Origin of the sequence: Marinilactibacillus sp. GCM10026970, assembly GCF_042660675.1 — a bacterium.
Lineage (GTDB): Bacteria > Bacillota > Bacilli > Lactobacillales > Carnobacteriaceae_A > Marinilactibacillus.
This window is the reverse complement of record NZ_JBHSUL010000035.1, coordinates 57672-111810: the sequence shown is the minus strand read 5'-3', so window position 1 is coordinate 111810 and position 54139 is coordinate 57672. Positions and strand designations below refer to the sequence as shown.

The following is a 54139-nucleotide window of genomic DNA, read 5'->3' as shown; positions in this document are numbered from 1 at the left end:
AGATTTGGTGTGGTAACTTTAGTCTATCAGAGAATCTCGCTTGTTTCATTTTACATAAAAATAGTGCTGGCGAATTCTCACCAACACTAGATATTATAGAACCTTACTTATCCTGATATACTGCGGAAGTATAAGCATAACCAGTATCAAATTTAACCTCATCAAGATTTAAAAAGTTTTTTAGATTCAACACGGTAGCTCCGTAGAGACTAGCTTGACTCCCTAATTTTGATTTAGACAGTTGAATGTTCCTATAAATAGATTTATCTAGATGTTTTTTTATGACGGAAAGGATGTTTGGTAACTTATCAAATATCTCAGAATTCACATAAATAACTTCTGGATCATATGTCCCCATGATATTCATTAAACCAATAGATAAATCTTTAGCGAAATGATCAATAAGAACGTTGGTTTCAACATCTTTCTGCTCAACAGCTTTTATTAGATCATCAAAAGTACATTGATCGTCTTTTTTTAAAATTTGGAACCTTCGAATCAAGGCTGTGAAAGAACCGTACTGTTCAAAGCACCCCTTATTACCACAAGCACACTGAATACCGTCTGGATACAAAATCGTATGACCGATTTCGCCACTACGTCCTTTAAATCCTCGAAACAATTGTCGATCCAAGATAATACCAGCACCAATACCTGTATGAACACTGAATGAAATTAAATGAGTATGTTCGTAGTCATATGCAGCTTCCGCTAAAGCAGAAAGATTGGCTTCATTTTCAATATAAACTGGAATATTTAACCGATCTTCGAGTTCCTTCACTAGATCAATCTCATCAATATCAAAATAAGGGGTGTAACTGATTTGGTTTTCATCTACAACTCCATGAATGGCAATCGCTATCCCAACAATTCCAAAAGGTATAGCATTATGCTTAGTGTTAAATTCTTGAACATGATGAACCAGCCGTTCAATCACATTTACTTTACTAATTTTGCAATGCTCAGTATATTTTTCGATGACTTCACCATTAAGGTAGGTGGCTAATGAACTAAATTGATCAGAACGTAGGTCAATACTAAAAGAAATTCCTGCCTTTTTATTGATTTCCAGATAAATTGGCTTTCTACCACCAGCAGATGAGCTTTCTCCAGCTCCTATTTCAATGACATATTGGGCTTCAATTAAATTTCTGACGATTTCTGAAACGGTGGCTTTATTCAAACCCGTAAGTTCTGATATTTTTGCTCGAGACACTTGATAGCCATTCATAACAGTTGACATGACAAGAATCGTGTTACTATTTCTTGTAAAAGATTTTTTAAGTTCCATAGAGTTCTCCTATTTAAATAGTTGATTTAATTTAAAAATGAAAGCGGTTGACTTTTTGACGCTTTTAAATTATAGTTTGTTTATTATATAAACTAACTAGTTATACTGTACCATATTCCCATCCTTATTTGAATGAAATTTGTTCTTTATTTGAAACGAAAAGTTAAAAGGAGCGTGAAAAATGAGTTACGTATTAGGAATGGATTTAGGAACGAGCGGATTAAAAGGGATACTAGTTGATCGAACAGGTCGAATCGTAGCTTCAGCAGAGAGTGATTATCCACTATTCACTCCACAAAGAGGCCATAGTGAGCAGGATCCTGAAGAATGGTATGTGGCAGCGTTAAAAGTACTCCAAAGTATTAGAGAATCTGTACCGGATATGAGTCAGAAAATAGAAGGTATTAGTTTTTCTGGACAGATGCACACATTGGTCTTACTTGATCAAGCAGATAAGGTCTTAAGGAATGCAATCTTATGGAACGATGTTAGGACAACAGAACAATGTGAGCTGATCACTGAAACATTAAAAGGAAGTTTGCTTGAGATTACTAAAAATAAAGCGCTTGAAGGGTTTACGCTTCCCAAACTACTTTGGGTCAAAGAACACGAACCAGAGATTTATGATAAAATCAGCACATTTTTGTTACCAAAAGATTATCTTGGATTTCGTTTAACTGGTCAAAAACAAATGGAGTTCTCAGACGCAGCTGGGACTCTACTGTTGGATATTGAAAATAGAAGTTGGAGTGAAACCATTCTAAATACCTTTTCAATTGATCCAGATATTTGTCCAAAACTTGTCCGTTCAGATGCGTGTATTGGTTTTTTAGATCCAGATATTTCCAAAGCATTAGGTATTGAAAAAGCAGTAAAAGTCTTTTCAGGTGGAGCAGATAATGCCTGTGCTGCACTTGGTGCAGGTATTGTTGAACCAGACCAGGCTATGGCTAGTATTGGAACTTCAGGTGTATTTCTCTCCAATGAAAAACGAGGAGATAAATCATTTAATGGAGAATTACATTATTTTAATCATGTTATTGCCGATCAATTTTATACGATGGGCGTTACATTAGCAGCAGGAAGTAGTCTGAGTTGGTTCAAAAAAACATTTGCTGAGCACGAAACTTTTGAAACCCTACTGGAGTCTATTGATGCAATTGAACCAGGATCAGAAGGGTTGTTATTTACACCTTATATATCAGGAGAACGCACGCCGTACACAGATAGTACGATTCGTGGATCCTTCATCGGAATGGATATTGGACATAATAAGAACCATTTCACGAGAGCAGTGCTAGAAGGAATAACATTCTCATTAAAGGATTCGTATGAAATTATGCGCACACACGCGGCCTATCCATTCAAGACAATTGTATCAGTGGGAGGGGGGGCAAAAAATAAAGTTTGGCTACAAATGCAAGCTGATATTTTTGATACACCAATTCGGACGCTTGAGACCGAGCAAGGGCCTGCAATGGGTAGTGCAATGATTGCAGCAGTTGGCATAGGTTGGTTTGCTGACTTCAAAACTTGTGCTGACACCTTTGTTCACTACAAAGATATCTATCATCCAATAGAAGAAAACGTTCAAAAGTACGAAAATCTTTACAAGGTCTATGGACAAATTTACGAAGCTACTGCAGCTTTAAACAGTCAACTATCTAAATATAATAAATAGTTGACACCGCATACATTTTTGGATATAGTTTGTTTGTATAATAAACTAACTAACCTACTTAGGAGTGATTATGAATGGCATATTTTGACAATATCAATAAAATTCAATACGAAGGTGCTACTTCAAAGGATCCGTTAGCTTTTAAATTCTATAACCCTACTGAAAAAGTAGGAGACAAAACTATGGAAGAAATTTTAAGGTTTGGTGTTGCTTACTGGCATACATTTACAGAAGATTTATCAGATCCTTTTGGTGCCGGAACAGCACTCAGACCTTGGGATAAATACTCAGATCCAATGGATAAAGCGAAAGCCAGAGTAGAGGCTGCTTTTGAGTTATTTGAAAAGTTAGGCGTGCCTTACTTCTGCTTTCATGATTTCGATATTGCTCCCGAAGGAAGTTCCTTAAAAGAAACCCTTGAGAATCAGGATATTATCGTTGATATGTTTGAAGACTATATGAAAGATAGCAAAGTTAAGCTTCTATGGAACACAGTGAATAACTTTTCACATCCGAGATTTGTTCATGGAGCAGCGACGTCAAATAATGCAGACGTTTTTGCTTACGCAGCTGCGAAAGTGAAAAAAGGGCTTGAGGTTGGTAAGCGACTAGGAGCCGAAAACTACGTATTTTGGGGTGGTCGAGAAGGATATGAAAGTCTTTTAAATACCAATATGGGGCTTGAATTAGATAATTTAGCAAAATTCTTCCATATGGCTGTAGATTATTCAAAAGAAATTGGATTTGATGCTCAATTCTTGATTGAACCAAAACCAATGGAACCGACTTCTCACCAATATGATTATGACGTAGCGCACGGATATGCCTTTTTACAAAAATATGATCTTGCAGACAAATTTAAATTCAATATTGAAGCTAACCACGCAACCTTGGCAGGACATAGTTTCGACCACGAACTTAGATACGCAAGAATTAATGGCATGTTAGGATCTGTCGATGCTAATCAAGGTCATCCTCATCTTGGATGGGATACGGATGAATTTCCAACGGATCTAAATGCTACGACATTAGCCATGTATGAAATTCTTAAAAACGGCGGACTGGGTTCTGGAGGTCTGAACTTTGATGCGAAAGTCAGAAGAACTTCATTCCATGCAGATGATTTGTTCAAAGCGCACGTTGTGGGGATGGATAGCTTTGCACTTGGTTTAAAGGTAGCCCATAAATTAATCGAAGATAGAGCTCTTGAGTCAATCGTCGATAACCGTTACCGTTCATTCAACCAAGGGATCGGTAAAGAAATCAGAGAAGGAAAAACAGATTTTAAAAAACTTCAAGATTACGCTTTAAGACTAGATGATATCCAGAATGAATCAGGACAATTAGAAGAAATTAAAGCTATATTAAACCAGTATTTAGTAACTACACTCGCTAAGTAAATCGTACTGAAAAGAACCAAGTGAAAAAGCTTGGTTCTTTTTGTCGATTCATTTTTAAGTCTACTATAAAAGGCTTTCCAAATTTCTTTATTTTCTATATGATTTAAGATGTAAAGAGTCTAATATGAACCAGATGAATTTTAATGTCCAACTAATAGGGGAGACACTATGAAGATATCGAAACATTGGAAAGTCCTAGCATGTGTAAGTGGTTTGGCTGCAAGTTCGATTGGTATTAATTTAAATACTATTGGCGTTTTCTATACACCTGTATCAGAAAGTCTTGGATTTCTTAGGGGAAGTTTTGCTTTGCACACAACTATTATGTCTCTAGTAATGTCTTTTATGGCCTTGACCATACCTAAGTTGTTGACCAAAATCGATATTAAAAAAGGTATTCAAATTGGAGTTGGACTATCGGTCATTACAACATTACTTATGACAGTGACTGAGGCCTTATGGCTTTTTTATCTATTAGCAGCAATTAGAGGCATTGGAGCTTCTTTTTACTCACCAGTCCCGCTTACCATACTTGTGAATAACTGGTTTGAAAAGAAAAACGGACTAGCAATGAGTTTGGGGTTTGGTTCAAGTGGTGTAGCTGGTGCTTTATTATCACCAGTGTTTAGTTTAGTGATTCATAATTATTCCTGGCAGATTGGCTTTTTAGTGATGGGGCTCGCTTCTTTACTGCTATGTTTACCAGCCCTGTTTTACCGCTTTGCTCTACATCCAAATGATGAAAATCTTCAACCATATGGAAAAGATCAAAAAGATGAAATCAAAATTACAGATATTCATCAAAAAATAGAAAAACCAAAAGTCAATGACATGAGATTCATTATTTTAGCTAGCATTGGATTGCTATTATCGCTGATAACGGGACTTCCACATCACTTACCTGGATATGCAGAAACTTTTGGTTTCAGTGCCACAATTGGTGCTTGGATGCTATCAGCATCTATGTTTGGTAATATTGGTTTCAAATTACTAGCAGGGACACTTGGAGATAGAATTGGTTCAATTAGAACAGCTTTTATGGTTATTGGATTAAACTTTATTTCTCTTTTGGTATTATTTAAAATTCACGTTCCAGGAATCATGATTTTTTCTTCCTTTTTCTTTGGTGCAATCATGTGTTTTCCAATCGTCATTTTACCTATGTTAACCATACATTTTTATGGAAGAACGCATTATATGAAAGTTTATCCGTTCTTTTCATTGATGACTGGGATTGGTGGAGCTTCTGGAGTAACATTAATTGGATATGCCTATGATTTCACAAAAAGTTATACCCCTGTATTTATGTCAGCGTTTCTATTGATTTTTCTGTCACTTAGTATGATTTTGACGTTAATACTAAGAAGCCAATCAAAATTTTCCTTACAAAAAGAGTAAATTAAGTTTATTAAGAGAACGCTTGCATCCTAGATCGAGTGATGGTATATTGTCTTCAAAGGTACGTACAAATTATTAGGAGGAATTGTATGAAGGCAACAGCTAAACTCAGTAAAGATACAGTTTTAGCAGATATCGATGCTAGAATTTATGGATCATTTGTAGAACATCTCGGAAGAGCGGTATATGATGGGATTTATGAACCAAATCATCCATCCGCTAATGAACTAGGATTCAGAGAAGATGTTATTGAAGTTATTAACGAATTAAATGTTCCTTTAGTTCGTTACCCCGGTGGTAATTTTGTATCCGGATACAATTGGGAAGATGGTGTGGGTCCTGTTGAAGACAGACCTAAGCGACTAGAATTAGCTTGGAGATCTGTGGAAACAAATGAAGTCGGGTTACACGAATTCATGAAATGGGCAGAACTAGCAAAAACTGAAGTCAACATGGCCGTCAACCTCGGAACAAGAGGTATTGATGCAGCGAGAAATTTACTAGAGTATTGTAATCATCCAGAAGGTACGTACTATAGTGATCTGCGCAAACAAAATGGCGCAGAAGAACCATTTAATATCAAAACGTGGTGTTTAGGAAATGAAATGGATGGACCGTGGCAAATTGGTCATAAAACAGCTGATGAATACGGTCGATTAGCAGAAGAAACGGCAAAGGCTATGAAATTGGTTGATGATACAATTGAATTAGTGCTTTGTGGTAGTTCATCAAGTAAAATGCCAACCTTTGGTGAGTGGGAGTATACTGTTTTAGAACATGCTTATGAATATGTAGACTTTTTATCTCTACATTTATATTGGGAAAATTTTGAAAATGATACAGCGAACTATTTAGCTAAATCCGTCGAAATGGACAAATTTATCAAGGGTGTTGTAGCCATTTGTGATGCAGTTAAAGCTAAAAAAGGTTCAGATAAACAAATAAATCTATCATTTGATGAATGGAATGTCTGGTATCATTCAAAAGATGCGGACTCTAAACGTGAACCATGGGATATTGCGCCTCCATTATTAGAAGATATCTACAATTTTGAGGATGCGTTGCTTGTAGGGTGTGGTTTAATTACATTATTAAATAACGCTGATCGAGTTAAAATTGCTTGTCTTGCGCAACTTGTTAATGTTATTGCACCCGTCATGACGATCAAAGACGGAGAAGTCTGGAAACAACCAATATTCTATCCATTCATGCAGGCATCAAACTATGGCCGTGGTAAAGTATTGAGATTAGATGTGAAGAGTGATACGTATGATTCGATCGAATATAAAAATGTTCCATTTATTGAAACGACTGCCATTTTAAATGAAGAAAACAATGAAGTAGTGATTTTTGCAGTCAACCGTTCACAAGATCAGGAAATGAATTTTGAAACTATTCTGGATGGTTTTGATAAATTGGAAGTTGTAGAAGCTACTGAGCTAGCAGATTATGATATCAAGAAAACAACTGAAAACGATCATGATGGTATGAACATCAAACCGAATGATTCCTTTAGTGTGAATAATGCTAAAGTCACAGGAACATTCAAACCACTATCTTGGAATATGATACGACTAGCGTATTAGTTTAAAAAAGATCTCCCTTTTATTTAGGGAGATCTTTTTTTGTAGAAAAACAGGACGATATAAACATAATTGTTGAAATAAACGTATAAATGTTTGCTTATTTTAAATACAATTGTTATAGTGAAAACAAGTGGTACGTACTAATTGCTTTAATGATACTTATGCGAATCGTATGAGTAAATATTAAGTATCTAATCTGCTTATTATTGATAGCGGTATCATTATTTTTTTGGAGTTGTATTTTAATTTTATAGGAGGTTAAGAAATGAATCGAAAACGATTACTGATGTTAGCTTCATCGGCGTGTATAATTAGCGCCTGCCAAACTGAAGGAGAAACAGGGACTTCAACAGATGAGGTTGAGACCATTGGCTCTAATAGAGAAAATGCGGAAGATATATCGCTGTGGACTTTTACGCCACAACATATCGAATTATATGGTGAGGCTGCAGAAAGATGGAATGAGGAGTTCCCGGAAAGACCCGTCAATCTAATAGCTGAAACATATCCATTTGAACAAATGCACAATAATTTACTACTCGCAGTTCAATCTGGCACAGGATTACCAGATATAGTGGATATTGAATTAGGACAGTATCCAAATTTCATGGAAGGTGTTATTCAGTTTGAACCAATGAATGAGTATGTTGAACCAATTCTGGATAGTGTAGTTGAATCTAGATATGAATTGTACGCTAGAGATGGAAACTATTATGGTATTCCGACACATGTTGGAGCAACGGTTATGTATTACAACACTGAAATCATGCATGAGGCTGGTGTTGATATTGACGAAATCGTAACTTGGGATGATTTTGTGGAAGCAGGAAAGCAAGTTGTTGATAATACGGATTCTAAAATGTGGAATGTTGGTACAGAAGATTGGCTGATGGATATGTGGCCAATGATTTCCCAAAGAGGATCGGACGCATTAGATGAGGATGGAGAAGTCACTTTTAACAACGAGGAAAATGTAGAAACATTACAATTTCTACATGATGCACTATACGTAGATGAAATTGCCGATTTAACTCCAGGAGGTATGAACCAATCAGAAGAATTTTATGGGTATTTTTTGGACGGTGGCTCAGCTGCTATCCTAGCTCCATTATGGTATATGGGGAGATTTGTTGACAACATGCCGGATCTTGAAGGGAAAATTGCTATTAGACCTATGCCGGCTTGGGAAGAAGGCGGCAACCGGTCTGCCGGTATGGGTGGAACAGGAACAGTTGTTACTCAAGCTGCAGAGAACGTAGAGTTATCTAAAGAATTTTTAGCTTATGCCAAGATGTCTGAGCAGGGAAACATTAATCTATGGACAATTCTTGGATTCGATCCTCCGAGATTTGATACTTGGGAGAGTGATGAAGTGAGAGACACAGATAATGTTTATTATGAATATTTTGGAGATAACATATTTGATGTTCTACTCGATATCAGAGACGAAATCAATACTCTAAACGTTACCGCAGATACTCCAAATGTCATTAACGAATACCATACACACGTTACGTTCAATGTATTGAGAAATAGAACTCAGACACCAAAAGAGGCATTAGACAGATCAGCAAATGTTGTCAGAAGCCTTCAGAGAGACTAAATCATTAACCTAAAAGAAAGGATGAAAAACAAATGGCTGAAAATACGCAAACAGCTCCAAAAGTAAGAAAAAGTAATAAACTCGGTAAATTTCTAAGCTCAAAAAAGGTTGTTCCTTACATTTTTGTTCTTCCATTTTTTCTATCATTTAGTATTTTAACGCTTTATCCAGCGATTAATGGTATTATCATGAGTTTCAGACAAATTCTTCCTGGAATAGTTGAAAATGTTGGTTTTGATAACTATTCTAGAGTTTTTAACCTCAACTTTTATGATGCTCTTTGGAACACAGTGATATATGTGTTTTGGACAACCGTACTTTTAACAATTATACCAATGCTTTTAGCGATTTTTCTAAATTCTAAAACGATTAAATTGAAGACGGTTTTTAGAGCTTCGTTGTTCGTTCCCGCGCTAACATCTACAATTGTGGGAGGGATGATTTTCAGACTGATGTTCAGTGAATCTAGTTCCGCTATCGGAAATCAATTGCTCTCTTTAGTTGGATTAGGACCATTAGAGTGGAGATATTCAGCTATAACGGCTATGTTCCTTATGGTGATTTTAGCGTTCTGGAGATGGACAGGCGTCAATTTACTTTATTATCTTGCAGCGCTTCAGAATATATCTGAGTCACTATATGAGCAAGCCGACATCGACGGTGCATCTGCTTGGGATAAGTTAAGGTTAATCACTGTTCCTCACTTAAAACCAATTACAGTATTCGTCAGTACGATCACAATCATTAATGGATTTAGGATGTTTGAAGAAAGTTTCGTTTACTGGGAGGCGACTTCGCCAGGGAATATTGGATTAACTATTGTAGGATATATCTATCAGCAGGGTGTAGGACAAAATGATCTTGGATTTGGAGCAGCAATTGGCGTCGTTCTGATGATTATTATCTTTATTATAAGCTCAATTTATTTAACTCTGACAGGAACTTTTGGAAAGGGGGAAGGAAAATGAGTAAAAAGAAAGCACTTATGATATTAGCCAATGTAGCATTCGGAATCATTGCTTTGATTGCATTATTTCCGATTATTGCTTTATTGATTTCTTCATTTCAACCATCTTCAGTATTAATGAGACAAGGGCTTAGCTTTTCAATTGATTTTAGTGAGTTGAGTTTTGATAATTATCGATTTATTTTCACAGAAGCAGATAATTACTGGACTTGGTACTCCAATAGTTTAATCATATCTATTATAACGATTGTAACTTCTGTTTTCTTTTCTGCGATGGTGGGTTATGCGTTAGCCGTATACGAGTTCAAAGGGAAAAATCTGTTTTTTGTCTGCGTTTTATTAATTATGATGATTCCATTTGAAATTCTAATGTTACCATTATATGAGTTGATGGCAACATTAAGATTGACCGATACTTATATTGCCGTAGTGCTTCCACTTGTCGTCGCTCCTGTAGCTGTATTTTTCTTTAGACAGTATGCGCAGGGATTACCACTTGAACTAATGGATGCTGCAAGAATAGATGGTAGCAATGAATATGGGATTTTCTTCAAAATCATGTTTCCGCTCATGGGTCCTTCGCTAGCGGCAATGGCTATATTACAAGGATTAGCAGCTTGGAATAACTTCCTATGGCCGTTACTAGTATTAAGATCAAACGATATGTTTACTTTGCCAATCGGACTCGCTACTTTACTAACGCCTTACGGTAACAACTATGATGTACTCATAGCGGGCTCAGTTCTGACCATTATACCGATTGTGATTCTTTTTATTTTTTTCCAAAAATACTTTGTAGCAGGACTGACTTCAGGAGGAGTGAAAGGATAATTGAAAGTAAATCAATATACAAAGAAAACACGGCTAGATATTACACTAACTTTGATTGTGAATCTGTGCAAACTGAATTTGCTGTGGATCACTTTTACATTACTAGGTGCCATTATAGCAGGAATTTATCCTGCTACTACGGCTGCTCTAATGGTTTCCAGGAAATGGCTATTAACTAAAGATTATACAGTTTCAGTAAAAGAATACTTTAGTCTTTTCAAAGAAGAATTTGTCTCAGCTAATAAGTCTGGCATTTTATTTACGATAGCTGGGTTAATCTTATTTCTGAATTATAATTTGTTAGCCAGTTCAACTCTAATATTGCCTATCATTGTTCCAATCGCTTTTTATATACTCTTATTTTCATTCATTACAACTTTGATTTGGTTTTTTCCACTTTACGTTCACAGAGAAAATAGTTTATTAAAACAAGTTCGAAATGCATTTATAATAGGTGTTTTAAAAATACCCATTACAATTATTCAGATGTTATCTCTATTCATGCTCCTATATATATCATTGGCACTACCGACTATGTTCCTATTCTTTACTTTCTCTATCGTTGTTGTTTTTTGGATGAAATGGGGATTAAAAGGAATATTATCTACAAAGTTCAAGTCTTTTGAAAATAAATAAACATTTTATTATGATTAATTTTAAATTTTTAAAATAACTATTGCACGTACGTATTGAACATGGTATATTATTTCCAAGCGATACGTACGTACTACTTTTAAATTAAAATTAAGAAAATCTATTTTGTTTTAAATGAATTTTTTTTAAACTATAATGTAAGCGAAATCATTTAACTTAATTAAGAAATTTTTTATTTAAGCAACTTATTAGTACGTATGATTGCCTGACACGAAAGTATGACCAAATAAAAAACAAAATTATTTTAGGAGGATTAAGATGAAACTAAATAAGAAAATGTTGTTAGGAACAGCTTCTTTATCTCTTGGACTGTTAGCTGGTTGTGGTAACGAAAACGAAATCGTGTTGTGGACACCTTTAACAGGTGAAGATGGACAGGTAATGGATGAGATGATTCAAGAGTATAATGACACTGATCCTGAATTCCCAGTTTCTCAAGTTATTACACCTGATCTTTATACTCAAATTTACACAGTAATGAATACAGGAGAAGGAACACCTGATTTATCAATTATTCACGCAGATAGAGTTCAAGGGTTTGTTGAACTAGATATGTTGGAACCTTTTGACGAATTAATGGAAACGCAAACTTTACTTAGTTCAGACAATTACATTGATCAAGCGTGGGACGCTGGTACTGTTGGAGATTCACAATATACAATTCCACTAGATATTCATTCAAACGTACTTTATTATAATGAAGATTTGCTGGATCAATATGGCGCTACAGGTTTTCTAGATGATGATGTATTAACATTTGATGAAATTATGTCTTTAGAAGGACAATTAGATGAAGGCGTTTACGCGATCAACAATGCTTTAATTTCTTGGGTACTTTTAGCAGAAACGGTAAACTTAGGCGGTGACATCAGTGATGCTGATGGAAATCCAACAATCGATACACCTGAAATGCGCGAAGCAATGGAAGCGCTTGTTCAAGTAGAACAGGCGGGTCTAATGACTCCAAACGGTGAAGATGGATTTGCGATGTTCCAAGGTCAATCAGTACTTTTCTCATCTGATGGAACTTGGTCTTCGCTAGCACATGATATGGTAGAAGACTTGAACTATGGCATCACCAATATTTACGCATTCGATAATGAAACTTTCCATAATCGTGGATCTGCTCACTTATTTTCAATGTTGACAAGCGAAAGTCGTTCTGATGAAAAAGAAGAAGGTATTGCAGAATTTCTTGCATGGGTAAACCAAAATTCAATCACTTGGGCTGATGCAGGTCAAATCGTTGCAAGTAGGGATGTTTACGAATCAGAAGAATTCCAAAGCTATCCTCAATCATTCTTTACAAAATCAGAAAAACAATTAGATTCATTATTGATTTTTGATTATGAATACTACGGATATGTTGAAGCAGCTATCAATACTGTCATTAACGATATGCTTTACGGTGGGATTACAATCGAAGATGGTCTAGCATCTGCGCAAAGTCAAGTTGAAGATTTAGTAGCTCAAGGACACGGAGCTGATATTTCGATTGAAGAAGATGTAGAATAACTTGATTAGAGAATAGCTTGATCAATTGAGACTGAAGCGAGAATCTAGTAGTAATATAGAACTCGCTTTTTCTTTTTTGAAGTTGAAAGGAGCATAAAGATGGAAAAAGCATTATCCAATGACAACGTTAAAACAACTAAAGGAAAAGGCGTTAATTTAAAACAGTGGCTCTTTATTGGCCCCCATTTCATTTTCTTTTTAATGTTTATTCTATTCCCGATGATTTACGGACTGTACGCCTCTTTTACAAGATGGAATTTAATCGGTTCACCGAGATGGGTTGGACTTGAGAACTATGAAGCAATTTTAATGAATCCAGATTCATCGTTCTACAGTCAGTTTAGAAATGGTCTAGTGAATACATTGATTTTCGTGGCAGGAACTGTTCCACTTCAAGTGATTATTCCTTTAGTTTTAGCTGTAATGCTTCAACATAAGGGCGTAAAAGGAAAAGGACTTTTCCAGGCAATCTTCTATATTCCAGGTCTGATTTCAGTTACCGCAGCAGCATTAGTGTGGTTATTGATATTCAATCCTCGTTTAGGACCGGTAAACAACTTATTAGGTTCAAATGTTACTTGGGCAGTTAATCAACCTTATGCCTGGATCATTATATTCATGATGAGTCTCTGGGGCGCAATTGGAGGAAACATGGTTATTTACAGGTCTGCGATGAGTGGGATATCCAATGACTTGTATGAAGCAGCAGAGATCGATGGTGCTACAAGCTTTGTGAAATTCTTTAAAATCACTTTACCTACAATTAAATTTCCTTTGCTATATACAATAGTCATGTCAACAGCTGGAGCTTTCAACGTATATGCACAACCTTTAATGGTAACAAGTGGAGGACCAGATCAGTCTACCTTTGTATTAATGATGTATATTCGTAATCTTGCTTTTGGTCAAGGTCAGTCTGTAGCGGGTATGGCGGCAGCAATGTCTATACTATTAGGCCTAGTTATTGTCGTTATCGCAGCGTTCCAATTTAGAATTATGTATCGTAGCTCAAAATAGAAAGGAGCAAACCAAAATGGCACAATCAAAATCATTTCAAATTACTAAATGGATTTGTTATGTTCTATTAACTATCGCAGCAACTATCTGGTTATTGCCTGCCATCTATGCATTGACAACTTCATTCAAATCTCAGTCAGATGTTATGCAAACTGGATTTAGATTATTACCAGCTTCATGGATTATGGACAACTATGTCCGTGTTTTGTCTAATACATCTAGTGCTCCAATTGTAAGATGGTTTTTTAACTCTTTATTTATTTCAACAACCCATACCTTACTCATGATGGTATTTGTATCCTTAGCTTCTTTTGGATATGCCCGTATGGATTTCAAATATAGAGATGCACTATTCTTCACTATACTAGCAATATCAATGTTCCCAGCAGTCGTGAACATCATTCCAAACTATATGATTGTTCATAAATTAGGGTGGGTTAATACACCGTTAGCAGTCATCATGCCTGGTCTTGGTGGAGTTGGTAATGTATTCTTGGTTCGTCAATTTATGCAAGGCTTACCTAAGTCTTATGATGAATCTGCTCGAATGGATGGCGCAAATGACTTTACCATCTACTTTAAGATTATATTGCCACTTATTAAACCGGTACTCATTGTAACATCCATCTTCTCGTTCACTGGATCATGGAACGATTTCCTGTGGCCAACGATTGTACTGAATAATGTTAATCAGCTTACGATAACAGCAGGTCTGCAGTTGTTACAGGATATTTACGGTAACTACATGGTAATTGGTCAATTAATGGCATCCGCTTTTCTAGCGATGATTCCGACTTCATTACTATTTATTTTCGCTCAGAAATACTTCATTGAATCTCTTAACTTAAACACTGGTATCAAAGGATAACTTTTAGGGAGGCGTTCTGTTATGGATAGAAAAGCAGAAAGAAAATTAATCATTGCAGCATCGGTATGGCATTTTATCAACGCGATTTTAACTATTTTTGTATTCGGGTTGTGGTTCAAGAACAGTGGGGATCTATCCATAACGGAAATCTATCCTGAAATGGCAGGAGGCAGTGGGAGTTTTGTGGATATACTTTACACTGTCATGACGAGTTATGGATTGATTATTGTGTTAGTAGGTATAGTGAATATTTATTGTCTGAAATTCATGAAAGACAATCAAATTAATAAAAAGTGGCAAGCATGGATGATGGTCATGTGTCTGGCTTCATTTATGACGATTGATGTGATCAGTTCATTACTTTATATGATTGTTTTAGTAACGTACAGTTCAAAAAATAAAGCCATTCGATTAAAACAAGGGACACAAAAATCTAATCACAGCGTAAATCAGGAGGCGATTATATGAAAAACGAAACACCTTATAATAATCCTATCGTATTGGAAAGAGCAGATCCTTGGGTTTATAAACATACAGATGGATACTATTATTTCACAGGATCCGTCCCAGGTTATCAGGAAATAGAAGTTAGAAGAGCGAAAACGCTGAACGAACTAGAAACTGGTGAAAAAGCCAGCGTCTGGCATGCTCATGAAGAAGGCGAAATGAGTAGCTTGATCTGGGCTCCTGAAATTCACTTTATTGATGGTGCATGGTATATCTATTTTGCTGCTTCAAGTTCGAGTGAACCTAAAAATAATATTCACCAGCACCGTATGTATGTAATTGAATGTAAAGATGATAATCCACTAACTGGAAACTGGGAAGAAAAAGGACAAGTTAAAACACATATAAACAGTTTCTGTCTGGATGCAACGACTTTTACACATAATAATGAACTCTATTATGTCTGGGCACAAAAAGATCCTGCTATTCCAGGGAACTCAAATTTATACTTATCTAAGATGGAAAACCCGTGGACTTTGAAAGGCCATACGACTTTATTGACGATTCCAGAGTACGACTGGGAAAAAGTTGGATTTTTGGTAAATGAGGGACCAGCTGTTATAAAACGTAACGGAAAAATTTATATTACGTATTCTGCCAGTGCTACGGATGAAAACTACGTAATGGGCTTACTTTCTGCAAACGTAGATAGTGATTTACTAGATGGATATTCTTGGAAAAAATCTGAGAAACCTGTTTTCGTATCTTCAGAAGAAAATAGTCTTTATGGACCGGGACATAATTCATTTACTAAATCGGAAGATGATCAAGAGGATATTTTAATTTATCACGCTAGACCTGAAAAGAACAAAGAAGGTGATCCTTTAGATAATCCAAATCGTCATGCTAATGCTCAAAAGTTTGATTGGGATGAATCGGGATTTCCTGATTTTGGTGTTCCGGGAGGTAACTAATTTAAAATCAATCACTAATTAAGAAAGGAATCATAAATGTCTAAAAAGAAAAAGATAGCAATCGGAATTTTTTTCGCAGTGATTTTATTAATTGGAGTGAGTGGATTTATGGTTTATTCAAACGGTATCAAAAGACCTTCAACAAATGAGTGGACGACTCAGACAAGAAACACTGTCTCTATACATGATCCAGCTGTTCGTTCAGTCATAAATGAAGATGGCGAAGAAATGTTTTACTTATTCGGGACGCATGTAGCACAAGCTAAAACAAAAAACTTTTCAACTTGGGAAGTTCCGCATATGACTGAATACGAGAATATGGAAGATAATATTATCTTTGGCAATACAAACGAAAATCTTCAAGAAACTTTTGAGTGGGCTGGTCATGATGATGCCGATTCCAAAGGTGGTTATAATTTATGGGCACCAGATGTTATCTGGAATGATCAGTTTGAATGGTCTACAGGAGCAAAAGGTGCATACTTGATGTATTATTCTGCTAGTTCAACGTGGAGAAGATCAGCCATTGTATTAATGGCTTCACCAAGTATCGAAGGTCCATACACTTATGTTGATACAATCATTTATTCAGGATTTACTTCTGAAGATGCTACTGATGGAAGTGATCGTAATATTAATTATGAAGGAACACACTTACCTGAACTGATCAGTGAAGGAAAGGTATCCGAATTTAATGAGAAGTGGGTAAGACTTGGAGGCAGAGAGTACAATACAGATTATGCACCAAATGCACTCGATCCAGCTCCATTTTACGATGAAAACGGAAAATTTTGGCTTGTTTATGGTTCTTGGTCAGGTGGTATTCATTTACTTGAACTAGAAGATGCGACTGGAAAACCGATCTATCCAGGTGTAGATGGAATAACGGAAGACGGTCGAACAATCGATCGATACTTTGGGACGAAACTTTTCGGTGGTTACCATCAATCTGGTGAAGGTCCTTATATCGTTTACGATGAAGATACAGGTTATTACAACTTATGGCTGACATATGGTGGTTTAGTTGCTAATGGTGGCTACAACATGCGCGTATTCAGATCTGAAACAGTTGACGGCCCTTATGTAGATGCTAAAGGACAAACGGCTATCTTTGAATCTGGAAGTTTAAATTCTGATTATGGAATCAAACTGCTTGGAAATTATGATTTCACAGGTTTAGAACAAGGATATCGTGCTCCTGGACATAATTCAGCAGTCAAAACACAGAATGGAGAATGGTTACTCGTATTCCATTCTAGATTCAATCAAGGTACAGAAGCTCACGAAGTTAGAGCACATCATATGATTCATAATGAAGATAACTGGCTAGTTCCGATGCCTTATGCTTTTAAAGGTGAGTATGCCGATACTGCGCCATTAACTTTAGAAGAATTTAGCGGTAATTTTGAATTTATCAATCATGGGACAGAAAATTCTTCGGAAATGATTGAAACGCTTATGATTGATCTTACTGAAGAAAGTGAAATAGCAGGAGATCTTCAAGGTTCTTGGACTTTATCTGATCAAAATCTTTTAACGATTACGACTAATGAGGCTATTTATAAAGGCGTTGCTGCTAAGCAACAAGATGAATTTGGAGAAGAAAGAATTGTCTTTTCAGCTTTTGGTGACAACAATGAAATGATCTGGGGTATTAGACCTTAATTCAAATTGAAGGAGTAAACATTATGACAGTTGAAGTATTAACAAGCAAAAAAGGACCTACAATCAGCAAGTATATCTATGGACAATTTGCAGAGCACTTGGGAAGATGTATCTATGAAGGCGTTTGGGTAGGGAAAGATTCAGATATTCCTAATAATGAAGGTATACGTTTAGATGTGGTAGAAGCACTTAAAGCAATCAAGGTACCCGTCGTAAGATGGCCAGGGGGCTGTTTCGCTGATGAATACCACTGGAAAGATGGTATCGGAACTCCAGCAGAACGTAAGACAATTGTCAATACACACTGGGGTGGAGTGGTAGAAAATAACCATTTCGGTACACATGAATTCTTCCATCTATTAGACCTGTTAGGTGCAGAAGCATACGTGAACGGTAACGTAGGAAGTGGAACGGTTCAAGAGATGCAAGAGTGGGTAGAGTATATCACTTTTGAAGGTGAATCACCAATGTCGAACTTGCGTAAAGAGAATGGTAGTGATTCTGCTTGGGAGATGAAATTCTTCGGAGTAGGGAATGAAAGCTGGGGATGCGGTGGGAATATGCGACCAGAGTACTACGCAGATCTTTACCGTCGCTATCAGACTTATGTTAGAAATTATACAGACAAACCTATTTATAAAATAGCGTGTGGTCCAAACATTGATGATTACAATTGGATGGAACAAGTGATGAAAATTGCTGCACCATTTATGGATGGGATTAGCTTGCATCACTATGCATTAACAGGAGAATGGGAAGACAAAGGAACAGCAACTAATTTCCCAGAGTCTCAGTGGCATTCTTTGATTGATAGTGCTAAAAAAATGGATGAGTTGATCACGAAACACTCTACTATTATGGATAAATATGATCCAGAAAAAAGAGTAGGCTTAATTGTTGATGAATGGGGCTCATGGTTATCTGTAGAAAACGGAACAAATCCAGGCTTTTTATACCAACAAAATACAATACGTGATGCAATGGTTGCCAGCCTTACTTTAAATATTTTCCATAAACACGCTGACCGTGTTCAAATGGCAAATATTGCTCAAATGGTTAATGTTCTTCAAGCAATGCTATTGACTGAAGGCGATAAAATGATTAAAACACCAACGTATCATGTATTTGATCTTTATACGCATCATCAAGATGCTGAATTGGTTGACGCTTATGGCGAAAGCCAAGATTCTATTGATTATACGATTTCTAAAAAGGATGGAAAAGTTGCTATTTCTGTTTGTAATTATGGGTTAAAAGGTGAAGAAACCATTTCATTTAACTTAGCAGATTACGCTTTTGATTCAGCTGAAGCTTGGATTGTAACGGCTGATGAAATGGATGCTCACAATACATTTGAAGATCCAGAAGTTGTTTCTAAGAAAACATTTGAAGATTTCAAAATTGATGGTAGCAAAGTGTCCTTAACGCTTCCAGCCATGAGTGTTACAACTTTATTGATTAAAGAGAAATAATATGTCTTGCAAAACATGTGAACGCCTTGAAGCGTTAGCTGGGCAAGATGTAGTCACTTCGATAGAAGAACAACTCAGTCTGGAAATTGATCTAGCTTCGGAAGAATTAAAAGAAAAGAGGCTATCCGTTTGTGAAACGTGCCCATTCTTTCAAAATCAAACTTGTACAAAATGTGGATGCTATGCTATGTTCAGAGCAAGTTTGAACTATAAAAGCTGTCCAGTTAATAAATGGTAGTACAAGAGAATGACTGATGAGAAAAGGATGCAGATAGCATCCTTTTTCTTGTCATATCTACTGAATTATAATTGATAGGTTCAAATAAATATTTGTGTTTACAAATAACGATATTTCTTTAATGTTAGCTATCTTTTGTAGTACAATTTACGTACGGACAAATTGCAAGGAGTGAGGTCAATGTTAAGTGAGCCAAAATATATAACGATAAAAAAAGAATTGCAACAAAAAATTAGAAATAATAGTTATTTACTTGGAAGTAAAATTCCTTCAGAAGCAGAATTGAGAAAGCAGTTTGATGTTAGTAGACATACGATCAGACAGGCTGTATCAGAGCTTGTAAATGAAGGATTTCTTGTAAAACAACAAGGATCAGGAACGTTTGTCAGTGATTTATACAAGCAAGAAGTGACAGTGTCTAGCAAACGAACAATTGGAGTCATCACTACTTATTTATCTGATTATATATTTCCTTCGATTATTAGAGGTATCGAAGAAGAATTATCCAAACATGATTACTCACTCATGCTTTCAAGTACACGTAATAACGTAGATAATGAAAGGTCGTCTCTTGAGAGTATGATTGATCAGAATGTTGATGGATTAATTGTTGAACCAACTAAAAGTAATCTAATGAATCCTAATCTAAACTACTATCTAAACTTATCCGAAAGGCCCATTCCGATGGTTATGTTAAATGCTTCTTATGAGGAATTAGACTTTCCGGTAGTAGCGTTAGACGATGTAAAAGCTGGCCGAATCGCTACGGAACATTTAATTGAATTGAACCATACCAATATCGGAATTATCACAAAGGCAGATGATTTACAAGGTAAAAATAGACTCAAAGGGTATATCAGAGCTCTTTATGATGCAAAACTGTCCTTTGAAAATAATTATATCGTCAGATATGATACTGAAACAAAAGCAGACTTACCGCAAATGATTCGAAACTTACTTTCATCTGAAAATGTACCGACTAGTTTTGTCTGCTACAACGATGAAGTAGCTGTAATGCTTATAAAAGAAATTGATGCAATTGGTAAAAACTGTCCTGAAGATTTTTCCGTTGTCAGTCATGACAATAGTTTTTATAGTACGACACTCCCTTCGGTTAAATTAACATCCGTAGAGCATCCTAAAGAAAATCTAGGAAAAACAGCTGCTATGATGCTTGTGAAATCGATTGAAGAGCAAACAAAACTAGAATCCCATATATTTGATCCCAAATTAATTGTAAGGACGTCTACCAAACGTTTAAAAGAAAAAACACCAGTTGAAACGATTGAATCTTAACGATTACAGGGTACGTTCGTGTGTAATTAAAATAATAGAGAAAATTCTATTATTTAGTTGACACGTACGTACCTTTAATTTACAATAAGAATGTAAGCGTTATACAAATAAATTCATCTTCTATATAAATTGAATCCAGGGAGTGACTATCATCCACTGGTAATCTTGAAAGGGTTGATAAAGCGTGCTTGAAGAATTAAGAAATCAAGTATATAAAGCAAACATGGCATTACCAGAATATAAATTGATTACGTTTACATGGGGGAACGTTAGTGGTATTGATCGCTCGACTAACTATGTTGTGATCAAGCCAAGTGGGGTAGCTTACGAAGACTTATCTCCAGATAATATGGTTATTGTTGATCTTGAAGGAAACTTGATCGAAGGGGAGTTGAATCCATCAAGTGATACCGCTACTCATTTAGAACTTTATAAACAGTTCAAAAACATTGGTGGAATTGTACACACACATTCACCATGGGCAGTTAGTTATGCACAAGCCGGAATGGCCATACCGGCTGCTGGAACCACGCAAGCCGATTATTTTTATGGCCCGATTCCTGTAACTAGACAGATGACAAAAGAAGAAATTCAAGTGGATTATGAATTGAAAACAGGCTCAGTCATTATAGAAACATTTGAAGAGAATCAAATAGATCCAGACAAAATGCCAGGTGTGCTTGTTAATGATCATGGACCCTTTACTTGGGGGAAAAATCCAGTAGAAGCCGTCCATAATTCTGTGGTTTTAGAGCAAGTAGCAGAAATGACATACCATAGCCTGCAACTCAATCCCGAACGTATTGAAATGAGTCAAGATTTATTGGATAAACATTACTTAAGAAAACACGGCGAGAATGCTTATTATGGTCAGAAATAAAACACAAATTAAAACGAGGATGTGCAAAAAATGTTAAAAACAGAAGAAAAAGTATTTTGGTTTGTAGTAGGAAGTCAGCATTTATATGGTCCTGAAACATTGGAACAAGTTGCAGATCATGCAAAAGAAATGGTCGATACCTTAAATAGTGAAGGTTCTTTTCCTTATCCTTTAGAATATAAAGCGTTGGTTACAACTGCAGATGAGATCAAGGACGTTATGAAAGAAGTCAATTATCAGGATAAAGTCGCAGGTGTAGTGACGTGGATGCACACATTCTCTCCTGCAAAACTATGGATTCCTGGAACAAAACTATTACAAAAACCTCTTTTACATCTTGCTACACAGTACCATAAAGAAATTCCATGGGATTCCATTGATATGGACTTTATGAATTTGAATCAAAGTGCTCACGGAGATAGAGAATATGGTTTCTTAAATGCAAGACTAAGACTCAACAATAAAATTGTAGTGGGACATTATCAGGATTCAGAAGTGCACACTGAAATTTCTGACTGGATGCTTTCAGCAATCGGTTATATTGAATCTCAAAACATCAAAGTAGCTCGTTTTGGTGATAATATGCGTAATGTAGGGGTTACTGAAGGAGATAAAGTAGAAGCGGCTATTCAGTTTGGTTGGACTGTTGATTACTACGGTATTGGTGATTTAGTAGAAGAAATAAATAAAGTAACAGACAAAGACATTCAAGAAACCTTTGATGACTGTTCTGAACTTTACGATATGGAATATCGAGATAATGATCAAGACTTTTTTGAAGAGCAAGTGAAAGAACAAATTAGAATCGAAATTGGTTTAAGAAGATTCCTTGAACGAGGTGGTTATACGGCGTTCACAACGAACTTCGAAGACCTTCACGGTATGAAACAACTGCCAGGCATGGCTGTACAAAGATTAAATGCTGAAGGTTACGGTTTCGCTGGAGAAGGCGACTGGAAAACAGCTGCACTTGACCGTTTGATGAAAGTGATGGCAAACAATGTTTCAACAGGATTTATGGAAGATTATACGTACAATATGACCAAAGGGAATGAATACATTGTGCAATCCCACATGCTAGAAGTAGATCCTACTTTTGCTGAAACGAAACCTCGTGTTGTCGTTAATCCGTTAGGTATCGGTGATAAAGAAGATCCAGCACGCCTAGTTTTTGATGGTAAAGCTGGAGAAGGACTCACTGTATCTATGCTTGATATGGGATCGCATTACCGTTTGATGGTCAACACATTTACAGCTGAAACGCCTACAGAGGAAGCGCCTAAATTACCAGTAGCTCGTGTCATTTGGAAACCAAATCCTGATTTCAAAACAGGTGTTAAAAAATGGATTCAAGCAGGTGGTGGACATCATACAGTGGCTACTCTAAGTTTAAGTTTAGATGTTATTCTTGATTGGGCAAAATTGGTAGACATTGAAACAGTCGTTATAGACTAATACTTTTGAGGGAGCTAATGAACGTTACTGTTTATTAGCTCTTCGTTTTAAAATATAAATAGTTAATGAAAAGAGGAAAATTTATGGGATCAGTAAATGAATTAAAGCAACTTGATCAAAAAAACTTATCACTTGGTATAGAGTTTGGATCAACTAGAGTAAAAGCTGTATTAATAGATGAGACGTTCTCTCCCATTGCGAGTGGAGCATATGACTGGGAAAACAAATTAGTTGATGGCTACTGGACATATAGTATAGATGAAGTCTGGTCTGGCTTACAACACGCTTATAGTGCTTTATCTGCGCAAGTTAGTCAAAAGTATAATGTGACCTTGACAACGATTGGATCAATCGGATTTTCCGGTATGATGCACGGATACTTAGCTTTTGACGACAAAGGTTCACTTCTAACGCCTTTTAGAACATGGAGAAATACGACTACCGAAGCAGCATCTAAAAAGTTGTCTGAACTTTTTCAATTTAATATTCCGCATAGATGGAGTATTGCTCATCTCTATCAAGCAATCTTAAATGAGGAAGCGCATGTTAAAGACATTGATTTTATGACAACACTAGCTGGATATGTTCACTGGAAATTAACAGATAAAAAAGTGATCGGTGTGGGTGAGGCCGCAGGTATGTTTCCAATCGATAGTACAATCGTAGATTATGACAAAAATCGAATGAGTCAATTTGATGAATTAGCTACAAAGCATCAATTTAACCAAACATTAGATTCGATTCTTCCAGAAGTTCTTTCTGCTGGGGAAAGTGCCGGGGTGTTAACTGAAGAAGGGGCTCGCTTGATAGATCCTTCTGGACAGTTAACAGCTGGTATACCTTTATGTCCTCCAGAGGGAGATGCCGGGACTGGGATGGTTGCAACCAACAGTGTTGCTGAGAGGACAGGAAATGTTTCTGCAGGCACTTCTGTCTTTTCAATGATTGTATTAGAAGAAGCTTTATCTGACTACTATGAAGAAATTGATATGGTTACAACACCAACAGGCAAACCTACAGCTATGGTGCATTGTAACAACTTCACAACGGATATAAACGCTTGGGCTAAATTATTCGCTGAATTAGTAGAATCCTTAGGTTTGAGTGTAGATAAGGATCAGTTATTTACGACATTGTTTGAAAAGGCACTCGAAGCAGATTCTAACGGTGGGAAATTAATGAGTTGTAACTATTACTCTGGAGAGCCAATTACTGGACTAGATGAAGGACGCCCCCTATTTGTTCAAATGCCAGATAGTGTTCTTTCTTTACCGAACTTTATGAGAACTCAAATCTATTCAGCTTTAGCTACACTTAAAATGGGTATGGATATTCTCATTGCAAAAGAAGATGTACAAGTTGATCAATTGTTAGGACATGGTGGATTTTTTAGAACAAAATATGTAGGTCAGAAGATGATGGCTGATGCACTTAAAGTACCTGTATCTGTAATGGAAACTGCAGGAGAAGGTGGGCCATGGGGAATGGCAATATTAGCTGCTTATTTAATAAAAAAAGAAACGGATCAGTCTTTAGAATCTTACTTGGATAACCAAGTATTTTCTATCGAATCGCCTAACTCTGTCGAACCTTCTATTACTGGTGCAAATGATTTTGAAGAATTTATGAAAAGGTATACAATGATGTTAGCAATAGAAAAAACAGCAGTACAATCTTTAGTTTAACTTGAGGAGGAAATACGATGCAAAACGATCCATTACAAGGAAGTGCAAATCCAAACGGTATGAATCATCCAGCTCATCTGGTAGCGGCTGAAGAAGCTGATCGTTACACAGGTACTGAAAAGGATGAAGTTGAACAAGAAGATAATAATAAGGAACAAGAAACGAGCCCAGAAGACTTTGATAAATTTAATGTAGATAAAGTTGATGAGCTCGAAAAAACGAAAAGCGAACACGAAGAAAAAGATTAATGCAACTTAGAAAAAAGAAGAAGAGGCTGGGATGAAACTAGCCAAATAGAAGAAAGCCGTCAAATTTGGGATATCTATTCCTTGATTTGACGGCTTTTCTACTTGTCTGATTTTACGAAACAATATTAATCAGAGATTTCTGTCTTAGGTTTTTATGTAAAAATAGATTAGAAGATAAAAAGTTATTTCCTTATAAGAAAACGCTTGCATTAGAGAATAGTGAGTGCTATATTATACGTAGACAAAGGTACGTACTAGCTTTAGCTTTCACAAACTTTTTTATCAAAAGGTACTCTAAGGAGGTATAAAGAATAGAAGTGTTTGAATAGATACGGATGTCTTACAGGGTTGACGAGCACTCATACATTTTTTAATCACATTTAAGAACTAAAGTTCAGCATAATGGTTTCATGTAGAACAGTTTAGAATAATGTCGATGTATTATTTCAGATTGTAAATCAGATTGCCAAATAGGAGGCATACCATGGAAACTAAAAAATTATTTATGTATGGCGTAATGTCGGGATTAACGTTGAGTGTACTAGCAGGTTGTGGAGGAGGAAGTGGTTCTGAAGGAGGGGCATCCGAAAATGGAGGAGATTCTTCACAGTTACAAGCTGTCTTCCTTAAACATCCGTTAACAAAAGATATCAACGAAATGCAGTGGCTAAATGAAGCTGAAGAAACTGCAGGAGTAGATATCAATTGGGAACAAGTTACGGCAGATTGGGATCAGAAAGTTGGCCCCATGCTTTCAGCTGGTGACTTGCCCGATTTAATTGTTGGAGCTGGCGGAATCAATGATTCTCAGCATCAACAATTCAAAGGGATGTTTATAGACTTCAGCGAACACCTTGATCAATTACCTAATGTTCAACAATTGTTTGAAAACAAACCAGAAGCAGAAGCTCTAGCAACAACGCTTGATGGAGAAATATTTGGACTACCTAAATATCAACGATTCTGGCCAACATCTGCTACCAAACAGTTTATCAACCAAGACTGGCTTGATAATTTAGGGCTAGAAATGCCGACCACTTGGGATGAACTACATGAAGTACTCCTAGCATTCAAAGAACAAGATGCAAACGGTAACGGTGACCCCAATGATGAAATACCGTTTGATTGGTCACCAGTAGGTACTGGTGGTTTTGGATTTTTCCAACCGACTGTTTTATTAGCTAGTACTGGTATTACACCAGTAGGTGGCGGTGGGCAAGGATATTTTCTTGAAGACGGCGAAGTGAAAAACTTTTTTACAGATGAACGTTATAAAGAATTTATGGTATTTATGAACAAACTATATGCTGATGGTTTAATAAACTCTGAAGTATTTACGCAAGAGTACACTGCGTATCAGTCTCTTGGTCGAGGTGAAGGAGACGTTGGTAAAATAGGATATACGTTTGGCTGGGAAGCTTCTGATCGTTTTGGTAGTGAGTTAGCAGGTCAATATAGTTCAATGGCTCCTTTGAGAGTTTCAGAAGATTACGATAGCGATCCATCTTGGTCATATGATTTTTATAACTTGAATTATGGTACGAATATGATTCAAATCGCAGCAGATACAGAAAACTTAGATGGTGCATTGGCATTCGTCAATGAACTCTATGCAGAAGAAACAAGTATGCAGGTCTTGTTTGGAGATTTAGGTACAAACATCGAAGACAAAGGCGATGGTAGTTACGCTGTATTGCCCCCAGAAGATGAATCAATGGATCCGGGAACATGGAAATGGACATCCACTTGGGCTGATAATGGACCAATGTATATTCGCGACGATCTTGACTTAGAATTAGGCGAGGACATGTCAGCAACTCTTGAGCAACTTGAACCACTAGATGCTACATTGGAAGCAATTGACACTGAGCAAGATGTACTGCCAGGTTCATTCCTTAAATATACTACTGATGATATCAATACAATGTCTCTCAATAATACAGATATGATCAACACAGCAATCACTTACTTTGGTCAATGGATTACTGAAGGCGGCGTTGAAGAACAATGGGATCAATATGTATCAGAAATTGAAGGATCCGGTATTGATCAAACTCTTGAAATTATGCAGGAAGCTTATGACAACTACTCAAACTAAATTTTGTTATTGGTTAAAGATACTGTCAATTGACAGTATCTTTAATCTTTAATAAAAAGAATCGTGTGTAAGATTTCAAAAGGAGTGATTGATTTGGACGCAATTCAAGATACGAACAACATAAAGAAAAAAGAATCTCTACTAACGAAGTTTTTGAAAAATGTTAAACGAAATTATCAACTATGGTTAATGATTTTACCTGGATTTCTTATCATATTGGTTTTTAATTATGTTCCCATGTATGGACTCCAACTAGCATTCAGAAGATTTGTACCGACCGAAGGTATTACTGGTGGAGAGTTTATGGGACTAGAGTATTTTAGACAATTTATTGACAGTAGAATGTTCAGTTCATTAATGGTCAATACAATTAGCATTAGTGCGACGACCATGGTTGTAGGATCTATTGCACCAATTTTTCTAGCGTTAATCGTCAATCAAATCAAAAGTAAAAAAGCTAAATCGTTGATGCAGACGACCGTTTATTTACCTCATTTTATTTCAATCGTTGTTATGGTAGGGATGCTGAATGTGTTTCTTTCTCCTCAATCAGGTATCTTAAATCATATTTTAGACTTTATTGGATTATCTAGAGTCGATTTTTTAGGTAATACCAGTACTTTTGTACCCACATATGTTATTTCCGAAATCTGGCAGAGAGCTGGATGGAATAGTATTATCTACCTCGCTGCATTATCCAATGTAGATGTACAACTCTATGAATCAGCTAAAATGGATGGCGCAAATAGATGGCAATTGGTTAAAAATGTGGATATTCCCGCTTTGATACCAACAATGATTATTCTTTTCATATTAAATATAGGTGGAATCTTAAATACAGGTTTTGAAAAAGTATTCTTGATGCAAAACCCCTTAAACTTACCTGTTTCGGAAGTGATTTCAACTTACGTGTATAAAATAGGGATTATTCAAAATCAGTTTAGTTACGCTACCGCAATTGGTTTATTCAATACACTGATCAATTTCAGTTTTTTACTTTTAGCAAATTATATTTCTAAAAAAGTAGCTAAGACAAGCCTGTTTTAATATTGATGAGAGGAGAAAAAAACATGAAGATGGCAACTTACATGAAAAGAAATTCCAAAGCAGACATTCTGTTTGATACCTTTGTCGTTGTATTAAGTATTATGATCTTTATTGCTGTTGCTTATCCGATCTACTTTGTAATTATTGCGTCTATTAGTGATTCTACATTAGTCACTCGTGGACTCGTAACTCTTTGGCCAAAAGGGATTAGTTTTTACGGATATCAGCAAATTATTGAAGACACTCGTATATGGATTGGATATTCCAATACACTTCTTTATACATTAGGTGGAACAATGATTAATCTACTCGTCACTTTGCCTGCTGCTTATGCACTTTCTAGAAAAGAAATGACAGGTAGAAATTTTTTAACCTTTTTCTTTGCTTTTACGATGTTTTTCAATGGTGGGATTATCCCAACGTACATCCTTTTTAGAGACCTCGGACTAATTAATACAAGATGGGTATTTGTTCTTCCTACAGCACTAAATGTTTTTAATTTAATTATCGCTAGAACTTTCTTTGAAAATTCTATACCGAATAGTTTATATGAAGCAGCTGAATTGGATGGCTGCTCACATTTTCAGTTTTTCATGAAAGTAGCTTTGCCACTTTCTAAAGCTTTAATTTCAGTGATTGGTCTTTATTATTTAGTACAGCATTGGAATAACTTCTTTACTGGATTAATTTTTATCCGAGATTATGACAAACAACCGTTACAAATTGTATTAAGAGATATTCTTATCTCAAACCAAGCGTTCCAACAAGGGGCTGGAGCAGGTGGCGGGGATATCGGTGGATACGCACAACAATTTGCTGATCAAATCAAATATGCCGTTATTATAGTATCAACATTGCCAATATTAATCGTATATCCATTTATACAAAAATACTTTGATAAAGGCGTTATGATTGGTTCACTAAAAGGATAAGTCAAAACGATATGAATTGAGGGGTTATAAATGGAAAAATTTATGAACGGTTACCAAAAAATTGGAGAGATTGGATTAGACTTGTTTTTGCTGAATTTATGTTGGACTTTGTTTACTTTATTAGGTGGCGTTATTTTCGGTGTTTTCCCAGCTACAACAGCTTTGTATGCATGCATTAGGCACAAAGAAATGTACGGTGGGTATAAAGAACGTCTATATAAATTATTCTGGAAGTACTATAAACAAGAATTCATTAAAGCCAATAAACTTGGTCTGATTCTTTATTTAACCATGTTAGTGCTGTACATCGATTTCAGGCTCTTAGGTATTTTCAATATGGGCGTGATGGGTACCGTAGCAGTAACCATATTGACCCTTTTAACCGTCCTTTTCATTTTATTACTAATGCATCTTTTTCCAATTTATGTTCAGTTTGAGGATTCTATTTTCAACTACATTAAAAGAAGTTTTATTCTGATGGTCGGTAAGCCAAAGGACACAATCGTAGCAGCCATATTGGCAGCCATTATCGTTATAGTTTATTATAATCTACCCGGTTTAATACCTGTATTTGGATTATCTATCTTTGCTTATATTTCTTTTAGAGTGGTACTTGTAGATATCTTCAAATTAAAAAAAGTTGGCGCAGAACATTTAACAGAGTCACAAAACTAAAGGAGGTGTGGTCATGCAAAACAATCCAATTAACGGTGATGCCAATATTGTAAATCCTAATCTTCCCTCGAATATAGATGCAGATCAAGAAGATAAAAAAGTGAATGCTAAAGAAGGCACCCATTCAGAAGAAACAAAACCGGAAGATTTCGAAGCGTTTGACGTTGATAAAGTAAAGGATCTCGAAGAGACAAAAGATCCATCTCAAAAAGACGATTAAAAATTTGAATGTGGAGGAAAGATGCATGTTAGGTTCAAAGATTGAGATTAAAGACGAATTTTGGAAGCGGTATATTGATTTGATCATGACTGAAATGATTCCTTTCCAGTGGAATGTTTTAAACGATCTTGAAGATATTAAAATTGATAAAGAACGAGACGATGCCAATATCCCTTCAGAAAAAAGTCATGCTATTGAAAACTTTAAAATTGCTGCTGGACGAACTGAAGGACATCATTATGGCTGGTTGTTTCAAGATTCAGATGTCTATAAGTGGTTAGAATCTGCAGCTAATGTCTATAAAATTACAAAAGACGATAAGTTGAATGACATGATGAACGAAGTGGTGGAGTTAATTGAAGAGGCTCAAGAAGATGATGGATACTTAAGTACCTTTTATCAAATTGATGCACCCGAATTGAAATTCAGAAAGCTATATGAGAGTCACGAATTATACTGTGCAGGTCATTTAATGGAAGCAGCAGTGGCTCATTATCAGGCAACAGGTGACGAACGTTTGATTAATGTTGTTAAGAAATTTGTTGAATGTATTCAGAATCACTTTGGTTCAGAAAAAGGAAAAATAAAGGGTGCTGATGGTCATCAGGAGATTGAACTGGCACTTGTCAAACTTTATGAAGTAACGAAAGATGAAAGTTACCTCAAATTAAGCGAATGGTTCTTGGAGATTCGCGGACAAGATCCTGATTTTTATAAAAAGCAATTGGAAGAAAATGATGACTTAGGTATTGATGACAAAAAACCTTTTCAAGTTAACACCGTTTATCATCAAGCACACAAACCAGTTATCGAACAAACAGAAGCTGTAGGACATGCTGTGAGATTGGTTTACATGGCTGCGGCTATGGCCGATGTTGCTTATTACACAAAAAATGACAAACTTTTCAAAGCATCAAAACGTATTTGGAAAAATATTGTCAAAAAACGCTTATACATTACGGGTGGAGTCGGTTCTACAGTTCACGGAGAGGCATTTACATTCGATTACGATTTGCCGAATGATACGATGTACTGTGAAACTTGCGCTGCTATAGGTCTGATGTTCTTTGCGAAAGCTATGATGAAAAATGAGGTCGATGCCGAGTATGCTCATGTTATGGAACGGGCTTTGTATAACTCAGTCATTAGTGGAATGGCGCTGGACGGGAAACATTTCTTCTATGTTAACCCACTAGAAGTCAATTCGGAATCAAGTCAGAAAGATCCTGGGAAAAGCCATGTAAAATCAACCAGACCATCCTGGTTCGGGTGTGCTTGTTGTCCACCAAATATTGCAAGAACACTGACTTCTCTTGAAAAATACTTATATAGTGAAAAAGATGATGCACTTTATGTAAATCTGTTCATGGATCATTCAGGAACCGTCCCATTCAACAATCAAGAAGTCGAAGTCGAACAGAAAGTTTCTTTTGATGATGAGGGTTCACTTGTACTAAAAGTAGAAGCTCCAAATACTTTAACACTCGGTATCAGGGTCCCAACATGGGCCGAAAATCTTTCAATCAAACAAACCGGTTCAGACGTAGACTATGAGGTTGTTGATGGCTACGCAATGGTACTTGTAGAAGAAACACTTACTTTAAAAATCACATTTGATGTTCCGGTCATTATGCACCAGGCGCATCCTAGAGTTAGAGATGATTTAGGAAAAGTAGCACTACAAAGAGGTCCATTCGTCTATTGTATGGAAGAAACGGACAACGAGTCAGACCTACATCTAATGCGTTTAAAAGATCATATTCGTGCAGAAAAAGTTAGTGATTCGGTGTTGGGATCTCATGTTGCACTTAAAGCACTAGGTGAAAAAAGAGTCATTGATGAAGAGTGGAATAACGCACTATACAGAAATTATAAAGAACCTGTTTACGAAGAAAAAGATTTAACATTTATACCTTATCATTTATGGGCTAATCGTTCAGTTGGTGAAATGATGGTCTGGGTAGTCAAAAAGTAATACGCGAATACAAGTATTGGAAGGAGTCAATTTGAATGAATGAATTTAGAACATGGGCCAAGACACCACCAAAAGGATGGAATAGCTGGGATTGTTTCGGTGCAGCAGTAACAGAAACAGATATACATGAAAATGCCCAATATATATCAGAACATCTGAAAGATTATGGTTGGGAATATGTGGTTGTTGATATTCAGTGGTATGAACCAGAAGCAGATTCTTCGGTTTACCATCCCTTCACAGATCTAATTATGGATGAGTATTCAAGATTGATGCCGTCCGAAAAACGATTTCCGTCTTCTGAAAACGGGAATGGGTTCAAGCCACTGGGTGAGTATATTCATTCACTAGGGCTTAAATTTGGAATCCATATTATGAGAGGCATCCCAAGACAAGCCGTCCATCAAAATGCTAAGATCAAAAATTCTGACTATACAGCAAGAGATATTGCTAAGCCGAATTCAATATGTCCATGGAACACAGATATGTATGGAGTTGATCCATCTCACCCTGGAGCGAAAGCCTACTATACTTCCTTAATAGAATTGTATGCTTCTTGGGGTGTGGATTTTCTAAAAATCGATGATATAGCTGATTCGAAATTGTATGGAGGACATGTTGAGGAAATTGAACTGATTCGAGAAGTGATCGATGAGTCAGGAAGAGAAATCGTGTTGAGTTTATCTCCTGGTCCCGCTTCTTTGGAGCATGGTAGTTTCTTGCAGAACAACGCAAATATGTGGAGACTGACAGATGATTACTGGGACAATTGGTGGCAGTTATACGAAATGTTTGAGAAAAGCGCAAAGTGGTCTCCTTTCGTAAGAGAAGGAAACTGGCCAGACTGTGATATGTTACCACTAGGTCACATCGGTGTAAGATCCGTCGATGGTGGTGGGGGCGACCGTATGTCCAGGTTTACAAAAGAAGAGCAGAAATCGATGATGTCGCTTTGGTCTATCTTCAGGTCGCCGTTGATGTTTGGAGGACATTTGCCAGATAATGATGAATGGACTTTGAAGTTACTTCAGAATCGCTATCTTCAAGAGTTGAACGAGCATAGTCATAGCGGATTTGAAGTGTCTAGAAAAGAAGATATCGCAATCTGGCACAGTCAGGGAATGGATTGCGAATGGTTAGCTGTGTTTAATTTGAATGATTATTCAAAAACCACAGAAATCGATTTTAGTAAAATCCTTCTTGAAGCAAAGGGTTCGGTCATTGATGTTTGGTCAGATGAAAGGACAAACTACCAAGAAATTACTCAATTAGACATCCAACCACACGACGTAAAACTTTACAAAATCACTAAATAATCATAAAAAAGCGTAATAATCCAAGTGTGAGAATTGGATTGTTACGCTTTTACTTTGTATAGCCCTAAACGCTAATCTTCAACAACTAAACCTAATAACTGCATAAAACCAAGGGCTTGTTCTCTGTTTACAATAGCGCCTTTAATGTCTTGGGTATTCACAACGATTTTTTCAAAAGTAGATGTTCTCAAATCGACGCCGTTCAAAGAAGTATTAGAAAAACGAATACCGGACATATCGCATTCATCAAATTGAATGTTTTTCAATTTGTTCTCGTAGAAGTCACTTTCTTTCATCTGACAAGAAGTAAATCGTACGTTTTTATGTTTCGCATAAGCGAATCCAGACAAATCTAACATGCTTTGATTAAATTGAACATCTTCAAGAAAACTATCTCCGAAGGATATACCGTTCATTCTACATTGCCTGAATTCGACTCTTTTTAAAGCTGATTCATCAATTTGAGCGTTGATACACTGGCAGTGATCAAAAAGGACATCTTTGAAATAAGCATTCGGTACACTGAACTGTTCAAAAAAAACATTTTTAAATATCATATTCTTGAATTCTACATTTCGCAATGAATCAAGATGAATTGTACAATCCTGAATCAGTACATGTTCTAATACTGGATCTTCGTAATCAAGAACCGCTTCAAAGTCAGCTTCTGGTAAATTTAGAGGAAGTTTTGGAGGAAGAATTTTTTTCATTATATTGGACTCCTTATGTCATTTAATTAAAATTAGTGTATCTCTTTCTTTAATCTGTTACAAGTAACGATAATATTTGGTATAATGAAAAGATAATGAATGCTTTGACTGAAGGTTCAACAATAGACGACAAGTAACGTTTAAAACTGATTAAAGGATGACATGCATGTTCAAAAAGCAATTTTTCCCTGAGAGTACGATAAAAAGCTTAGCGTCGAATACGAATGTATTTGCTGAAGGATTAAAACTATCTGGTGACCAGGCGGTAAAGCTTACTTCAGTAAATGATAAGGAAAGCACTTTGGTATTTTCAGTTGAAGATGCTAGAAGCGAGCAGGTCAACCTTAGATTCTATCCAAATGGGGTGGCTAAGAAGTACCACTGTACCTGTGTTCCTTTTGAAAAAAATTCTGGAGCATGTAAGCACGTAGTGGCAAGTATGCTTCAAGCCAATTTAGTACAACAAGATGACCTGAAAAAAGTATTGAAGTCTGCTCCGGGAGCTGCCCTTAAGGAACCGATGTTTTCCTACAAAAAAAGTGAAGAAGCACTCAAGCAGCTAATTCAAGTATCAAAACAAGAAATTTCCAGACAAACAAATGACTATAAAAATCAATCTTTGAAATTTGAATTTATCTTGAACGTTAGTGGAACGGGTTATGCTTATGCTTACGACCTATATATGAAAGTTGGTCTAGATAGATTATACGTAGTAAAAAATATTCCACACGTCATTTCAGAGATTTTGGAAGGTCGTTCATATGAATTTGGTAAAAACTTTACCTATGATCCTTATAAGCATGGTTTGAATCCAGCAGATAGAAAAATGCTTGAAATACTGTATGATGTCTATCATTTAGTAAGATCTGCGACACCGGTGGGCTATGCCAATTCTTATCAGAACAAGAGCGATATCGAAATACCTTCAAGAAGTCTTAAAATGGTGTTAAAAGCTCTAGAAAAAACGGATGGAGGCTTTGTTAGGTTCGGCCGACCACCAAAACATTTGATGAAACTAAGTGATTTGGATAAAGTATTGATCACGGATTCTTTTGAGCGATTCCCACTTAAATTTCAATTAGAGAAGAAAGAGCAACTGTATCACTTCTCTATTATGGAAGAAGATACAGATGAACTTGAAATGAACTTCCATCGAGGCGCAAACATTGTCGAATGGAATCATGAGTTTTTCTTCCTGACTTCGGAACAATATAACTTGTTGAGCAACTTAATGGAAGTATTCAGTAAGAGCCAACATGCTCCTTTGGTGATGCGCTCTAGAGACTTAACGGAATTCGCCTCTACTGTGCTGTCACAGTTATCTTCATTTTTAGATATCGAAGTCAACCAAGAAGTGCAGCAAATCGTTTTTCGAGAAGAGTTGGTCGCACAATGTTATATCGATACATTAGATGACCAATTACTGATCAGTCCAGTGTTTAAATACGGAGAACTAACGATTTTCCCGCTTAAAGATCAGCCGATCGATGAAGCAATGGAAAAAGTTGTGATCAGAGAATTAATCAAAGAAGACGGCCTGCTTAGATTAGCACATGAATGTTTAAGTACCGCAGTTGTTAGAGACGGACGCTGGGTGCTGGATTCATTAGATGAGTTAAGTGAGTTTCTCTATGAAAGTTTACCAACCCTAGCTGAACAATTTGAAATCTTTATGTCTACGAATGCGAAGCAATTAGTCTATGAGCCAAGAACAGCGCCTTCAATTTCAATCGAATTAAATCGAAACTCCAATCTTTTGGATATCAACTTTGAAGCAGAAGACATTGAAGCGGATGATTTAAAAGAATTGATTAGACAACTCAACAACAACAAACACTACTACCGTTTATCTAACGGTAAGATTTTGAATTTAAAAGAAGAGAAATTCAAGCAATTGAACGAAACCGTTCAGAAGATGGATATTGATACAGACGATATTAAAGAGGAAATGACCGTACCATTGTTCCAAGGGTTAACCGTACTCGAAGATTCTATTATCAATCAAGGGAATCAATTCAGGAAGCTAACGCAGCAATTGCTGGAACCACAGAATTTGAATTTCGAGTTGCCTAACGAGCTTCAAGCAGATCTTAGACCGTATCAGAAAACTGGGTTCAACTGGCTTAAATCACTTGACCATTATGGATTTGGTGGGGTGCTAGCGGATGATATGGGGCTTGGGAAAACACTTCAAACCATCACTTTCTTGCTTTCTAAAGTGCAAGAAGTTGGCGGACAATATCTGATCATTTGTCCTTCGAGTGTCTTATATAACTGGCAGCACGAGTTTCAAAAATTCGCTCCAGGTATTCAAACGATTCTAGTAGCCGGTTCTATAGAAGAACGAGAAGCCGCTATTCGTCAATCGATTGAAGAAGAAATTCCAGTACTCATTACGAGCTATCCGTTGATTCAAAGAGATTTCCTCTTGTATAAAGATCATAATTTCAAAACGATTGTTTTGGATGAATCTCAGAATGTGAAGAATAGTTCAGCTAAAACGACTCAAGCTGTGATGCATTTGAAAGCTGATACTAAGTTTGCTTTATCTGGAACGCCGATTGAGAATAATCTTGGAGAGTTATGGTCACTATTTTCTATTGTTCAACCTGGACTGTTTAAAAATAGGAAAGCTTATAAACAGACAACGCAAAGTCGCATTGCAGCTAAAATTCGTCCTTTCGTATTAAGACGACTGAAGCGTGATGTACTGAGTGATTTACCTGCTAAAACAGAGACGACGGAATATATTGAACTATCACCTGAACAAAAACGCATTTATCAGTCTCAATTAACGATGATACGTGAAGAAGTCAAAGGGATGATTCAAGAAAATACGTTTGAAAGAAATCGAATTCGTGTACTCGCTGGGATGACAAGATTAAGACAGATTTGTTGTGATCCATCACTGATCTCTTCAGATTTTGAAGGAGATAGTTCTAAGCTTGAGCGATTACTAGAATACCTTGAAGAAGCAAGAATAAATGGAAAGCGTGTTGTCTTATTCTCTCAATTCACGTCAATGCTAAGTATCATAAAAGATCGATTAGATAAGCAAGAAGTGGATTACCACTATCTTGACGGTCAGACTAAAAATGAAGACCGATTAAAACTGACGACCCGATTCAATATGGGAGAAAAGGATTTATTCCTGATTTCACTTAAAGCAGGCGGGACTGGATTGAACCTTACCGGTGGAGATACAGTAGTCTTATATGATTCATGGTGGAACCCAGCCATTGAAGACCAAGCAGCTGACCGTGTACATCGATATGGTCAGAAAAATGCTGTTCAAGTTATTCGTTTAATTGCTACGGGTACAATTGAAGAAAGAATCAATGAGTTACAAGCGAAAAAACGTGAGCTAATTGATGATGTCATTGAAACTGGAAACGAGAAAACGATTACGAGTCTGTCAAAAGATGAAGTATTGAACTTGTTGAACGATTAATAGCGTTTTTGTGCTTTTGGAAGTGTCTTTAGTTGTATAAGCCTATCATTCGGCATAAAATACGTTTATAAATCATTAAGAATGATCTCAAAGAGAAGGTGTGTTAAGTGAAAAATGAATCAAGAGCTTTAGAGCTACCACCTGAAGAGTCGATCATACTTGAAAAAAAAGCCAACAAAAAGAAGGACGGATTCAAGTATCTTGGTGGTACAATTACCCTTACAAATGGTGCGCTTTATTTTAATCCACAAAAAAATACGTCCTCTTATGATAGCACGCGTATTCCGCTGACAGATATTCATGTATTGAAAAAGGGTGTTTCAATAGGCCTGATTCCTAATAGGATTGTTGTTGGGGATAATCAAGGAACGGAACATATATTTGTTGTAACAAATCGAAATCAATTTTACGAAGCAATAGAAACGCAATTAAGTCACAAAGTTTCAAAAGACTAATTCAGGAGCAGCAACTTCATCTGAGGTTGCTGCTCTTTTGATTTGATCGATTCAGTTAATTCGCAATTGTTCCTGTGGTATACTGATAGTTAAGGACTATCGTACTGGAGGTAAATTTTGAAAGAAAAAATTATCATCATAGTTGGACCAACTGCTGTTGGAAAAACAAGTTTAAGTTTGGAAATTGCTGAGTACTTTAATGGAGAAATCGTCAGTGGAGACTCAATGCAAGTATACAAATCACTAGATATCGGAACAGCTAAAGCTACGCAAGAAGAAAGAAACAGAGTGCAACATCATCTCATTGACGAAGTAGAACCTGATGAATCCTATACTGTTTCTGATTTCAAAGAAAAAGCTACAAAAGAAATTCAGAACATATTAGCTAAAAATAAGGTTCCCATTATAGTTGGGGGAACAGGTCTCTATATAGAATCTCTCTTATATGATGTCTCCCACGGTGGAGAAGCAGAACCAAACCTTGCTTATAGAGAAACAATGGAACAACTTGCTTTAAATGGCGGAAATCTAGCGGTTTGGGAGAAGTTGAAATCAATTGATCCAGAAGCTGCAGAAATGATTCATCCGAATAACTTAAGAAGAGTGATACGTGCGCTTGAGGTTTATCAGACCACAGGTGTGTTGTTCTCCACATTGCAAAAAGAAAAAACAGATAAAGAGCCTCTTTTTGATGCGCATATCATCGGATTAACAACAGATCGGGCGCTTTTATATGAAAGAATCAATCAAAGAGTGGAAGAAATGGTAGAAAAAGGTTTGATGAAAGAAGCTGAACAATTGATTCAAACGGTTCCTGAAGGTGCGCAAAGTGTGAAGGGCATCGGCTATAAAGAATGGATCCCTTACTTTCAGAAAAAGTGTAGCCTTGAACAAGTTATAAACTCAATCCAACAGAATTCTAGAAGATACGCAAAACGTCAGTTAACGTGGTTTAGAAATCGTACGAAAATTGATAGCTGGTGGAATCTAGTAGAAGAACCAGAAAAAATGGACCAGATAAAAAGTGAACTTAAAATTTTTTTAAGGGTGTGAGTAGATGAAACAGGAAGAAGAATATGAAAAAGTCGTTGTAGTCGGTATTCAGACAAAAGAAACAGATAATCAATTTAGATATTCTCTGGATGAATTAAAACAACTCGTAGAAAATGCTGGTGGTAAAGTTGTCGGAGAATTGACTCAAAAAAGAGATCGTCAAGACACTAAGACCGTTATCGGTAAAGGGAAATTGAATGAGTTAAAACATTTAAGTGAAGAAGTTGAAGCTTCTACGATCGTTTTCAACCAGGAACTGTCTCCTAGAAATGTTAGAAATATCCAAGAGGAAGTGGAAGCAAAAGTCATTGATAGAATACAAGTAATCTTGGATATTTTTGCTTTAAGAGCACAAAGTAAAGAAGGTAGACTGCAAGTACAACTAGCGCAATTGTCATACCTGTTACCTAGATTAGCTGGACAAGGAGTGAACATGTCTCGTTTAGGTGCCGGTATTGGAACACGTGGACCAGGAGAAACGAAATTGGAGACAGACAGACGTCATATCCAGAATCAAGTGACGGACATTAAAAAAGAACTAAAAAAAATCGAGTCTCACCGCGAACGTAGTAGGGAACAGAGAAAACAAAGTAATGTCTTTCAAATTGGTTTGATTGGGTATACAAATGCTGGTAAATCAACAATCTTAAATATGACCACAAATACTGGAACATTTGAGAAGGATCAATTGTTTGCTACTTTGGATCCTTTAACGAGACAAGTAGAACTACCTTCAGGTCTTAAATCAACTATGACTGATACGGTTGGCTTTATTCAAGATTTGCCCACACAACTCATTGAATCTTTTCAGTCTACACTAGAAGAATCAAAGGAAGTAGACTTATTACTTCATGTAGTGGATGCTGCTGAAGAGAACATATTAGGTCACGAGCAGACTGTATTGGACCTTCTTAAGGAACTGGGAATGGACAGTATTCCCCGTCTAACGGTCTATAATAAAAAAGATTTAGCGGATGAACATTTCCAACCGAGTCTTTATCCCAATGTCGTTATTTCAGCGAAAGATCCAGATGATATGGAAGTTTTGTTTGAACAGATTGAAAAGAGTATCAAAGAACAAATGGTGCCTTACTCAGTTGAAATTTCTAATGCACGTGGGGACTTACTGGTACAGCTGAGAAACGAAACGATTATAGAAAGACAATTATATGATGAAGAAAAGCAACTTTATTTTGTAGAAGGTTTTACAAAAAAAGAGTCTAAATGGAGTCGCTAAAGAGAGCGTTCATTCTTGTGCAAATTTAAATTAAATAAAATTAAACCCGAAACCATTGTGGAATGACGCAATGATTTCGGGCTTTTTTCTGTCCTTATCATCTATTCATTAGTGTAATGAACGATCTTGTTCAAACTTTTGCAATATAAGTAGATTATATTGCGAATTCAAACTAAACTTTCAGCGAAACTAACCGATAATAAGTAATAATCAGTCAGTAATATTTTTATGCTTTCAAATAAAGGTATGATTCTGTACCATAAAAGGAGTTCGTCAAATTAATGGAAAAAGTAAATGAACAATGGAACAAGTTGAAGCAGAATATGAGTAAACTCGATTGGTCAAAATTAAAATTTTCAAAAACAAATCAAAGTAAAAAAGATCATAAAAGCGTTAGGTGGCCTATAACAATAAGTTTAACGATTGTAATGCTGATTCCTGTATTAATAACGTTAATGTTTTCATACATACAAACAACAAATATTTTAACGCAAAGAATTGAAGAACAAGAAAGACAAATCACAACCAATATCGTTAGTACGATTAACAGTGCAGCAATAGCAGCAGAGTCAACTGTGGAACGACTAGCAATGGATTCGATATTAAATCAGGTATCCTCCGGTATAGAAGGCGCTAGTTCAGATCTTAGCTCACGCCTTCAGTACATCACTTCAGGGAACAGATATATTGCGGATGCTTACTATATCGCTACAGGTACAGAGCCGGATTATGTCTCGACGGTTTCATTGAACGGAAGGGGTGCGCTATCGCAAACATTACCTTGGCTAACAGCTGCATCGGAATCTACAGGATTGATGTGGTCAGCGCCATATGAACTGAATAATAAAACGCGCATGACGGTTTCGAGACCCTTAGTTGCTGGAAGAGATGTCATTGGTGTTTTAGCAGTCGACTTAGATCTTGATACCATCAAAACAGACGTTAAAAATGCAGAAATCGCTGATACAGGTTCTATTCAGATTTTCACCGATGAAGGAGTTGCCATTGCTTCACCTGACGAATCTATTATTGGTGAAAGTTATGGAAGTGACCCATTCTTTGTTTCAGCTAAAGCTGCAAGCGCTGAGAACCCAACAGGATTTATCCAAGACAAAACAGTCAACAATGAGAAATTCGGCATCTATTATGAAAGTTTAGATTCCTTAGGGTTAAAAGTATTCGGTATGGTAACCGCTGATGAAATGCAAAACGAAATTAGCGCATTAAACAAAGTGATCTTCTTCATCACGATTTTCACAATCATTCTTGCAGCGATTATTTCTTATTTTGCTTCAAGTATAATTATGTCTATCGCGAACTCACTTATGAACTCTTTCAATCAGGTTCGTAACGGAAACTTGACACACCGTCTTAAATATAAAGAGCTGGTAAATAGTAACAACCCATTAACACTTTTAGTTAGCAAGTTTTCTAAAAAGAAATCTGATCAAGTAAATACAGCAGATTCAGACCTTGATCCAAAAGGAAATGAACTGCATCAAATTGCGATTGTATTCAATGAAACGATGGAAACATTTGAAGATACGATTGCGATGATACAAGGAAATAGCTTAAATGTTTCTGAAATGGCGACTTCTTTAACCGAATTATCTGATCAAACAAGTCGAGCGACTGCCGAAGTTGCACAAACGATTTCTGGTGTTGCTGAAGCAACAAGTACGCAGACACAAGACACTGAAGAAACAGCAAACCAGATGAATGAACTATCCGTTGCTTTAAATGATATTAATGATGCTGTTGGTAAAATGGGCGAACATGCAGACACAACAATGGTCTTGAATGGTAGCAATACCTTCGCGACACAAGATGTTGATGCAAACTGGAAAACAACCTTATCTACAATTAATGGACTGAAAGTTCAAATTGAAGAAGTTGATGGAGATATTCAAAATATTGAAGGTATCGTCAACGCGATTACCAATATTGCTAAGAAAACAAACTTGCTTGCACTGAATGCTTCTATAGAAGCAGCACGTGCTGGTGAAGCCGGTAGAGGGTTCGCTGTAGTAGCTGAAGAAATTAGAAATCTCGCTGAACAGAGTGCACAGTCTTCTAAAGATATTCAGAATATCATTCATATGGTTCAAAGCAAATCTACAAGTATGGTTGAACACTTGGAAGAAACGAATCAAGAAAGTGCTGTTCAAACTGAGAAAATCGGCGAAGCATTAACGGCTTCAGAAAATGTTGCGAGCTCACTTGAACAACTCGTTGCGAGTATGATTGTCGTTATGCAGTCATCTTCTGTAATCAATCAACGTAAAGATGAAGTTGTCTCACAATTAGAGAATATTGCTGCTTCTGCAGAAGAAAATTCTGCTGGTACACAAGAAGTTTCAGCGAATGCTGAAGAAATACTTGCAACGATGGAAGACTTTTCCGCACATATCAAGAATTTGGAAAGTGTTGCAGATCATTTGAAGGAATCAGCTAAACGTTTTGAAATTAAATCATCACAAGCACCAGTGAACTTGGAAGAAGATGAAACAGATCTGAATCCGCAGCTCGTTTAACATGAAAAAGAGGAATGAGGAACTGTAATGAATAAACACATATTATTTAGAGTTGGAGAACAAAATTATGCAATCTCTATAGCTGAAACGGATAGAGTCGTTCATATAGAGAACTATACGATTGTACCGGATGTATCATCTTATATTATTGGCATGCAAGATATTGAAGGCACGATCGTACCCATGATTGACTTATCTGAACGATTCTTTAAACAAAGATTAGAGAGTTTTGAGCAAACAGATACAGTGGTCGTGAAATGGAAAGAAGAAAAAATTGGCTTAACAGTAAATGAAGTGCTTGCTGTTGAAGACTTCAATGAAGATCAAATTTCAACAAAAGAAGCTATAGGAGAGAAAAAAGATGGTGTTTCCACCTCTTATATCTCTGCCTTTGTTCAAACTAAAGATGGGATTGTACCGATCTTGGACCCTCACGCGTTATTTAGCGCTGATCAGGCAGAGGAAATGCAGGCGTTACTTGCCATTAACCATATACAAAACTAAAGTAATCGCTTAGTAGAATAACGGAGGATAAGACCATGTCTGAACAAGTGAAGGTAGGCATTTCAGATTATAAAATTTCTGAGCCGCCCAATCATTTAGTGACTATTGGACTCGGTTCATGCATAGGGATTGCTTTACACGAACCGATTACGAAAAAAGGCGCACTGATTCATATCATGCTGCCCGAAAGTGAAGGATTCAAAGATACGACAAAATGGGAAAAATTTGCAGACTTGGCGATACCAAGAGTTGTAGAACAAATACAAAAAGAAACTGGCAAAAAGAAACTAATCGCAAAAATTGCCGGTGGTGCTAGTATGTTTAAATTTAATAATCAAAACGATACAATGCAGATTGGAAAAAGAAATACATTAGCAGTTGAAAAGACCCTGAATGAACTGAAGATTCCCATTTTAGGAGACCATACAGGAGGCAAAATGGGGCGTTCAATGTTTGTTGATCTAGAAACATTTGAAGTGACTGTTCGGATGGTCAACCGTGAAGTGCATATATTATAATCCTGCGAATACCGCAAGAGTGAATAAGTAAAGGATGCTGGAAAATGTCGATAAAAATAATGGTCATTGATGACTCGGCATTCATGCGTAGGATAATGAGTCACACCCTTCAGGAGATTGAAGGTGTAGAAGTACACAGCCTCATCAGTTGTGGTAAAGAAGCAATTGAAAAACTGAAACAACCTTTTCCTGATCTGATTACAATTGATGCCCAGGTGCCTGATTTAAATGAAACAAGTGAGCTCAAAAAACTCATTCAAGATCACACTATTCCAGCAGTTATGATCAGTTCATCAGACAGTAAAAAAGAAACAACGCTTAAAGCACTAGAAATGGGTGCAGTTGATTATCTTCAGAGACCGCAAGAATTAAATAGAGACTGGGGAATTTTTCAAGAACGTCTGGAAAAGAAAATTCAGTTATTTGCGAAACCTAAAAAGCAACTAAATCAACTACCTAACAAAAACATAAGACCAAAAACCAGTAGCTTTACTCTACCAGTAGAAGCCGTTGTTATAGGCGCTTCTACTGGAGGACCCAAAGCACTCATTGAAGTTATAAAAGTATTACCACCAAAAATAGGTATTCCAGTCTTTATCGTCCAACATATGCCAAAAGGCTTTACAACGTCCTTCGCTAATCGACTGGATTCAATAGCAGCTTTAACCGTTTTAGAGGCAGAAGATGGACAGAAAATACAAAAAGATACCGTTTATCTCGCACCGGGAGGTAAACACATGGTGCTAGAAAATGACAAGATAAAATTGACTGAGGTAGACAAAATTCATGGCGTCAGACCTGCAGTCGACTATCTTTTCGAAACGGCTGCTCTAAAATATGGTCATCATCTTGTCGGAGTTGTTTTGACCGGAATGGGTAACGATGGTGCAAAAGGAAGCAAAGCGATTAAAGAGAACGGCGGATATATGATTACACAGAATCAGGAGACATCGGTTATCTACGGTATGCCTAGAAACGTTGAGGAAAAAGGCTATTCTGATAAGGTAGCAAGCCTATATGATATCGGCGATATCCTAAAAAATATGATTGGATGAAAATAAAATATGGCGACATTAAATTTTGACTTTTTCTATGAGTGGGTCTTGAGCAATTTGAATATCAACTTGAATGCCTATAAAGAGAAGCAACTTCAAAGAAGAATCGGTACAATTATGAAACAATCGGGTGCAACGACTCTTGAAGAATATGCAAAAAACATCTCTAAAGACGAAATACTTAAAAAACAATTTCTGGATTATATAACGATTAACGTTACAGAATTTTTTAGAAATAAAGACTTATTTGATAACTTTGAATTAATGATCAATACGCACTTATCACCTAAATTTAAAGAACTGAAAATCTGGAGTGCCGCTTGTTCTATCGGAGCAGAACCGTATTCACTAGCCATGATCGCACAAAAAAATAATATCAAATTAAAACAAAAAATCATTGCTACAGACATCGACCGTACGATATTAGATCGTGCTGCAAAAGGGTATTACAGAGACAACGAATTAAAAAACGTTTCATTAGTAGATAAAAGTACGTATTTTGACTTTAAAGATGGTTACTACTGTATACAGAACGCTATCAAACAAAAAGTTCAGTTCAAGCAGCATGATCTCGTTCAAGATAAATATGAAAAAGGTTTCCATGCAATCGTCTGTAGGAATGTTACGATTTACTTCAAGTCAGATGTTAAAGATGAAATCTACCTAAAAATGGCAGACTCTCTTGTTACTGGTGGATTGTTGTTTACCGGCGCAACAGAAACCATTTATCAGCCTGAAAAGTATCAGTTAAGAAAAATTGCCTCATTTATATATGAAAAAATAGAATAATCTACGAAAGAAGGAGGAGATGAGTATGGAAGATAACAGCGCCTACCGCGATCTGTTCTTTGAAGAAACAGATACGAATTTAGAAATATTAAACGAAGAAGTTCTAAGACTAGAACAGAACCCAGAAGATACAGAAATCATTGACTCAATCTTCCGCGCTGCCCATACGTTAAAAGGTATGGCCGCGACAATGGGCTATAATACAATGGCAAAATTAACCCATTCTGTTGAGAACGTATTTGAATTGTTTAAATCAAAAACAGCTAAAGTAGATACAGGAACCGTTTCGTTGATCTTCGATTGTCTAGATACACTTACAGAAATTGTTGAAGCATTAAGGGCCGGCGAAAGTGATGAGTTAGATATCTCAGCACTTGTTGCAAGACTTGAAGCTGTCCCAAATGGAACGGAAGCATCTAGTGAATCAACTATTGAAGAGCCTCAGTCAGACAAAATGGATTTGACATTAGAAAAATTAGATCCGTCTGATCTAACCGTGGTTGAACAAGCAGAACAAGCAGATTACAAAGCATTTGTTATTGCAGTCAAAGTGGATAAAGACAGCTTTATGAAAGCTGCTAGAGCCTTTCTGGTTATCAATAAATTGGAGCAAGAAGGCGATATTATTCACACAGAGCCTTCAGCAGATAAAATCGAAGAAGGAGAGTTTGAAGAACATTTCAAACTCCTACTCTTAAGTAAACAAGAGGAATCGACTCTAAAAGAACAAATTCTTGAAACGAGTGAAATTGAAGAAGTTTTAATCAAACCGTTTGAGCAAGCACCTAGCATTGAAGAAGAGGCGCAACCAGTTAGCAAAGAAGTTGTCGTTCCTACTGAAGCGGAAGTAAAAACTGCTGCACCAAAGAAATCTATCTCTAAACAAACGATTAGAGTAGATCTATCCAGACTAGATCAGTTTATGAATTTAGTATCTGAACTAGTTATCCATAGAACAAGATTAGAAGATTTGACAGAAAAAGAAAAACTTCAAGAATTAACTGAACCGCTAACAGAAGTTGGACGGATTACGACAGAGCTTCAAGAACTTGTTTTACAGTTACGTATGCAGCCATTCAATGTCGTCTTGCAGCGTTTCCCAAGAATGCTTAGAGATTTGGCGAATGAACTGGGTAAAGAGATTCAACTGGTTACTGAAGGGGAAGATACTGAACTAGACAGAACCGTTATCTCTGAAATTGGCGAGCCAATCATTCACCTGTTAAGAAATTCAGCTGACCACGGTATTGAAATGCCAGATGAAAGAGAAAGACTAGGAAAACCAAGACTTGGAACGGTTAAACTAGCTGCTTATCCAGAAGGGAATAGAGTGGTTGTTACCCTTTCAGACGATGGTAAAGGTTTGAACCCTCAAATGATCAAAGAAAGTGCAGAAAGAAAAGGGATTGATACAACTGGACTTTCTGATGAAGAACTTCAACAGTTGATCTTCCATCCAGGATTTTCGACCGCTGCGAAAGTAACGGGTATCTCTGGACGTGGAGTAGGAATGGATGCTGTTAAAGAAAAGATTTCTAGCCTGAATGGAACGATCGAAACGATCAGTGAAGTAGGGAAAGGAACTACATTTAAAATCGTTCTTCCGCTGACACTTTCAATCATTCAATCTCTTCTCGTTCGCTCTGGTGGAGAAACCTTTGCAATGCCTCAAGCCATTATTGATAAGGTGAATCGTTTTGAGGAAGAAGAAGCCATTCAAGTACATCAAAACGAGGTCTATCGATACAACGATACGACGATACCGATTACCCGGTTAACAAGAGCCTTGAATCTTGAAGAAACAGATGATCGCAACGCGCATATCATTATCGTATCTATTGGTGATGAAAAACATGGATTGGTTGTAGATGAATTAGTTCAGCAAAAAGAGATTGTCATCAAAAAACTCGGAAAAGAACTCGGTGAAATGAAACAATTTCTCGGAGCAACAATCATGGGAGACGGGAGTATTAGTCTGATTCTTGATATCACTTCAATCTGTAAAGAAAGAAGGGAAGTTAGACAATGAGCCTTGACGAATCATTACTTCGATTAGACGCTTTACAAGAAATGGTCAATATCGGTGGAGGAAATGCGGCAACGAGTTTATCTAAACTGATTGAAAGAAAAGTTGAAATGGATGTTCCAACGCTTGAAGTCATGAACTATGATGACGTTTATCAGAAAATTCGTGGCGAAGAAGAAGTGATTAAAGCGGTACTAATGAATGCACTCGGTGATGAAGATGAATACGGCATTTTCTTATTTGTAGTCGATCCTGAAGATGCCGATCAGTTAGCTAAAATGATTATGCCAGAAGGAATCGAATTAACAGACGAATTAATCGATTCTTCCATTTCAGAGCTAGTTAACATATTAGTCCACTCTTTTATAACGGCTGTCATGAAGATAATCGATACAATGATTATTTCCACAGTACCGATTATGGTTGAAGATATGTTTGGTTCGATTGTAAGTAGTGTTTATATGGAACAACAACAATATGATGACAACATTTTTATCATAAAAAATGAATTTTATAGTCTTGGACACAAAATTGAAGGAAGTTTGTATTTTGTACCCAAGCCTGGTGTGTTAGAATTATTATTGCGTCGATTAGGCGTATAGGATTGAAGGGAGAAATTTAAAAATGGCTAAACGTGTATTAATCGTTGATGACGCAGCATTCATGCGTATCAAACTAAAAGATATTTTAGAAAAAAATGGATATGAGGTAGCAGCAGAAGCACAAAATGGTGTTGAGGCTGTTGAGAAATTCAAAGAAACTCAACCAGATCTAGTGACTATGGATATCACTATGCCAGAAAAAGATGGCGTTGAAGCACTTAAAGAAATCAAACAACTTGATCCAAGTGCAGTTGTTTTAATGTGTTCAGCAATGGGTCAGCAATCTATGGTTATGGATGCGATTCGTGCGGGAGCTATTGATTTTATTGTAAAACCTTTTGATACAGAACGTGTTATTAAAGCTTTAGATAAAGCAAGCCAGTAAACTTATAAAACGGTGAAGTTGTGCATTCATAAAATTGTCACACCTACACCGTTTTATTATAAGTATAATAAGGAGGGACGAAGTCATGCAGGTAATTGTGTTTCGTCTAGGAGAAAGAACTTACGGATTTTCCACTGACAGAGTAGAAGAAATTACGACAATTCTATCAACGACTAAAGTACCACATGCTCCAGAGTGGACTGTGGGTCTAGTGAACTTAAGAGGGCAAGTCATGACATTAGTTGATCTTGATAAACTTTTGAATGAGACAAGTGCTACTGAGGAAGACTGGTACAAAAACACCATCATTATACATACTGAAGAGAACCCTATCGCTTTAAAAGTAGGTCCAGTAATTGGTGTAACCGATGTCGAAGAAAGTGAATTTCAGCTAAGTGGGGAAGAAGAATCTGTGATTTCTGGATATCTATCTGTTTACGACAGTATCGTAAGCGTTATTGAATTGGATCAGATCTTTAAGGAGAAAGAGGAAGTATAATGAGCCAACAAGTCCTGTCACAACAAGAAATTGATGCATTGTTGGATGCAATGGACAGTGGCGAAATTGATACAGAACAAATGGTAGAGGAACTGGATTCCCCTAAAGTAAAACCGTATGATTTTCGTCGACCCGTTCGTTTGTCAAAAGAGTATCTATCAACCATCACGATGGTATTCGAAGACTTTTCCAAAATTGCAGTCAATTTGTTGTCTACCCAACTGAGAAAGCCCGTAGATATTAAAATTGCGGCAATTGAGCAAGTATCGTTCGATGAATTCGTTCATTCAGTTCCAAGTTTTACCTTAATGGGTATTTTTCAAAGTAAACCACTTAGTGGGATGCAGATTATAGAAATCAATCCTCAGTTCAGTTTACAAATGGTCGAACTCCTTTGTGGATTCGGCGAATTATCAGATGAAATTTTACCATCAGATAAAGATAGTTTCACAGATATTGAAAGAGCTATTTTGGAAGATGTTACGACTTCATTTTTGCGTTCTTTTGAGACGGCTTGGAAAGAAATTACAGAATTAAAGGTTGAATTAGAATATACGGAAACGAATCCGCAGTTACTACAGACAATGTCTCCGAATGAACCTGTCTTACTTGTTACATTCTCGGTTACACTTGATGAACAGAAGACTTTTATCAATATGTGTGTACCTTACATATTCTTTGAGGACATGCTGGATAAATTAAGTTTCCGCAACTGGTTCCATTCAGGTAAAGAATTTGATTCTTCTGAAAGAGGGCAAATTTCTAAGAACCTTGAACAAGTTCCATTGAATCTGGAAGTCTTGCTTGGTGAATCTCAGATGACCATTTCTGATTTCCTTGAAATGGAAGAAGGCGACATTATTCAGTTGAATGAGAAAACGTCGAAACCATTGACAATGTATGTTGAAGACAAGCCTTATTACAAAGTGAAACCAGGAATGATTGAGGATCACCTGGCAGTAGAAGTTATGAAATTTATGGGAGGAGAGAGTACCGATGAGTAGCGGTCAAATGTCACAAGAAGAAATTGATGCATTGTTAAATGGGTCTGGTCCAATAGAGACAGCTGTAGCGGAAGAAGAAACAGCAACAGTAGATCACACCATTCCACAAGAAACAAAAGACATATTAGGAGAAGTTGGAAACATCTCTATGTCTCAAGCTGCTACGACACTTTCTCAATTATTGAATCGTACGATTAAAATTACGACACCTGTTGTTTCAGGTGTTACGTTAAAACAAATTATTGATGAATGTGAAGTACCAAAAGTCGTTACAACGATTGGATTCAAAGAAGGATTAGTCGGAAACAACGTCTTAATGATTGATGTTGAAGATGCTGTCATTATTGCGGATCTTATGATGGGTAATGATGGTAAAGATGTAGAAGGTAAAGAATTTACTGAGTTGGAACTGAGTGCAGTTGCTGAAGCGATGAACCAGATGATGGGTACGGCTTCTACAGCAATGGCGACAATGTTCAGTAAACCAATAGATATCTTGCCTCCAAACGTTGAAGTATGGCAAAGCCCAGAAGAAGCCACTTTGGAAAATATTACAGATGAAAGTACGATTTGTAAGATTTCTTTCCAACTAAGTGTTGAAGGTTTACTAGAAAGTGAAATCATGCAGATTTTACCTCTTGAAACAGCGATGGAAATCGTTGAAATCATGCTCGGTGATGAAGCTGAGGTCGTTCAAGGACGTGAGCAAGAAGAAGTGGTTGCTGAAACACCAGCGCCGGCTCCGGCTGTTTCCCCCGTTCCTGAAGCGCCAAAACCTCGGGAATCAGTCAATGTTCAAAAGCCTAAATTCCAAGATCTAGAACAAACTGGAGCAAAATCTTCTCCGAGAAACCTTGATTTAATCATGGATGTACCACTAGATTTCAGTGTTGTCTTAGGTAAAAGTAAAAAGACAATCAAAGACATATTGTCACTAGGTACAGGTTCAGTTGTTGAACTGGACAAGATGACAGATGAACCACTCGAGATTTATGTAAATGGTAAACTGATCGCAGAAGGCGAAGTTGTTGTTATTAACGAAAGCTTTGGTATTAGAATTACAAACATTTTGAGTAAAGAACAGCGCATCACACATTTAAATTAATCACTTAGCTTAAAGACACGAACTTGTTTCGTGTCTTTTTTTGTCCACTTTAATCTATTAAACTTTTAAGCTATACTATTGGAGTTGAACATTTAAATAAATAGGCTTAATAATCTTTAAAGCCTTCCGATAATAAGTACTGTATAAAACTCTTACTAGAGTTCTTTAACTAGAAATTACAAACTTAACCAAAATAATCATAAAAGAGGCGATCATGATGAAAATCAATAACCAACATAAAAGCTATCTAAATTCTGTAAATCAAACAAAATCAGGACAGTCTGCTAAACAAACTAAATCTGAAGAAACACCTAAAAACCAGGCACCAGTTCAAGTGAATATCTCAAAAGAAGCACAAGCACTTCACGATGCTGAAAAAACTGTTTTTTCTGAAAGAGTAGAGTCCATTAAAGCTGCTATCCAAAATGGAGATTACGAAGTAGACGCTAGCAAAATTTCTTCAGAACTAGTGCGCACGATCCAGTCACAAAAGGAGCAGTAATTCATGTCAAAAACAGAACAAGTTTTGGCTAAAATGATTGAACTCAAAGAAGTATTAAGTGAAGAGCGAGCAGTTTTGATCCAAAACGATGGGGAAAGACTGCTTGAACTCATTTCAACTAAAGAAGAAATCATGCTAAGTTTAGCGGATTTTGACGAAAGTGAAATTGAGATAGAACAGTTAACCGCGATTACTGGAGAAATCAAAGAGCTACAAGAAACAAATTTGATGTTAACGGAACAGTCAATGCGTTTTACGGAGCAATTAATTTCAAGTATTCAAAAAAACGTTACAAAGAAAAATACTTATTCAAAAACAGGGACATTCGAGAAATCAGGGCAGACCGCATTTCTAGACCAGTCTTTATAAGGAGTACATACAGATGTCAGGATTATTTGGTACATTAAACACGGCAACAAGCGGATTGAAAGCTCAACAGAATGCACTACAAACGATTGGACATAACGTTTCCAATATCAATACGCCGGGTTACTCAAGACAGCGTGTAAACTTACAGACAAATATTGCTCAGCAATTACCGGGTATTGGTCAAGTTGGAACGGGCGTACAAGTCGGTAGTATTTCACGTATGCAAGATCAATTCATCAACAATCAATTGATGAATGGCTATTCTACGACAGGTAAACATCAGTCACTGTCTGATACGATAGGTCAACTAGAAGCAACTTTCAATGAACCATCTGCCACAGGGCTTGCGAATCAAATATCAGAAGTATTTAATGCATGGACTTACTTAGCGTCTAACCCGGAACAAGCCGCTTCCAAAACGATGCTCGTTCAAACAAGTGAAACCTTTGTAGATACAGTAAAACATATGTCTAATGCAATGGATGCTCTGAAGAGAGATACCATTCAAGGACTTGACAAATCTGCGCTTGATGCAAACTCTACTTTGAAACAACTTGAAGACTTGAACCAGCAAATCTGGCAAGCTTCCGTTAGAGGATTTGCACCTAATGATTTACTAGATTCACAAGATCAGCTTGTCAATAAATTGGCAAGTCAAGGGAACATTACGGTTGAACGTGATAAGTATAACCGAGTAGCTATTTCCATGGATGGCCAAAATCTTTTGGATGCCAATTCACGTAAAGAGATTCAAACAGTAACAAGTATGAATGATGCAGGACGTCCTGTATTAACTGATGGGACAGTACTTGAAGTGGAGGCCGAAGTTGGACAATTTGTACTGAAATCTGGTGCAGACGGAGCAGCAACCTTTAGCCCGATCAATTTAGAATCTGGTGCAGTAAAAGGTACACAAGAAGCACTTTCAGTCATTACTGATATGCAAAAAGACTTAAATGAATTTGTCTTTAGTTTTGCGAATGCAGTGAATACGATTCATAGTAACGGTGGAGATGGTAGAAACTTCTTTACTGTGACTGAAGTAAATGCTTCTTCAACTATTCAAATCAACCAAGAAATTAGAAATGATAATAATCTTGTTGTAACTGGAAAATCACTAGATAATACAATTGCTGGTGATGGCTCTAGAGCTCAATTGATATCTAGTTTAAAAAACACACCGATTCCAAATGGTGATGAATGGTTTAAACCGGAAAGTATGACAGTTGAACCAGGAAGTGGTAGTAACTCAACACTTTTCAGTAAATATAATAGTATGGTAACCAATATGGGGATCATTAAACAACAGTCAGATAATATGTTAGATACACAAGAAGGGTTGATGGCTTTACTGGAACAACGTCGTGAATCTGTATCGGGTGTCGATATCAACGATGAAGTTGTTGATATGATCAAATATTCTAGTGCTTTCCAAGCAAATTCAAGAGTGCTTCAAACGTTATCAGATATGTTAGATACCTTAATTAACCGAACTGGGGTGTAATCAATGAGAGTAACCAATTCTTTAATGTCTAAAAACTTTATGCGTAACTTAAATAACAACATGAAAAATGTTTATAAGTATCAAGAACAACTCTCTACAATGCAACAAGTTAGTCGACCAAGTGGTGATCCATTGAAAGTATCCAAAGTACTGGACTTGAATAATGAAATTAAGCAAAATGATGAGTATAAATCCACTATTAATGACTCGATTGACTTTGCGAATGTCCAAGACTCTGCACTAGCAAACGCAACGACTTCTATTCAACGGATTTATACTTTGACTCAACAGGCAGCTAATGGAACATATAATCACGAGGATAGACAGTCCATCAAAGCAGAAGTAGAAAATGAAATCGATACATTGATGGATTCATTTAACACCAGTTTTGGTGGGAAATATA

General features: G+C 36.6%; 49 protein-coding genes (1 of these 49 running past the window's edge). 47 read left to right on the top strand and 2 right to left on the bottom strand.

Annotated features, from left to right (window positions below):
• Positions 1 to 103: 103 nt before the first annotated feature.
• Positions 104 to 1291, bottom strand: a complete 1188-nt coding sequence (locus ACFP65_RS12285) for an ROK family protein (protein ID WP_379919036.1) — start codon at positions 1289 to 1291, stop codon at positions 104 to 106.
• 181 nt (positions 1292 to 1472) lie between these two features.
• On the opposite strand from ACFP65_RS12285, the gene xylB reads away from it, so the two are divergent.
• The 28 genes from xylB (at position 1473) to ACFP65_RS12145 (ending at position 33434) form a co-directional block, all read left to right on the top strand.
• Positions 1473 to 2972 carry a xylulokinase gene (xylB, locus tag ACFP65_RS12280; protein WP_379919034.1) on the top strand — a complete coding sequence of 500 codons (1500 nt, stop codon included), beginning with the start codon at positions 1473 to 1475 and terminating at the stop codon, positions 2970 to 2972.
• 74 nt (positions 2973 to 3046) lie between these two features.
• Positions 3047 to 4372, top strand: coding sequence for a xylose isomerase (gene xylA / locus ACFP65_RS12275; protein ID WP_379919032.1), 1326 nt, complete (start codon positions 3047 to 3049; stop codon positions 4370 to 4372).
• Between the two features lie 168 nt (positions 4373 to 4540).
• Entirely contained in the window at positions 4541 to 5770 is a 1230-nt protein-coding gene (locus ACFP65_RS12270) for an MFS transporter (RefSeq protein WP_379919030.1), read from the top strand.
• A gap of 89 nt (positions 5771 to 5859) precedes the next feature.
• Positions 5860 to 7356, top strand: coding sequence for an alpha-N-arabinofuranosidase (locus ACFP65_RS12265; RefSeq protein ID WP_379919028.1), 1497 nt, complete (start codon positions 5860 to 5862; stop codon positions 7354 to 7356).
• A 265-nt stretch (positions 7357 to 7621) separates the two neighbouring features.
• On the top strand, positions 7622 to 8959 hold the full coding sequence (locus ACFP65_RS12260) for an ABC transporter substrate-binding protein (protein ID WP_379919026.1): 1338 nt from the start codon (positions 7622 to 7624) through the stop codon (positions 8957 to 8959).
• A gap of 32 nt (positions 8960 to 8991) precedes the next feature.
• Positions 8992 to 9927: a carbohydrate ABC transporter permease gene (locus tag ACFP65_RS12255; protein WP_379919024.1), complete on the top strand. Its 936-nt coding sequence runs from the start codon at positions 8992 to 8994 to the stop codon at positions 9925 to 9927.
• Positions 9924 to 10757, top strand: a complete 834-nt coding sequence (locus ACFP65_RS12250; protein ID WP_379919022.1) for a carbohydrate ABC transporter permease — start codon at positions 9924 to 9926, stop codon at positions 10755 to 10757. Before ACFP65_RS12255 ends, ACFP65_RS12250 begins: the two co-directional genes overlap by 4 nt.
• The gene (locus tag ACFP65_RS12245; RefSeq protein ID WP_379919020.1) at positions 10758 to 11393 is read left to right on the top strand and encodes a YesL family protein; all 636 of its coding nucleotides are present in this window, start codon (positions 10758 to 10760) and stop codon (positions 11391 to 11393) included.
• Between the two features lie 276 nt (positions 11394 to 11669).
• A complete protein-coding gene (locus ACFP65_RS12240; RefSeq protein ID WP_379919018.1) occupies positions 11670 to 12926 on the top strand; it encodes an extracellular solute-binding protein in 1257 nt (418 codons plus the stop codon).
• Between the two features lie 99 nt (positions 12927 to 13025).
• Positions 13026 to 13943, top strand: a complete 918-nt coding sequence (locus tag ACFP65_RS12235; protein ID WP_379919016.1) for a carbohydrate ABC transporter permease — start codon at positions 13026 to 13028, stop codon at positions 13941 to 13943.
• A gap of 16 nt (positions 13944 to 13959) precedes the next feature.
• The gene (locus tag ACFP65_RS12230; RefSeq protein WP_379919014.1) at positions 13960 to 14811 is read left to right on the top strand and encodes a carbohydrate ABC transporter permease; all 852 of its coding nucleotides are present in this window, start codon (positions 13960 to 13962) and stop codon (positions 14809 to 14811) included.
• A gap of 21 nt (positions 14812 to 14832) precedes the next feature.
• Positions 14833 to 15279: a hypothetical protein gene (locus ACFP65_RS12225; RefSeq protein WP_379919012.1), complete on the top strand. Its 447-nt coding sequence runs from the start codon at positions 14833 to 14835 to the stop codon at positions 15277 to 15279.
• Complete coding sequence (locus ACFP65_RS12220) at positions 15276 to 16232, top strand: family 43 glycosylhydrolase (protein ID WP_379919010.1); 957 nt, start codon at positions 15276 to 15278, stop codon at positions 16230 to 16232. The genes ACFP65_RS12225 and ACFP65_RS12220 overlap by 4 nt, the downstream gene beginning before the upstream one ends.
• Positions 16233 to 16268: 36 nt before the next feature.
• A complete protein-coding gene (locus ACFP65_RS12215; protein ID WP_379919008.1) occupies positions 16269 to 17897 on the top strand; it encodes a glycoside hydrolase family 43 protein in 1629 nt (542 codons plus the stop codon).
• A 23-nt stretch (positions 17898 to 17920) separates the two neighbouring features.
• Positions 17921 to 19369, top strand: coding sequence for an alpha-N-arabinofuranosidase (locus ACFP65_RS12210; protein WP_379919006.1), 1449 nt, complete (start codon positions 17921 to 17923; stop codon positions 19367 to 19369).
• Between the two features lies 1 nt (position 19370).
• Positions 19371 to 19607 carry a DUF6171 family protein gene (locus tag ACFP65_RS12205; protein ID WP_379919004.1) on the top strand — a complete coding sequence of 79 codons (237 nt, stop codon included), beginning with the start codon at positions 19371 to 19373 and terminating at the stop codon, positions 19605 to 19607.
• 180 nt (positions 19608 to 19787) lie between these two features.
• Positions 19788 to 20903, top strand: a complete 1116-nt coding sequence (locus ACFP65_RS12200; protein ID WP_379919002.1) for a GntR family transcriptional regulator — start codon at positions 19788 to 19790, stop codon at positions 20901 to 20903.
• 184 nt (positions 20904 to 21087) lie between these two features.
• Positions 21088 to 21783, top strand: coding sequence for an L-ribulose-5-phosphate 4-epimerase (locus ACFP65_RS12195; protein WP_379919000.1), 696 nt, complete (start codon positions 21088 to 21090; stop codon positions 21781 to 21783).
• A 30-nt stretch (positions 21784 to 21813) separates the two neighbouring features.
• A complete protein-coding gene (araA, locus tag ACFP65_RS12190) occupies positions 21814 to 23238 on the top strand; it encodes an L-arabinose isomerase (protein WP_379918998.1) in 1425 nt (474 codons plus the stop codon).
• Between the two features lie 83 nt (positions 23239 to 23321).
• Complete coding sequence (locus ACFP65_RS12185) at positions 23322 to 24923, top strand: xylulokinase (RefSeq protein ID WP_379918996.1); 1602 nt, start codon at positions 23322 to 23324, stop codon at positions 24921 to 24923.
• A 17-nt stretch (positions 24924 to 24940) separates the two neighbouring features.
• A complete protein-coding gene (locus ACFP65_RS12180) occupies positions 24941 to 25171 on the top strand; it encodes a hypothetical protein (protein WP_379918995.1) in 231 nt (76 codons plus the stop codon).
• A 484-nt stretch (positions 25172 to 25655) separates the two neighbouring features.
• Positions 25656 to 27269, top strand: coding sequence for an extracellular solute-binding protein (locus tag ACFP65_RS12175; protein WP_379918993.1), 1614 nt, complete (start codon positions 25656 to 25658; stop codon positions 27267 to 27269).
• Between the two features lie 93 nt (positions 27270 to 27362).
• Positions 27363 to 28316, top strand: coding sequence for an ABC transporter permease (locus ACFP65_RS12170; RefSeq protein ID WP_379918991.1), 954 nt, complete (start codon positions 27363 to 27365; stop codon positions 28314 to 28316).
• 23 nt (positions 28317 to 28339) lie between these two features.
• A complete protein-coding gene (locus ACFP65_RS12165) occupies positions 28340 to 29248 on the top strand; it encodes a carbohydrate ABC transporter permease (RefSeq protein WP_379918989.1) in 909 nt (302 codons plus the stop codon).
• Positions 29249 to 29278: 30 nt separating this feature from the next.
• Positions 29279 to 29923, top strand: a complete 645-nt coding sequence (locus tag ACFP65_RS12160; protein ID WP_379918987.1) for a YesL family protein — start codon at positions 29279 to 29281, stop codon at positions 29921 to 29923.
• Between the two features lie 13 nt (positions 29924 to 29936).
• Positions 29937 to 30143 carry a hypothetical protein gene (locus ACFP65_RS12155; protein ID WP_379918985.1) on the top strand — a complete coding sequence of 69 codons (207 nt, stop codon included), beginning with the start codon at positions 29937 to 29939 and terminating at the stop codon, positions 30141 to 30143.
• 25 nt (positions 30144 to 30168) lie between these two features.
• Complete coding sequence (locus ACFP65_RS12150; RefSeq protein ID WP_379918983.1) at positions 30169 to 32118, top strand: glycoside hydrolase family 127 protein; 1950 nt, start codon at positions 30169 to 30171, stop codon at positions 32116 to 32118.
• Between the two features lie 35 nt (positions 32119 to 32153).
• The gene (locus ACFP65_RS12145; protein ID WP_379918981.1) at positions 32154 to 33434 is read left to right on the top strand and encodes a glycoside hydrolase family 27 protein; all 1281 of its coding nucleotides are present in this window, start codon (positions 32154 to 32156) and stop codon (positions 33432 to 33434) included.
• 71 nt (positions 33435 to 33505) lie between these two features.
• On the opposite strand, the gene ACFP65_RS12140 is transcribed toward ACFP65_RS12145, so the two are convergent.
• Positions 33506 to 34144 carry a pentapeptide repeat-containing protein gene (locus ACFP65_RS12140; RefSeq protein WP_379918979.1) on the bottom strand — a complete coding sequence of 213 codons (639 nt, stop codon included), beginning with the start codon at positions 34142 to 34144 and terminating at the stop codon, positions 33506 to 33508.
• A gap of 166 nt (positions 34145 to 34310) precedes the next feature.
• Here ACFP65_RS12140 and ACFP65_RS12135 point away from each other — a divergent pair, with 166 nt between their 5' ends.
• From ACFP65_RS12135 to flgL, 19 genes are all read left to right on the top strand, one after another.
• Positions 34311 to 37595, top strand: a complete 3285-nt coding sequence (locus ACFP65_RS12135; RefSeq protein WP_379918977.1) for an SNF2-related protein — start codon at positions 34311 to 34313, stop codon at positions 37593 to 37595.
• Between the two features lie 107 nt (positions 37596 to 37702).
• Positions 37703 to 38050, top strand: coding sequence for a GRAM domain-containing protein (locus tag ACFP65_RS12130; RefSeq protein ID WP_379918975.1), 348 nt, complete (start codon positions 37703 to 37705; stop codon positions 38048 to 38050).
• A 117-nt stretch (positions 38051 to 38167) separates the two neighbouring features.
• The gene (miaA, locus tag ACFP65_RS12125; RefSeq protein ID WP_379918973.1) at positions 38168 to 39103 is read left to right on the top strand and encodes a tRNA (adenosine(37)-N6)-dimethylallyltransferase MiaA; all 936 of its coding nucleotides are present in this window, start codon (positions 38168 to 38170) and stop codon (positions 39101 to 39103) included.
• Between the two features lie 4 nt (positions 39104 to 39107).
• Complete coding sequence (gene hflX / locus ACFP65_RS12120) at positions 39108 to 40340, top strand: GTPase HflX (RefSeq protein WP_379918971.1); 1233 nt, start codon at positions 39108 to 39110, stop codon at positions 40338 to 40340.
• Between the two features lie 281 nt (positions 40341 to 40621).
• Positions 40622 to 42874 (top strand): methyl-accepting chemotaxis protein, encoded by a 2253-nt coding sequence (locus ACFP65_RS12115; RefSeq protein ID WP_379918969.1) that lies wholly within the window; start codon positions 40622 to 40624, stop codon positions 42872 to 42874.
• A gap of 27 nt (positions 42875 to 42901) precedes the next feature.
• Positions 42902 to 43378 (top strand): chemotaxis protein CheW, encoded by a 477-nt coding sequence (locus ACFP65_RS12110; protein WP_379918967.1) that lies wholly within the window; start codon positions 42902 to 42904, stop codon positions 43376 to 43378.
• A 35-nt stretch (positions 43379 to 43413) separates the two neighbouring features.
• Entirely contained in the window at positions 43414 to 43896 is a 483-nt protein-coding gene (locus ACFP65_RS12105) for a chemotaxis protein CheD (protein WP_379918965.1), read from the top strand.
• 44 nt (positions 43897 to 43940) lie between these two features.
• Entirely contained in the window at positions 43941 to 44951 is a 1011-nt protein-coding gene (cheB, locus tag ACFP65_RS12100; RefSeq protein ID WP_379918963.1) for a chemotaxis-specific protein-glutamate methyltransferase CheB, read from the top strand.
• Positions 44952 to 44960: 9 nt separating this feature from the next.
• Entirely contained in the window at positions 44961 to 45740 is a 780-nt protein-coding gene (locus tag ACFP65_RS12095) for a CheR family methyltransferase (protein WP_379918961.1), read from the top strand.
• Between the two features lie 25 nt (positions 45741 to 45765).
• Complete coding sequence (locus ACFP65_RS12090) at positions 45766 to 47769, top strand: chemotaxis protein CheW (RefSeq protein WP_379918959.1); 2004 nt, start codon at positions 45766 to 45768, stop codon at positions 47767 to 47769.
• Positions 47766 to 48368: a chemotaxis protein CheC gene (locus ACFP65_RS12085; RefSeq protein WP_379918957.1), complete on the top strand. Its 603-nt coding sequence runs from the start codon at positions 47766 to 47768 to the stop codon at positions 48366 to 48368. Before ACFP65_RS12090 ends, ACFP65_RS12085 begins: the two co-directional genes overlap by 4 nt.
• 22 nt (positions 48369 to 48390) lie before the next feature.
• A complete protein-coding gene (locus ACFP65_RS12080; RefSeq protein ID WP_379918955.1) occupies positions 48391 to 48753 on the top strand; it encodes a response regulator in 363 nt (120 codons plus the stop codon).
• 85 nt (positions 48754 to 48838) lie between these two features.
• The gene (locus ACFP65_RS12075) at positions 48839 to 49252 is read left to right on the top strand and encodes a chemotaxis protein CheW (protein ID WP_379918953.1); all 414 of its coding nucleotides are present in this window, start codon (positions 48839 to 48841) and stop codon (positions 49250 to 49252) included.
• Positions 49252 to 50256: a flagellar motor switch protein FliM gene (gene fliM / locus ACFP65_RS12070; RefSeq protein WP_379918951.1), complete on the top strand. Its 1005-nt coding sequence runs from the start codon at positions 49252 to 49254 to the stop codon at positions 50254 to 50256. Before ACFP65_RS12075 ends, fliM begins: the two co-directional genes overlap by 1 nt.
• Complete coding sequence (gene fliY, locus ACFP65_RS12065) at positions 50249 to 51361, top strand: flagellar motor switch phosphatase FliY (protein ID WP_379918949.1); 1113 nt, start codon at positions 50249 to 50251, stop codon at positions 51359 to 51361. The genes fliM and fliY overlap by 8 nt, the downstream gene beginning before the upstream one ends.
• 217 nt (positions 51362 to 51578) lie before the next feature.
• The gene (flgM, locus tag ACFP65_RS12060) at positions 51579 to 51863 is read left to right on the top strand and encodes a flagellar biosynthesis anti-sigma factor FlgM (RefSeq protein ID WP_379918947.1); all 285 of its coding nucleotides are present in this window, start codon (positions 51579 to 51581) and stop codon (positions 51861 to 51863) included.
• A gap of 3 nt (positions 51864 to 51866) precedes the next feature.
• Positions 51867 to 52232, top strand: a complete 366-nt coding sequence (gene flgN, locus ACFP65_RS12055) for a flagellar export chaperone FlgN (protein ID WP_379918945.1) — start codon at positions 51867 to 51869, stop codon at positions 52230 to 52232.
• 13 nt (positions 52233 to 52245) lie between these two features.
• Positions 52246 to 53736, top strand: coding sequence for a flagellar hook-associated protein FlgK (gene flgK / locus ACFP65_RS12050; protein WP_379918943.1), 1491 nt, complete (start codon positions 52246 to 52248; stop codon positions 53734 to 53736).
• 3 nt (positions 53737 to 53739) lie between these two features.
• Positions 53740 to 54139 carry the start of a flagellar hook-associated protein FlgL gene (gene flgL, locus ACFP65_RS12045; protein WP_379918941.1) on the top strand. It continues 515 nt past the right edge of the window, so the window shows 400 of its 915 coding nt (coding positions 1-400); its start codon is at positions 53740 to 53742; its stop codon lies off the right edge, out of view.

Excerpts from the sequence above, each read along its gene's own strand:
- ACFP65_RS12150 (WP_379918983.1), top strand. The coding sequence starts at position 30,169 with ATGTTAGGTTCAAAGATTGAGATTAAAGACGAATTTTGGAAGCGGTAT.
- ACFP65_RS12220 (WP_379919010.1), top strand. The coding sequence starts at position 15,276 with ATGAAAAACGAAACACCTTATAATAATCCTATCGTATTGGAAAGAGCA.
- ACFP65_RS12105 (WP_379918965.1), top strand. The coding sequence starts at position 43,414 with ATGTCTGAACAAGTGAAGGTAGGCATTTCAGATTATAAAATTTCTGAG.
- ACFP65_RS12075 (WP_379918953.1), top strand. The coding sequence starts at position 48,839 with ATGCAGGTAATTGTGTTTCGTCTAGGAGAAAGAACTTACGGATTTTCC.
- ACFP65_RS12205 (WP_379919004.1), top strand. The coding sequence starts at position 19,371 with ATGTCTTGCAAAACATGTGAACGCCTTGAAGCGTTAGCTGGGCAAGAT.
- flgK (WP_379918943.1), top strand. The coding sequence starts at position 52,246 with ATGTCAGGATTATTTGGTACATTAAACACGGCAACAAGCGGATTGAAA.
- ACFP65_RS12095 (WP_379918961.1), top strand. The coding sequence starts at position 44,961 with ATGGCGACATTAAATTTTGACTTTTTCTATGAGTGGGTCTTGAGCAAT.
- ACFP65_RS12250 (WP_379919022.1), top strand. The coding sequence starts at position 9,924 with ATGAGTAAAAAGAAAGCACTTATGATATTAGCCAATGTAGCATTCGGA.
- flgN (WP_379918945.1), top strand. The coding sequence starts at position 51,867 with ATGTCAAAAACAGAACAAGTTTTGGCTAAAATGATTGAACTCAAAGAA.
- hflX (WP_379918971.1), top strand. The coding sequence starts at position 39,108 with ATGAAACAGGAAGAAGAATATGAAAAAGTCGTTGTAGTCGGTATTCAG.
- ACFP65_RS12240 (WP_379919018.1), top strand. The coding sequence starts at position 11,670 with ATGAAACTAAATAAGAAAATGTTGTTAGGAACAGCTTCTTTATCTCTT.
- ACFP65_RS12215 (WP_379919008.1), top strand. The coding sequence starts at position 16,269 with ATGTCTAAAAAGAAAAAGATAGCAATCGGAATTTTTTTCGCAGTGATT.
- ACFP65_RS12210 (WP_379919006.1), top strand. The coding sequence starts at position 17,921 with ATGACAGTTGAAGTATTAACAAGCAAAAAAGGACCTACAATCAGCAAG.
- ACFP65_RS12270 (WP_379919030.1), top strand. The coding sequence starts at position 4,541 with ATGAAGATATCGAAACATTGGAAAGTCCTAGCATGTGTAAGTGGTTTG.
- ACFP65_RS12110 (WP_379918967.1), top strand. The coding sequence starts at position 42,902 with ATGAATAAACACATATTATTTAGAGTTGGAGAACAAAATTATGCAATC.
- araA (WP_379918998.1), top strand. The coding sequence starts at position 21,814 with ATGTTAAAAACAGAAGAAAAAGTATTTTGGTTTGTAGTAGGAAGTCAG.
- fliM (WP_379918951.1), top strand. The coding sequence starts at position 49,252 with ATGAGCCAACAAGTCCTGTCACAACAAGAAATTGATGCATTGTTGGAT.
- ACFP65_RS12285 (WP_379919036.1), bottom strand. The coding sequence starts at position 1,291 with ATGGAACTTAAAAAATCTTTTACAAGAAATAGTAACACGATTCTTGTC.
- ACFP65_RS12145 (WP_379918981.1), top strand. The coding sequence starts at position 32,154 with ATGAATGAATTTAGAACATGGGCCAAGACACCACCAAAAGGATGGAAT.
- ACFP65_RS12080 (WP_379918955.1), top strand. The coding sequence starts at position 48,391 with ATGGCTAAACGTGTATTAATCGTTGATGACGCAGCATTCATGCGTATC.
- ACFP65_RS12085 (WP_379918957.1), top strand. The coding sequence starts at position 47,766 with ATGAGCCTTGACGAATCATTACTTCGATTAGACGCTTTACAAGAAATG.
- ACFP65_RS12160 (WP_379918987.1), top strand. The coding sequence starts at position 29,279 with ATGGAAAAATTTATGAACGGTTACCAAAAAATTGGAGAGATTGGATTA.
- ACFP65_RS12225 (WP_379919012.1), top strand. The coding sequence starts at position 14,833 with ATGGATAGAAAAGCAGAAAGAAAATTAATCATTGCAGCATCGGTATGG.
- flgM (WP_379918947.1), top strand. The coding sequence starts at position 51,579 with ATGAAAATCAATAACCAACATAAAAGCTATCTAAATTCTGTAAATCAA.
- ACFP65_RS12180 (WP_379918995.1), top strand. The coding sequence starts at position 24,941 with ATGCAAAACGATCCATTACAAGGAAGTGCAAATCCAAACGGTATGAAT.
- cheB (WP_379918963.1), top strand. The coding sequence starts at position 43,941 with ATGTCGATAAAAATAATGGTCATTGATGACTCGGCATTCATGCGTAGG.
- ACFP65_RS12260 (WP_379919026.1), top strand. The coding sequence starts at position 7,622 with ATGAATCGAAAACGATTACTGATGTTAGCTTCATCGGCGTGTATAATT.
- ACFP65_RS12135 (WP_379918977.1), top strand. The coding sequence starts at position 34,311 with ATGTTCAAAAAGCAATTTTTCCCTGAGAGTACGATAAAAAGCTTAGCG.
- ACFP65_RS12185 (WP_379918996.1), top strand. The coding sequence starts at position 23,322 with ATGGGATCAGTAAATGAATTAAAGCAACTTGATCAAAAAAACTTATCA.
- ACFP65_RS12175 (WP_379918993.1), top strand. The coding sequence starts at position 25,656 with ATGGAAACTAAAAAATTATTTATGTATGGCGTAATGTCGGGATTAACG.
- ACFP65_RS12115 (WP_379918969.1), top strand. The coding sequence starts at position 40,622 with ATGGAAAAAGTAAATGAACAATGGAACAAGTTGAAGCAGAATATGAGT.
- ACFP65_RS12090 (WP_379918959.1), top strand. The coding sequence starts at position 45,766 with ATGGAAGATAACAGCGCCTACCGCGATCTGTTCTTTGAAGAAACAGAT.
- ACFP65_RS12165 (WP_379918989.1), top strand. The coding sequence starts at position 28,340 with ATGAAGATGGCAACTTACATGAAAAGAAATTCCAAAGCAGACATTCTG.
- ACFP65_RS12200 (WP_379919002.1), top strand. The coding sequence starts at position 19,788 with ATGTTAAGTGAGCCAAAATATATAACGATAAAAAAAGAATTGCAACAA.
- ACFP65_RS12265 (WP_379919028.1), top strand. The coding sequence starts at position 5,860 with ATGAAGGCAACAGCTAAACTCAGTAAAGATACAGTTTTAGCAGATATC.
- ACFP65_RS12140 (WP_379918979.1), bottom strand. The coding sequence starts at position 34,144 with ATGAAAAAAATTCTTCCTCCAAAACTTCCTCTAAATTTACCAGAAGCT.
- ACFP65_RS12235 (WP_379919016.1), top strand. The coding sequence starts at position 13,026 with ATGGAAAAAGCATTATCCAATGACAACGTTAAAACAACTAAAGGAAAA.
- xylB (WP_379919034.1), top strand. The coding sequence starts at position 1,473 with ATGAGTTACGTATTAGGAATGGATTTAGGAACGAGCGGATTAAAAGGG.
- fliY (WP_379918949.1), top strand. The coding sequence starts at position 50,249 with ATGAGTAGCGGTCAAATGTCACAAGAAGAAATTGATGCATTGTTAAAT.
- xylA (WP_379919032.1), top strand. The coding sequence starts at position 3,047 with ATGGCATATTTTGACAATATCAATAAAATTCAATACGAAGGTGCTACT.
- ACFP65_RS12155 (WP_379918985.1), top strand. The coding sequence starts at position 29,937 with ATGCAAAACAATCCAATTAACGGTGATGCCAATATTGTAAATCCTAAT.
- ACFP65_RS12230 (WP_379919014.1), top strand. The coding sequence starts at position 13,960 with ATGGCACAATCAAAATCATTTCAAATTACTAAATGGATTTGTTATGTT.
- ACFP65_RS12255 (WP_379919024.1), top strand. The coding sequence starts at position 8,992 with ATGGCTGAAAATACGCAAACAGCTCCAAAAGTAAGAAAAAGTAATAAA.